Raw genomic sequence first — 57,671 nt, forward strand, 5'->3', positions numbered from 1 at the left:
CGACCTGATTGACCGCTACGGCGTGCATGCCCTATTTTTCCTGAAAAGATCGAAGCGCCTGGCGCTCAAGCTGTTTAATCTCGGCGTTTCCGCCATTGTGAATGAGCGGGACATGGATAAAGCGAAGCGGCTCGTGCAGCTCAGCCTCGAACAAAATTGGACGGCAAGAGGCAGCGTGCTATCGGGGCTGCTGGCTGTGCTGACCCGTTTCGAGGGCGGGAAAAAAGCGATGCTGTCGATGCTGCTATTGCTGCGTCAGGTGAAGAAAAAGGTAGAGAAAGCGGCGTAAAGCAAGTGCCGCTATATTCTTGAGGTTTTAGAAGCGTGGTGAAAAAGCGGAGCGGAATGAAAAGCTTGGACTGGAGAAGCGACAGCGCTCGCTTTTACCCTTGAATTTCCGCCTATATAGGCGATTCAAAGAAATTCAAGGGTAATGGCGATCGGAAGCCAAGCTTTTCAAAATATAAGAAAGTATAAGTATTCTCTTTATACTTGGCTTATATTTCACCGCGAAACGTTAGCATTACCGCCAGAGGACGGCAAAGCCGTTTACGCTTGTGCAGCGCAGCTTTTCTTTCACCACAGTTTCAATTGCAAAAGGAGGAGCAAAACCAATGAAGCTGATTCTTTTATCCGGCGGTTCAGGTAAACGGCTGTGGCCGCTATCTAATGATGCAAGGTCGAAGCAATTTTTGCGTATTTTGGATGGGCCCGGCGGGCTAAAGGAATCGATGGTCGAGCGGGTATGGCGCCAGCTGGGCGAGACGGGCCTGCAAAGCTCATCCTATATCGCCGCAGGCAAGGCGCAGGAGGAAATGATTCGGGTGCATGCCGGCTTGTCGGTGCCGCTCATTATTGAACCAGAGCGGCGGGATACGTTCCCGGCTATCGCTTTATCGGCGGTTTATTTGTACTCCGTTGCCGGAGTCAGCCTGGATGAGGTCGTGACGATTCTCCCGGTTGACCCCTATGTGGAGGATGCCTTCTTCCATAAAATAAGCGAGCTTGAGCAGGTCATTCGCGATTCTGGCTGCGATATGGCGCTGATGGGCGTCAAACCGACCTTCCCATCGGAAAAATACGGCTACATCGTGCCGGAGACTGACGAGCCTAAGCTGATTATTAATGCGGCAGGCGACGTCACGGAAGCGGAAGTGAATGACGCAGAAACAGGCAATGCCCGCTCGTACAGGCTTGTTCGGCACTTCACTGAAAAGCCGCGCGAGGATGCGGCATCCGAGCTAATGCAGCGCGGAGCGCTTTGGAACTGTGGCGTGTTCGCCTTCAAGCTCGGCTATTTGATTAATCTGCTCATCGAGAAGCGGATTCCAATTCAATACGACGAGCTCGTCAATCAATACAGCACGCTGGTGAAAACAAGCTTCGATTACGAGGTCGTTGAGCGGGCCAAGCAGGTTGCTGTGCTTCCTTTTGACGGCTGCTGGAAAGACCTTGGCACCTGGAACACGCTGACAGAAGAAATGGGAACGTCGGAGCTTGGCGAGCATATTACGACAGAGCTTGCAACGGATACGCATGTCATTAACGAGCTGGGTATTCCGATTACGATTCTGGGCATCAAAAATGCTATCGTCGCTGCTAGCCCCGACGGCATTCTCGTTTCCGACAAAGCGTCCAGCCCGCGCATTAAAGAAGTGCTGAAAAATAGCGATAAGCGCCCGATGTACGAGGAACGCAGATGGGGCTACTACATCGTGCTTGATTATTTGAAATATCCGGACGGCAGCGAGGTCATGACGAAGCGCGTCTGCCTCGATAGAGGGAAAAACTTCAGCTATCACTATCATAACAATCGCTGCGAGGTGTGGACGATTTTGTCCGGTGAAGGCGAAATGATGCTCGATGACCAGCTGCGGACCGTAAAGGCTGGCGACATTATTAACATCCCTCTAGGCAGCAGACACTGCCTGCTTGCCCTTACACCGATGGAAATGATCGAGGTTATGAGAGGAACGCAGCTTGTAGAAGAGGAGAGCGTCAGGCTGGAAGCGGATTGGAATGACATTATGCAATATTGCATGATTTGAAGGAGCTAACAGGATGAGGAATGCTATTGCAGAGCAGCTGGATTATGCGATTGATCGGAGATACGAGCGCTGGAGGGAAGCAGAACTGCCCTTTTACCTTCGAAAAGAGCTCGGAGAGCTTGGAGCAGGCGATTTGACCGACCGCTTCTACAAGCATCTTCACCTTGGGCCGGAAGGCGTGCGGGAGAAGGTAGGCGCAGGAACGAACCGGATGAACATCTACACGGTGCGCCGCATCGCGCTGGCGCTTGCTGGGGAAATTCGCAGCGGCGGCGAGGAGGCGAAGCAGCGCGGTGTTGCGATTGCTTTTGACAGCCGAATTTTATCGCGGGTGTTCGCGGAACAGGCAGCGCTCGTGCTGGCCAAAAACCGCGTGAAGGTTTATCTTTTCGAGCAGGCCCGGCCTACGCCGGAGCTCTCCTTCGCTGTCCGTTTTCTGCAAGCGGCAGCCGGGCTGATGATTACAGCCGGCCATTATCCTTATGATTACAACGGCGTCAAGCTGTTCAGCTCAGATGGCGCTGTCATGGCGCCGGAATACAATCAACTCGTAGCAAGGCGCATGGAGGGCATTGAGGAGGAGGTTGCCATTCCGCTGATGGATGCGGAGGAGGCGGTGCGGCAAAGGCTGCTTGTACTTGTCGGTACAGAGGTGGACAAGGCTTACCACAGCAAGCTAGCGGACATTATCGTTCGCCCGACAGCCTTTCGAGCTGGGCGCTCGCGGCTGCGCGTTATATATACGCCGCTGCATGGCAGTGGGGGGCAGACGCTGCTGGAGCTGCTGAAGCAAATGGGCTATCGCGATGTGGAAAGCGTGCCGGAGCAGTCCCAGCCAGACCCGCTTTTTCCGACCATTGATGAACCAGACCCTAACAATTCCAATTCTTACGGGCGGGCGCTGCTGCTCGCCGAGCGGAAGCAGACGGATCTGATTATGGCGACCGATCCCGAATCGCAGCAGCTGGGTGCAATGGCTCGGGACAAAAGCAGGGAGTTCCGCTTGCTGTCCGCGAACCAGCTAGGCAGCTTGCTGCTTGAATATCTTTGCGCGCAGAAGCGTGCCAATGAGCCGGTTTACCCGGCAGCCTTCTACAAGTCACTGCTGACGACGGAGCTTAGCACAGCGATAGCAAGACGCTACGGTCTTCACATCGTAGAGACGCCGCCGGGCTTCCGCCATATTGCCGCTCGCATAGCGGAGGAGGAGCAGCTTGGGGCGAGAAAATATTTTTTCGCCTTTGATGAGACGGGCGGCTGCTTGCCGCAGGCGTTCGTCAGAGATAAGGATGCCATGCAGACGCTGCTGCTCACAACAGAGATGGCGGCTTTTTATAAAAGCCGCGGCCTGACACTATGGGATCAGCTGCACAAGCTTTATGAGGCATATGGCTTTTATTTGGAGGATCAGGTCAGCCTGTCCTTTCCCGGCCTTGAAGGCTCGCAGCGGCTGCGCAATGTGATGCGCAAGCTGCGGGGCGAAGTGCCGGAGAAGCTTTCCTCGCTGCGGATTCGCAGCATTTACGATTCCGAGGAGCACGGCGTGCGAGCGCTCGGCTTCAGCAAGGAAGCTGCGAATCAGGAGCTGGGGGCGAATGTGATCAAATATGTTTTCGAGGATGGAGCTTGGTGCGCGCTTCAGCCTACCGGGGCAGGCACGTCGCTGCGGCTTTACTACGGAGCGAAGGATTGGAGCGAGGTGCGCTGCAGGCGCAGGCTGGCAGCTATTCGTACGGCGCTGCTCTACGATGTGGAGACCATTTTATAATAGAAAATTTCAAAATAAATGATAGGAGCTGGAGCTTGATGAACGTAACAGTGATAGGAACGGGATATGTAGGATTGGTATCGGGCGTATGTTATGCGGAGAAAGGCAATCATGTCATCTGTGTCGATAAGGATGTAAGCAAAATTGAGCGCCTGCGCAGCGGTGAAATTCCCATTTATGAGCCAGGGCTCAAAGAGCTGGCCGATAGCAATACGGCGGCAGGACGCCTCTCCTTCACCGATGATTTGACCGAAGCGATGGCTCTGGCGGATGTTGTCATTATTGCGGTAGGCACGCCGCCGCTGCCGAATGGCGAAGCGGATATGCGATTTGTCGAGCTGGTAGCACGTGAAATCGGCTACGCGCTTAACGGCTATAAGGTTGTTGTTGTGAAAAGCACAGTGCCGGTCGGCACGAACGAACGCGTTCGCGGCATTGTGGCAGCGATCAGCGATTACCCGTTCGATATCGCCTCCGTTCCTGAGTTTCTGCGCGAAGGCTCGGCAGTCAAGGATACTTTAAATCCAGACCGCATCGTTATCGGCTCGGAGAGCACGCGTGCAGCAGAGGTACTGACAAGCCTGCACAAGCCGTTTACCGACCAGCTCATTATGACGGATATCCGCAGCGCCGAGATGATCAAATACGCCTCCAATGCGTTTCTAGCTACGAAAATATCGTTCATCAATGAAATTGCCAACATTTGCGAAAAAGTAGGCGCGGACGTGACGGAGGTTGCCCACGGCATGGGGCTCGACCGCCGGATAGGTTCCTCCTTCCTGCGCGCTGGCATTGGCTATGGCGGCTCCTGCTTTCCGAAAGATACGAAGGCATTAATTCAAATTGCCGGCAATGTGGAATACGACTTCAAGCTGCTCAAGTCGGTCGTAGAGGTCAATCAGCATCAGCGCTACGGCGTCATCGACAAGCTCAAGCGGGCGCTAGGCAGCATGCATGGCAGACGCGTTGCGATTTGGGGCCTTGCGTTTAAGCCGGAAACCGATGATGTAAGAGAAGCGCCTGCGATTGAAATTATTGAATCGCTGCTTGCGCTTGGCGCAATTCCACGGGTAACGGACCCCATTGCGGTCGAAAATTTCCGTTCCCTGCTGAACCACCCTTCTATTGAATGGTGCGATTCCGCGCTTGATGCGGCGAAGCATTGCGACGCTGTCTGCCTGCTCACGGAGTGGGAGGACTACACGAAGCTTGATCTCAAGGAAGTGGAGCGCGTCATGGCGAGCCCCATTCTCATTGACGGCCGCAATGCGATCAGCAAAGAGCAACTGGAAGGCACGTTATTCGCCTACTATCCGGTGGGCAGACCTATGATGAACATCGAAGACATTGCGATACATGAATTGATTTAGGCAGCTAAGAAAAAAATGCTAGAAGGATTTTTGAAAAGGCAAGCGGAGTGGGAGGGTTGAGTTGGAGAAGCGGGAGCGTTCGTATTTGCCCCATGATTTTGACCGCTTAAGCGGATTAATTCAAGGAAATCAGGGGGCAATAACGATCGGAAACCAAGCCTTCCACGCAGCGCAGCTCCTTTTCAACAACCTTCTAATCAATCCTTCAATTTCCGAAAGAAGAGGTGAGGACGTAATGAGGTTTACGAAAAAAATCGTCTCCGCTGCCCTGGCGGCAGCTGTTGCGGGTACGGCGCTGTCCGGATTGCCGCTCAGCGAGCGGGGCTTGCTGGAGAAGCTCGGCATTGTTCAGACGGCGCATGCGGGTGCAGCCGAATCCTTTTACAGCAGTGAGTTTGTTAAACGCCTGCTGGAGCTGCATCAATATTTGCAAATGGGCGATCCGGCTGACGTACAGGAGGTCAGAGACCTGCGGGACGAAATTGCAACGCTCAGCTTTGAAGCCAATGGCCAATTGATTGCTCCAATATGGAATAAGCTAGCTGGCAAAATAGACCCTTCTGTTCAGCAGCCGCTTTTCGACTTTATGGTAGCGGCGGGAAGCCTGCAATATGATCCTTCTTTTGATAATTTAGAGGCGATTCGCAAAAACCCGGCCTATAGCGGCGCTTTGCAGGCAGTAGCAGCACTTGCGAGGCAAAATCATCTCACGGTGGATGACGCCATGCAGTTTATGAATGCGCTGGAGCAAAAAACGACGTCGCTAGTTTCGGAGAAAAGCAATACCGAGCTGCTGCTTCTAATGGCGAGCGAAAGTGAGCAGACGAAGCTGCTTGGCGATGCGCTGGAAACGGTTCTTTCCGATACCTCGACCTACAAAGTGAGTGCTGTATTAGCCAAGCTGGACATTACGAAAAAAGACATGGTAGATACCGTCACCAATTTCCGCAACCAGCTTAAGAAGGAGGTTCCAGCCATCCGCTCCATGATGATTGCTTATATGCGATCGGGTGCGAAGGAGACGGTGGACATCGACCATGAGGGCCGCAAGCATACGTACAAGCTTTCGATTTTTGGTCGTGAGGTTCCCAAAGAATTGCTGGTCTGGTCCAAAACGTCAGGCAGCAAAGATGTAAAAGTTGCGCAGTCGGGCGTAGTAACGATACCGGGCTCGGTCGTTTCGGCGAAAGCGACGCTGCGGGCAAGCCTGCTCGGCAAAGTGCTTTTCGAGAAGGAAGTGACGCTCGGCAAGGAGGAGCCTGAAGTACCAGAGGACGACCTTCTAGCCGAATACCACAAGGAAATGAATACGATCATTTCGCAGTGGTCGCAGTCGTCGTCCGAGCAGAAGCAAGTGCTGCTAGGCCAGGCGGTAGAACTGCTGCAGACGACCTGGAAGCAGGAAAATACATTCGACGTTACACCGTATGTGACGGTCGATAAGGGCTATATCATTTTCAAGCCGCCGGTTGAAGCGATGCAAAACTATTTGACTCGGCGCGAAGCGGTATGGAAGGTGCTCGGAGAAAGCTTCGCCAAGCTGGGAACGGGCAGCAGCATTGACCAGTATATTGTGAATATGCCTTATTTCAATTTTAGCGAATATTTGAGCGGCTCGACATTGACAGCGGGAGCCCAGGAGGGTATTTTGCCTGCTGAAACGCCCAGTCTTGTAAATCCGGACGTCGGTCAGGCAGTTGCCGAGGCTGCGACAGATGCTGTAACAGAAGCGGTGCTGGAGGATACGCTTGAAACGGAGGTTTCGATTGTTTATCCGGTAGATCAAGCGGCCGCAATCGTAAATCCTGCCCCCTCATCCTTTCAAGATCTGGACAGCGTATATGCATGGGCAGGCAAGGAAATTGAAGCGATAGCAGCCAAAGGCATTATTGACGGTGTGGAGGATTTGCATTTTGATCCAAACAAAATGGTGACGCGGGCGGAGTTTGCCAAAATGCTCATTCGGTCGCTGGATTTGAAAAATGCATCGTCAGACAGCACGTTCAAAGACGTGCCAGCCAGCCAATGGTATGCGCCATATGTGAGCGCAGCTGTGAAGAACGGCCTTGTACAAGGCCGAAGCGGCAATCGCTTCGAGCCGGAGGCGACCATTACGCATGCTGAAATGGCAACGATGATTGCAAGGGCGGCGAAGCTGTCGAAGGGATTAGAAGTGCCATCCGACGTAAAAGCCGCACTTGCCGATATGAAAGATGCGGACAACCTGCATCCATCGTTGAAGGCGGGCGTTGCCTTCGCGGCAGCGAACAGCCTGCTTCCACTGGAGCAGGGCAGCTTTCCGGTCAATGCCAATACGACACGCGCCGAAGCAGCGGTCATGCTGTATCGTTTGATTAATCTATAGCTCAAGTTTTAACCTGCAGCATAATGGCCCAAATGCCGGATAAAGGTGATAACACCTTTATCCGGCTCTTTTCGCGTAAGAAAGGATGGATACAGGATGAAAAAACGCATTTGGAAGACGATTTTAATAACCGCTGCAACGATCGCTGTTCTGCTTATTGGTACGGTCGGTTTCTTCTATTGGAAAATCAGCTCGATCAGCTTGGAGGATATCCAGCAGCGGCGTGCCGCTTTAGTGGCTGAGCAGGATGGCACGGCACCAGCCTCTGAAGGGGCGGCCAATCAGGCGGAGCTGCCGTCCTCACTCGATAGTGCGGTTGGCAAAGCGGAGCAAATCGCAGGCAAGACCATCAAAAGCGATGACGCGCTGGACGTTGCTGCTATTTTGCTGAACTCCGGGCTTTCATTCCGCGAAATGTATATTTTGCTGGGGCAATCGGATGAGGAGCTGACGACGGAGGAAAAGCAGGCCATACGCGATTTGCTGCTGGCAAAGCTGACGACGGAGGAAATTGACGCCCTGCGCTCCATTACGAAGCAATATGGAAAATATTTGGCGATTGTGGATACGAACTATCCGATTGAAGCGGTTGGCGAGAAGGACGATGCGAAGCGCAAGGCGATTTTGGAAAAAGCGAAGCAGGCCAAGGAGGACGAGGGCAAGCAAGCTGCGGAGGCGAACAATCAAGAGACGGCTTCCTCCCAGGCAGGCTCGGCTGGCAAGACGGACGGAGCTGCAAAAACGGATGAGCCAGGCAAGCCGTCAGGCGGGAAAGCGAATACGGCTACGGACAACAAGACAGCAAGCCAGACGAAGGATACTCAAAGCAAGACCAAATCTCTGAACAGCAAATATGAGTCACAGCTTTCGGCATTAAAAGGAAAATGCGTCAGCAATGCCAATCAGCTAATGACACAGGTTGTTGCGGCAATAAACAAAAGCTCGGAACTGGATGAAAAGGCGTTGCAAGGGGAGCTGCTGGGGAAAATTGCTGCTGCAGAGGCTTCTTGCGATAAACAATACCAAGCATTAATTAACAAGGCTGAAACAGAATATAAGGAAGCTGGTATAGCCTTTGCTAAAAAATCAACGTGGACGCAGGAATATCAATCCATTAAAGCGGAAATTCGCAGCAGCGCCATCAACAAACTGAACGCTGTTCAAGCAAGCGGATAAGGGTCACCGACTAGGAAGGATTTTGTGAAGGGTCGCCGGATGAAGTGCGGTCGCGCACAACGCGTTCAAGCAGCATCCGGACAAGCTCTAAATCCTCCTGCTCCAGCGGAACGCCGTCCCAATGAAGCTGCTCATGATTGAAAAACTCCTTGGCGTTGTTGCTCGGTTCCTGTTGATCAGGATAGTCCGTTAATCCTAGCAAATAATCGGATGTCGTATTCAATTTCTTCGCAATGCTTTGAATGGTCTCCAAAGTAGGCTGCCGATAGCCGGATTCATAGCCTGCATAGGTACTCTTAGCCACGCCTACGGTATCCGCTAGTTGCTGCATGGAGTACTTTCTTTTTTTTCTGAGTTGTTTAAGGCGTTTAGCAAACATGAGGACCTCCTATTAACCTTCGGTAACTACAAACATTTTACAGATATTAAAAACCAATTACAACCGATGCCAGCACGGCCGAAAGGCGTAAAATGCTAGATTTTTCAACGGCTGATCATTTAGGCCTATGTCTAGATTAACAACCTCAGAGCAGCAACACAAGTCTTGTAATTTGAACAATTTCTTGAATAAATATATTTTTTGAGCATAGTGAAAAATAAAGTATATATTATTACAAATTATGACACGATATTCGATTTTCGACATGGCTTTTTGTCGCTAATGGTCGTTTAATGCTTGCGAAAAAAATAGCCTGAAAAACCAAACAACCTGACATTATGCCTTCTGGCGTCAGGTTGTTTAGTTATTCTACATTTATTTATTCAAAAAATATTGGTGAAAAAAATTATGCTCGTCTTCTTCGTCCAGCCAAGATCAGGCTAAGAATGAACACCAATACGACTGCGCCAATTAACGCTGGAATGAAATAGAAGCCGCCGATGACCGGACCAAGCTCGCCGAAGATTAAGCCTCCGAGCCATGCGCCGATAAAACCTGCAATAATATTTCCAATGATGCCTCCGGGAACATCACGCCCAACGATCATTCCTGCGAGCCAACCGATAATGCCTCCTATAATTAACGTCCATAAAAAACCCATATTGATCACTGCCTTTCTCTTTGTGTTTTTGCTGTTCACCGATGTGTAGCTTGTGTCAGCTGTTGTAGTGTCTCATGTTATCTATGTAACCATAATTACGCGTCGCTAATCACAAATCATACAGGAAGGTTTTGGTTACTCTAATCAGAGCCTGGTCTATTGACATGAAACCAAAAGGTTTCGTATAATCCAAAAGGAAACCAAAAGGTTTCGCATGTGCAGGCATGACTTGAAGGAGGAAGCGGGATGGCGGATGAAGGACTGCTGAAAAAGCTGCGTTATAAAGAGGGACAGGCTGCGAAGGTATGGAATGCCCCGGAGGGCTATGCGCCTGGGATCGCTGAAGATACGAGTGGTGCAGGCCCATATGGCTTCGCCCAGCTTTTTGTTCATCATGCAGCGCAGGTGAGGGAACAGCTGCCGATCGTATTGCCGCAGCTTGAAGAAGACGCGGTATTCTGGATCACGTATCCTAAGCAAAGCGCGAAGGCTGGGGCAGATATTAACCGCGACAGCTTGGCGGCGCTAGTCATGGAGCTTACACCGTATAGACCTGTGAGCAATGCCGCTGTGGACGAGGTGTGGTCAGCGCTGCGATTTCGCCATACGGACAAAGTAAAGAAGAAATAACTGCTGACGGCATAACTGAAGGCGTAACTAGCACCATAACTGACGGTGTAACTAGCTGCAAAACGAATTGCATAACTGACGGAGTAACTAGCACAATAACTGAGGGCATAACTAGCTGCGTAACTGGCGGCATACATGAGGCAGCGAATGAACGAAAAACAGGCAATCAAATGCCTGTCCGTCTTCACGGACACAGAATCCGCTATTTGTGATAGAAAGTGAACTTATTTAGGGTAGCGGACAGGAGCGCCGTTATTTGCCCGACAGAGCCGTAAAATGAGGCTTAAAAGCACAAATAAGCGCGCTGGTGTCCGATAAAATAGGGAAATGCAATGATTTTGCGTATATAACGGATCTGGTGTCCGCAAGAATTTAGAGGATAAAGCGATTAGAAGAGGAGACGATTGACAATGAGCAGCGAAGCGGCAAATACGCTGCCGGATATCCGGCAGACGCTGGTGCTTAAAGCGCCGATAGACAAAGTGTGGAAGGCGGTAGCGACGTCAGAGGGCATCGCCGCATGGTTCATGCCCAATGATTTTCAGCCGGAGGAAGGTTATGAGTTTCAGCTGGAAGCTGGCGCGTTCGGAAAGTCTCCCTGCAAGGTGACGGTCATCGATCCGCCGAATCGCCTCTCCTTCAAATGGGGCAAGGACTGGACGCTCTCCTTCGAGTTAAAGGCTGTAGGAGCAGACACGGAATTTACGCTTATTCATAGCGGCTGGAATGCGGATACGGTGACGGAGTTCGGTCAGCCGCATGAAATCGTGCGCGGCAATATGGACAAGGGCTGGACGGGCATTCAGCAAAGGCTGGCTTCGTATGTCGAGGCACAATAGCAGCGAGGCGTCGGAGCCGAAGGCTGAGGTGTTCCAAGCGATTGCCGATCCGACCCGCCGCAGCCTGCTTCGGCTGCTTGTTGATGAGGAGATGCCAGTCACGGTCATCAGCAGCCATTATGAGATGAGCCGGACTGCGGTATCGAAGCATTTGCGAATTTTGGCTGAGGCAGGATTGGTCAAAGAGCGCAAGGTTGGCCGGGAAACCCGCTACCGGCTAGATACGGAGCCTTTGCAGCAGCTAAAGCGATGGATCGCCTTCTATGAGCGTTATTGGGAAAATAAGCTCGGTGCGCTTAAGCGTTACGTAGAGGAGGATGGTCAGGGGGAGGGAGCGGATGCTTTTCCGGCTCCAGCAGTCGTGAAAGCGCCAGCTGCGAAGCGGGATTGAAGCAAAAGTTCCGCTCGGTTGGATGCCCTGGCTGCTGGATCCGGCTTCAACGGATCCAGTCTAGCCAAGTGTGACAGAACCTTCTTTTGCTTGCTCCGATAGCCCGAAGCTTCCGTCTTATGGTTTCTGGGCATATGTGTATACGATAGATGAGTTGACAATTTCCTGATTTTTCGTCATACATATAAAGAGCAAGGAAGAGAATGGGCAGCAAGGAACCGGAGGTTATGGATAATGGGCAGGAAAATTATGTTTACAGGCGGAGGGACGGCAGGCCATGTGACCGTTAACTTGGCGCTGATTCCCCGTTTCGCGGAAGCCGGTTGGCAGATCCATTATATTGGGTCGGAAAATGGCATTGAGAAGCAACTTACTGCTCCACTAGAGCAACTTACTGCTCCACTAGAGCAGCTTACATATCATGGTATAGCGACAGGCAAGCTTCGGCGCTATTTGGACTGGCAAAATGTGAAGGACCCCTTCAAGGTTGTTAAAGGGGTTTTTCAAGCTTATCGGCTCATTCAGCGGGAGAAGCCAAACGTGATTTTTTCCAAGGGCGGCTTCGTTTCCGTTCCGGTTGTGCTGGGCGCGTGGCTCAATCGGGTGCCGGTGCTTATTCATGAATCGGATCTGACCCCGGGACTGGCGAATCGCATTGCAATCCCTTTCGCGACGGGCGTGTGCACGACCTTTCCCGAGACGGCGCAGCATTTGCCGTCAGGCAAGGCACATTATGTCGGGGCAGTCATCCGCGATGAGCTGGGGCGAGGGGTTGCCTCGCGAGGCAGAGCCTACTGCGGTCTGCTGCCTGCATCCGAAGCAGCTGATGCAGCAGCCTCGGGAGCAGCAGGCAGCTCACAGACGCTAAGCAAGACGCCGCAAGGGCAGGCGTCAAAGGAAAGCGCCGCCTATTCGGCTAACCCTGCCAAGCTGGTCGTGAACATTTCGGGAAAAAGCGTGAGAGCCGAAGAGTCTGCCGCGGAAACAGCGAAAGTATCAGCAGCGTCAGCAATAGTAGACGAAAAGGGGGCATCGCGCGCAGAAACAGGAGGAGCGAAGCCCGTCCTGCTCATTATGGGCGGCAGCCTTGGGTCGCGGGCGATTAATAAGGCGGTGCGCAGCGCGCTTAGCGAACTGACCCGCAAATTCAGCATCGTGCATTTATGCGGCAAAGGACAGGTTGAGCCTGTCCTTGAGACGGCGGATTACAAGCAGTTCGAATACATTAATGAGCAGCTTCCCGATGTGCTGGCGATGAGCGATATTGTGCTTTCGCGCGCGGGTTCTAACGCTATATTTGAGTTTTTGCATTTGCGCAAGCCAATGCTGCTCATTCCGCTTACGAAGGCACAGAGCCGAGGCGATCAGCTGCTCAATGCAGATTCGTTCAAGTCTTCTGGCTTTTGCGAGGTGCTCCATGAGGAGAAGGTAGCGCCGGATACGCTGCTGGCGGCGATTGAGGATGTCTACCAGAACCGCGCCGCATTCATTAAGCGGATGGAGCAGGAGGAGCGCCGCGACACCTTGTCGCAGCTGTATGAGCTGATTGTATCGTCCGCGCGGAAATAACAGGCAAACCTCGCAGCGCGGCGCGGGCATTTCGGCGATGAAATACAGGCCATATTTCAATAATCCATTCGATTTTAACCGGAAACGATGATATGATGTTACAAAAGAATGTCGGAGGGATTACCCGGTGGAGTATATTAGCACAAGAGGAAATGTTGGCAAAATCGGATTTATCGACGCTTTTCTAATGGGACTTGCAGATGACGGAGGCTTGCTCGTTCCGAGTGAAATTCCTGTTTTTTCAGCTGAGAAACTGAAAGCGTGGCAGAACCTGTCTTATCAGGAGCTGGTGCTGGAAATTTTCGGCTATTTCACGAATGATGAAATTCCAGCGGAAGATTTGCGGGCGATGGTGGATGCCAGCTATGGAACATTCCGCGACTCAGGCGTAACGCCTGTTCGCCGCTTGAAGGACAACCTGTATTTGCTGGAGCTGTTCCACGGCCCAACCTTTGCATTTAAGGACATTGCGCTGCAATTTATGGGCGAATTATATACGTATGTATCCCGCAAGCAGAACAAGACGATCCATATTCTTGGCGCGACATCCGGCGATACGGGCGCATCGGCGATTCAAGGCGTGCGCGGCAAAGACGGCATTAAAATTTGCATTTTGCATCCCCATGGCAAAGTCAGCAAGGTGCAGGAACTGCAAATGACGACAGTGCCGGACGACAACGTCTTGAACTTGTCGGTCGATGGCAATTTTGACGACTGCCAGCGCATTATCAAGGATTTGTTCGCTGATTTGGAGTTTAAGTCTGCGAACCATCTGTGTGCGATTAACTCCATTAACTTTGTGCGCATTTTGGCGCAGACGGTTTATTATTTCTATGCTTACTTCCAGGTTGCGAAGCAGCAGGATGTGAAGGAAGTCAATTTCAGCGTGCCGACTGGCAACTTTGGCGATATTTTTGCAGGATACCTTGCGAAGCGCATGGGCCTTCCGGTGAACAAGCTGATTTTGGCAACGAACGAAAACAACATTTTGGAGCGTTTCATCAAGGAAGGCGTGTATATGCCGGGAGATTTCCGCAGCACGTACAGCCCTTCGATGGACATTCAGGTGGCAAGCAACTTCGAGCGTTATTTGTATTATGTGCTGGGTGAAAACCCGCAGCTGATTACAGAGCTGATGAACCAGTTCCGGAAGGAAGGCAAGCTCGTTATTTCTGGAGACGATTTGCAGCGGGTGCAAGCTGAATTCGGCGCTCATGGCGTTGGCGGACAGGAATGTCTTGATACGATCAGCAAATACAACGCGGAAACTGATTATTTGCTTGACCCTCACTCCGCTTGCGGCGTGGCGGCAGCCGATCAATGTGCTGAAAGCGGCGATGTAACGATTTCGCTGGCTACTGCGCATCCGGCCAAGTTCGACGAGGCGATTCGCCTTTGCGGCATTGAGCAGGCATTCCCTGAGCAAATTTCGTCCTTGTTTGAGAAAACGCAGCGTCAGACTCGCGTAGAAGGAACGCAAGAAGCGATCGTCAGCGAGCTGTTGAAATTTTATAACGCTTAAGTCGCGCATAAAAAGCTTGAGCAGCCGGTCAGAGCCTATCTGATCGGCTGTTTGTGCATAGGAAGGGAAACGAGGAGGCAGCTGATCAATGGACTATAGTGGAAAAATAGTGCTGGTAACCGGCGCCGCGCGCGGCATCGGCTTGGTTGTTGCGACAAGCTATGCGAGGCAAGGAGCTCTTGTCATTGCGGCAGACAGGGACAGCGAGGGCGCTGAGGCCGCAGCCGACCACATGCGAGGAGAGGGCGGCAAAGCTGCTGCTTATACAATCGATTTGGCTCAGCCAGCGGAAATCGAAGCGATGTTCGCTTTTATCAGCGAGACCTACGGCGGCATAGATGTGCTGATTAACAACGCGGGTTATGCGGTGTGGAAGTCGCCTTACGACCTTGCGGTTGAAGAATGGGATGCGCTGCTCCATACGAATTTGCGCGGCACTTTTTTATGCGCAAGGGAAGCGGCAAAGCTGATGCGCGGCAACGGAGGCGGAGCCATCGTCAATATGGCATCGACCCGCGCCTTAATGTCTGAGCCCAATACGGAGGCGTATGCGGCTTCCAAGGGCGGCATCGTTGCACTGACGCATGCGCTGGCTCTTTCTTTTGGCCCGGATCGCATTCGCGTCAATGCCATCAGCCCCGGCTGGATCGAAACCGGCGATTATGAAGCACTGCGGCCGGAGGATCACAGCCAGCATCCATCCATGCGGGTCGGCAAGCCGGATGATATCGCCAAAGCCTGCTTTTATTTGACCGATCCGGGCAATGATTTCGTTAATGGCATTAATCTCGTCGTCGACGGCGGCATGACGCGCAAAATGATTTACGAGGAGTAGCGTCATTTCGTATCCGCATCGCAAGCCCTAAGCCTAAGCTACTATTGCAACTTGCCTAGCGCTGGCGTAGAATAAGACAAAATCAAGAAGGAATAAAGGAAGGAGATGGGAATATGGAGCGAAAGCCAAGGCAATGGCGCAGCCGGTTTTGCCTGTCCAGCCCGAAGCGCGTTTCTATTTCCATTCCTTTGAAGCACCAAGGCATATCATGCTTTGGTGTTTTTTTATGCCTTTTTTCAAAATATAAGACTTTATAAGTTTCATCCTTATATCCGCTTAGAATTCTCCGACAAAGCTCTTCGCACGTCCCGGAAGGACGACGAAGTCATTTTTGCTTGAGTCGCTATTTAAATGGTTCAGTCCCCAATGTTCTGCTTCTTGTGAACGTTAATTTAACTGGAGGTGCATGATTGATGATGAATAACAAGTATAAAAGAGTGCTGATTAAGCTGAGCGGCGGAGCGGTTGCGGGTGGAAGCGAGTTTGGCTTTGAACCCGAAAAGCTGGAGCATATCGCAAGAGAAGTGCTGTCCGTTGTAAAAATGGGCGTTGAGGTGTCGCTCGTTATTGGCGGCGGCAATATTTTTCGCGGCAATATGGGCGAAAGCTGGGGCATTGAACGGGCAGAGGCGGACAATATAGGTACGCTTGCGACCGTGATTAACAGCCTTATGCTCAGAGGCGTGCTGAAGGCCAGAACGAAGAAGGAAGTGCGCGTCATGACGGCGCTGCCTGTCAGCAGCGTTGCCGAGCCTTACATCCGTTTGCGGGCGGTGCATCATTTGGAGAAGGGGTATATCGTCATTTTTGCAGGCGGCAACGGACAGCCGTATGTGACGACGGATTACCCATCGGTGCAGCGGGCCATTGAGGTGGGCTGCGATGCTCTGCTGGTCGCGAAGCAGGGCGTAGACGGCGTGCTTGACGCCGATCCCAAGCTGCACAAGGGCGCGCGGAAATTCAAATCGCTGCACTATAATGATGTGCTGGACCAGCAGCTTAAGGTGATGGACCAGTCGGCGTTTATTTTGGCACGGGACTATAACCTGCCGATTCATGTGTTTAATTTCGACCAGCCGGGCTCGATGAAGGCGATTTGCCATGGCAGCCATGTCGGAACGCTGATCAGCAACAGCTCTGTGCTGGAGATGGACGCCTGAGCTTTTCATCGCCCTCATCTTCATCCCCAAGGAATGAATGTCTAAATAGCCAAATAGCCATCAAGCTGCAACCTTCCAATTGGGAATGCCGTCCATATAGACAGCTTGTAAATGGTCATTGGGGGTAGTGATGAAGATGTTCAACATAACGACGACAAGGAAATCTAATAAGAGCGGGAAGGCTTGGCGCAGCTTGCTGGCACTTACCCTTCTAGCAGCGCTTGTATGGACGGGTGGCCCGCACAGTGCGGCGATTGCCAGCGGAGAGCAAGCAGCAAGCCTGTTGCAAGAGCAAGGGCAGGAGCAAGCTGCTGAGGCCGTCCAAGCCGTCCCCAAAAGCTTCACGCAAATAGAAGCCGCCCATAACTATACGATTGCGCTGCGCAGCGACGGCACGGTTTGGGCTTGGGGGCGCAATTTGTGGGGAGAGCTCGGGCTTGAGGGAAATCCAGGCTTTCGCAATACAGTAGCTCCTGTACGTTATTCCGGACTTTCCGATATTGTCTATATTCATATCAATAAGAGCGATCAAAACTATATGGCGGTAAAGGCAGACGGAACGGTCTGGACCTGGGGCCATAATGGCAGCAGCGGGAAAAATGCGAATGGGCTTCGGCAGGTGGCAGGCGCTGCTGGCGTAGCGAAGGTGGAAGGCGGCTACGGCTACGATATAGCTTTATTGAATAATGGCACGGTCTCAACATGGACGAAGCAGCAAGACGACACCGGAAAGCTCAGCTTTGGCAAGCCAGCTGCCGTGAAGGGCTTAAATCAAGTCGTGCAGGTAGCATACGGTTACCCTAAGGCTTACGCCGTGAAGAAGGATGGAACGGTATGGAGCTGGCAGCCTGTGGCGACGCCCCGCGATGGCGCGGAGACGATTAAGCCTACAGCTCCGGCTAAAATATCCAGCTTGTCCGGCGTAACCTCCATCGTCGCGTATAGCGGCGGTCTAATGGCATTAGATACGAAAGGAAAAGCGTGGAGCATTGCTGAAAAAGGCAAAAAACAAGCGCTGTATCCGATACTGACGCTGAAGGAGATAAGCGGAAGTGCGGGCAGCCTGCTTATGCTGACGACCGATGGCGAGGTTTTTGCATATGGATATACCGCTACTGGCAAGCAGGGCAAAGTGCGAGGGCTCACCCGGATCAAGCATATCGCAGCGGGGGAAGACCACGGCGTTGCCATTGATGAGGATGGCAAAGCATGGGGCTGGGGCCATAACAAGTTTTATGAAGCGGGCGGACCATCCGAACGCAGCGATGGCATGGTTTATACGCCCATGCAAGCAAGGCCGGCTGTTGATACGTTTATAAATGGGCAATGGCTAAGCAGCATATACCCTGCCCTGCCGCAAGGCGAGACGGTATATGTGCCGATAAAAGACGTAGCTAAAGAATTAGGCATGACGTTGAGCTCCGTTCTTAATAAAGAAGGCTTCAGAATTTATACGCTTAAATACAAGGAACGCTCAGTAACCTTCCGTATAGGGGATACCCAGGCGAAAGCAGGCAATACGACGTTTAAGCTGCCAGAGGCGCCGATTGTTTATTCCGGTGCGACGGCCGTTCCTTATCAGCTGCTTGAGCAGGGGTTTGGCCTATCGGTTCAATGGAACGAGAAGCTTAGCCAGTTGACGATATCGGATCAGTCTGACGAATAATGGAACAAAGCTTCTAACAACCTCAAAAACCCCTCGGCCCACATTGCTTCGTGGACCGAGGGGTATTTTTTGAATTTCTCGGAATGAAACGCGCTGCGCCGCCAGAGGACGGTGACAGCCGTTTCACCTTGCATAACCCGCTATATAATTTGCTGATTCGGCAAGCAGGGTAAAGCGAGCGTCCTGTCGAAAGTAATGGGATACCAAGACATCCACTTATGACACATCACTTTAATAGTGCAAGACGCTATTGCTGAATCGCTCTTCTCCTGTACCAACAAGCTCTGTCGCTGATTTCTCAAACTGCTCTAATTGTTCAAGCGCCTTCAATTTGCTGCTGCCATTCATAAAATGAGCCACAATTGCTTCGCCGGGGGCGACGACGGCTATGTCTCCGTGATTTCTCTCCCCGATGATTGCACCGTCATGAATAACGGCGTTTTCGCCAATGATGGCTCTATGAATAATAACATTGCGCCCAATTTTTGCACCGGGCATAATGATGCTTTCGGCGATGCCGCTGCCTTTTCCAATGCTGACTCCTGCACCGAGCACCGAGCGTGAAATCCGGCCTTCGATTGTGCAGCCTGGATGAGCAATGCTGTTGCTCAGCACGGCTTGCGGGCTGACATAGGGCTTGCGCACCTGCTGAACCTCTTTGGATCGCAGAGGCCAAGTTTCTGTAGATAGGCTCATCTCGCCGTCAAGCAGCTCCATATGCGCTTCCCACAGGCTTTCCACAGTGCCGACATCACGCCAGTAGCCCTCGTATGGATAAGCGTTCAAGTTTTCCTCGGCAGCCAAAATGGCGGGAATAATGTCTTTGCCAAAGTCATGGCTTGAATGAGGGTTAGCGGCGTCCTCCAGCAGGAAACGTCTTAAATCTTGCCAGCGGAACAAATAAATGCCCATAGAAGCCAAGTTGCTTTCCGGGTTCGCCGGCTTCTCCTCAAACTTCATGATGCGGGACTGCTCGTCCGTATGCATGATGCCGAAGCGATGGGCTTCACGCCATGGCACCTGTTTGACGGCAATTGTTGCCATCGCCTTGTTAGCCTTGTGAAATTCCAGCATCGGGCGATAATCCATCTGGTAAATGTGGTCGCCTGACAAAACAAGCACATGCTCGGGATGATGCTCGTCCACATAAGCAATATTGCGAAGAAGGGCATCAGCCGTTCCCGTGTAGCAGCCTGAGCTTGATACCCGAGAAGCAGGCAGCATCGTAATTTCGCCAGAATGCTTCGTCGTTGCTGAGCGAAGCCAAGCTTCTCCATCGGTAATGTGGTCGTGAACCGAGTCGGAGCAATATTGGGTAAGCACGCCGATGGTGCGGATGCCCGAGTTAATGCAATTGCTTAATGGAAAATCAATCATGCGGAAGCGATCGCCGAAAGATACGACGGGCTTGGCCATTTGGCCTGTAAATGGGGCTAAACGACTTCCTTGTCCTCCAGCTAGCAGCATAGCGATGCAATCGGTATTATTAGGCATAAGGCTTTTTCCCTCCAGGCCGTCCGTGACGGGTTGTTGTAAGGTATTTTTAAACGACTGAAGGGCGCTTGAAACGGTTGAGTCAAAATCAATTTTTAAGGTTAATATTAGCTTTCGTGTGCTTTACTATACGTTCATTGCGAACATAAAGCGGGTGAAATGGATGGAAATCTCCACATTGTCCGAAGAGGAAATATTTCTGTTTCATGAAGGAACATGGGCGCATAGCTATCGAAAAATGGGCGCTCACCAATCAACTGAGCATGGAATCGAAGGCACTCGCTTTAACGTTTGGGCGCCGGAGGCACGAGAGGTTCGTCTGGCGACGGATTTTAACGGGTGGCATGGCGGCAATGAGCCGCTAACCCGGCTTAACAAGTCCGGCATATGGACAGGCTTCTTCCCGAATATGCCGAAAGGCGCTTTGTATAAATATGAAATCATAGCCCAAAATGGTGAGAGGCTGCTCAAAGCTGATCCTTATGCCGTTTATGCCGAAGTAAGGCCGCAAACCGCATCGCGCGTCTGGTCGCTGGACGGTTATTCGTGGCAGGATGAGGCGTGGATGCGCGGGAAAAAAGCGCCGTACGCCCGTCCGATGAACATTTACGAGGTGCATCTTGGCAGCTGGCGCAGGCATAAGGATGATACTCTGCTTTCCTACAGCGAGCTGGCTGATCAATTGGTCGCGTATGTAGCGGATAAGGGGTATACCCATCTGGAGCTGCTGCCGCTGACCGAGCATCCGTACGATAAATCATGGGGCTATCAGCCGACAGGCTATTATGCCGCAACTTCCCGCTACGGTGAACCGCAGCAATTAATGGAGCTGGTGGATCGCTGTCATCAAAACGGTATCGGTGTCATTCTAGACTGGGTGCCGGGGCATTTTGCCAAGGATGCGCATGGCTTGCGCCGCTTTGACGGCTCGGCTCTGTTTGAAAATGACGACCCGCTCATTGCCGAGAAGCCTGGCTGGGGAACACTCGCCTTCGATTACGGAAAGCCGGAGGTTCGCAATTTCTTAATTTCGAATGCCTTGTTTTGGTTCGATCTGTTTCATATTGATGGCTTGCGCGTTGATGCGGTCACCAGCATTTTGTATCATGATTTTGATAAAAAACCAGGCCAGTGGCGTCCGAATGAATTCGGCGGCAAGGAGCATCTGGAAGGCATCGCTTTTTTGCGCCAGCTGAATAAGACGGTTTTTCAATATTACCCGCATGCCCTTATGATGGCCGAGGAGTCGCATGCTTATCCCGGCGTTACGAAAGCGGTCGACGAAGGCGGGCTTGGCTTTAATTATAAGTGGAATATGGGCTGGATGAATGACACGCTCAGCTATGCCAAGGAGCATTTTTTTAACCGTAAAACCAAACATAATCTGCTGACCTTCCCGATCTGGTATGCCTGGCAGGACAATCATGCGCTGCCGCTTTCCCATGATGAGGTCGTGCATGGGAAAAAATCGCTGCTGAACAAAATGCCCGGAAGCTATGAGCAGAAATTTGCCGGACTGCGGCTGTTCTACGGCTATATGATGACCCATCCAGGCAAAAAGCTGCTGTTCATGGGCGGCGAATTTGCCCAGTTCATCGAGTGGAAGGACGACGCGGAGCTGGACTGGCTGCTGCTGGATTATGAGCCGCATTGGCGGATGCAGGCTTATACCCGCAGGCTGAATCAGCTGTATGCCCAGGAGAAAGCGCTGTGGAAGCTCGACCATGATTACAGGGGCTTTGAATGGATAGAGCACGAGGATGATTTGCAAAGCGTCCTCTCATATCGCAGATTAGCCAGCCCGAAGGGGGAAGCGCTCATTATGCTGTGCAATTTTACGGATTACGCGCATCCGGTTTACCGCATTGGCGTACCGAGCGCAGGCGATTATGAAATCGTGCTGAACAGCGATGAGCCTGCTTATGGCGGATCGGGTTTTCAAGCGGAGCTGCTGCGGGAAGGTGGCGCCATTGCATCGCAGCGCATCAGCTGGCATGATAAGAAAAACAGCGTAGAGCTGCCGCTGCCGCCGTTATCTATCCTTATTTTGCGGCGAGTAAAGGTTCAGCGTTCCCGTTAAGCGTTAAATCGGCATTGCAGCATTATGAATCCAAAGAGCAGGGGATGAAATGCATGAACGTATTGTTTGCGGCAGCGGAATGCGTGCCATTTATGAAGACGGGCGGCCTTGCTGATGTAGCAGGCTCACTGCCGGAAGCATTGAATGAGAAAGGCGCCAATGTGCGCGTTATAATGCCGCTTTACGCTTCGGTGAAGGACGTATATCGAGCGCAGATGAAGGAGCTTGGCTTCATTTATGTATCGGTAGGCTGGCGGCAAGTATATTGCGGCATCAAGGAGCTGGCACATGACGGAGTCGTCTATTATTTTATCGACAATGAGCATTATTTCCGGCGCGGTTCGGCATACGGCTATGGCGATGATGGGGAGCGTTATGCGTTTTTCTGCCGGGCGGTGCTTGATGCACTGCCGGTAATGGGCTTTATCCCTGATGTGCTGCATTGCCATGATTGGCATACGGGCATGATTCCCGCCCTGCTCAAGCATCATTATTGGCATCGCCCGGAATATTCCCGCGTGAAGACGGTGTTCACCATTCATAATTTGCAATATCAAGGCAATTATCCGCATCTTGCGCTGGGCGATTGGCTGGGATTGCAAAATGAGATGTTCACCCCGGATGGAGTTGAATATCATGGTTCGGTGAGCTTTATGAAGGCGGGCATTCAGCTTGCAGACCGGGTGACGACCGTCAGTCCGACCTATGCCAACGAAATCCGAACTGCTGAATACGGGTATGGCATGGACGGCACGCTGCGCGCCAAAGGCGACCGGCTTCTCGGCATTGTCAACGGCATCGACGCCCGCAGCTACAATCCGGAGACCGATCCGTTCATTCCATTCCCATACAAGGACAGCCTCAACGTGAAAAAGCAAAATAAAGCCGCACTCCAGCAGGAGCTTGGACTGCCGGTCAACGATGCCATTCCCCTAATCGGAATGGTCGGCAGGCTAGTGGATCAAAAAGGGCTGCCCCTCGTGCTGGAAGTTCTGGACGAGCTGCTGCAAACGGAAAATATCCAGCTTGTGCTGCTCGGTACGGGTGAGCCCGAGATGGAGCATGCATTCCGTGCAGCCCAGCATCGTTATCCGGACAAAATGGTATCGTGGATCGGCTTTGATGATGGCGTAGCCCGCCGTATTTATGCTGCCTCCGATATGTTCCTCATGCCGTCGCTATTCGAGCCGTGCGGCATCAGCCAGCTTCTGGCGCTGCGGTATGGCAGCTTGCCTATCGTGCGAGAAGTAGGCGGGCTGAAGGACACCGTTCAAAGCTACAACGAGTGGACGGGAGAAGGCAACGGCTTCTCCTTCACCAATTACAATAGCCAAGAAATGCTGAATACGATTCGCTATGCCATTCATATATGGTGGAATGAGTCGCATCGGGGCAAGCTCACCGCCGCCGCCTTTGCTGGAGATTACAGCTGGGGAGCATCTGCGGAGCGTTACATAGCGCTTTATACGGAGCTGACTCTATAATGATTGAGAATGAAATTGGTCTTGAAAAAGGAGTGCGACCGGTGATGATTGAGCGCTTATTGGAGCTGCAGCAGCGTATTTACCACTATCAAATGGATATTAAGCAAAGCTATGGCCCGGAGCACGCTATTTGGTCACCCGGCAATGATGCTAAAGTCAGCTTTGCCCAGGTTGGCGACCAGTACGAGCTGATGTTTTACGGTGTTGGCTATGATGAAGATCCTTCGATTGCCGCAGATGATTTCGACTACGAGACGAACTATCCTTTTGTAAAGTTCTTGGAATTTATTTGTTTGCCTGAGGTGGCTCCCCATCTTGCATCGCTAACCTTCACGGGGCCTGATGAAGGCGCGAACGGTCTGAATGAATGGAATTTCTCGCGCATCGTGCATTCGGAGGCGGAGTTTTCGGCACTGCGTTCCTTCCTCGTACAGCTCACAGATTCAGGCGATCATAACGTCCGCTTCATCGGGTGCGATTATGAAGAGGAGCATGGCATGGTGACGAAGCTGCTTGCCAAAATGCCAGCTGTTCTCATCTTCCAGACGCCTACAGTGCCGGATGAAGCTTTTTTCGAAATGGAAGGCCATCCGCTCCGTGTGCTGAGGCTGCAGGTAGGTTTTACAGAGGAATCTTTTATTGCCCGTCTCGCTGAATGTCCCTATTATAACGATTTACAGCAGCTGGACTTTTCTGAGCGGATTGAAACGATTGATGACGTGCCGGAGGATGCGATTCCTTATACAAGCTATGAAGCATTGTTCGCCTCTGAGCGTTTTAACTGCCAGCCGCATTTTCATTTCAAGCTGCGCCATTCTACGCTGACATTAGATGAGGTAATCGCCCTTGGCAAGCTCCAGCCCAAGGTGCAATTTCTGTTCATTGAGGGGCGCGGAGGGCGCTATGCTTCGCATTTATCCGATTAAGCAGTACAAAAAAGGGACAGGCCATCGACAAAACCGATGCCTGTCCCTTTTCTGCTGCCTGTTCAAGTCCTATGCAAGTTCTATTCAAGCTGCTTTAACTTTAAATGTTCCGGTACAAAATCCGGTAGCCCATCGGCTCCAGCTCAATGCGAAGCTGCTCCTCGAACGTTGCCACTTCTTCCTCGGTAAGCGCATCACGCCAGCCGCCAGCCAGCATCGGGTGGGCGAGGAATACATTTTCCTCTGTATTGTTCATCCAAATGGTGAAATGCTGCTTATTGTTCATCCGCTCATAGACGAAGGTGCCTTTCTCGCTGCTCGCTTGCAGGAAGCGGAAGCGGCCGCAGCGCAGCGCCTCATGCTTTTTGCGGAGCGAAATGATGATGCGATAAAAATCATGCAAATCCCGATCCTGCTTCGCCTCGTCCCATTCCATGCATTTGCGGCAATCGGGGTCGCCGCCGCCTTGCAAACCAACCTCATCGCCGTAGAAGACGCAAGGAACGCCCATCGACGTCATCATAAACACCGCTGCCAGCTTGGCCCGCCGTTTATCGCCGCCCATTCTGGTCAAGGAGCGCGGGATGTCATGGCTCGATAGCAGGTTAAGCAGCGCCTCGTTCGTCTGCTGCGGATAACGCACGAGCAGGCGGTTCACCTCTTCGGCAAAATCCGATGCATGCCTGCCGTTGTTTGCGAAAAAATCAAGCACGCTGTTCGTAAAGGGATAGTTCATCGACGAATCGAACTGGTCGCCCTGCAGCCAGCGCAGCGCGTCCCCCCACACCTCGCCGATAATGTAGGTCTCATGCTTCACAGCCTTGACAGCGCCGCGGAATTCCCGCCAGAAATGATGGTCGATTTCGTCGGCGACATCGAGCCGCCAGCCGTCAATATCCGTTTCACGAATCCAATGGACGGCGACGTCGAGCAAATATTTTTTAACTTCAGGATTGGCGGTGTTGAGCTTGGGCATGTTGCCATAAAAGCCGAACGTATCATAGTTTGCTTTGCCATCTTGTACAGCGACCGGAAAGTGGTTCAAATGAAACCAGTCCTTGTATTTGGACTTTTCTCCATTTTTCAGCACATCCTGAAAATGGGGGAATTGCTCGCTCACATGGTTGAACACCGCATCCAGCACGACGCGAATGCCGCGCTTGTGGCACTCATCGACCAGCTTCTTGAGCAGCTCAAGATCGCCGAACTGCGGATCAATCGTATGATAATCTACCGTATCGTATTTATGATTGGAGGGCGAAGTGAACAGCGGTGTCAAATAAATCGCATTTACGCCCAAATCGCTAATGTATTCCAGCTTATCTAAAATCCCCTGCAAGTCGCCGCCAAAGTGCGAATGAATATCGGGCGTTTCTCCCCAAGGCCTTACGTAATCATGGTCGTTTTCCTTGTCACCGTTATTGAAGCGGTCTACCATGATTTGATAAAAAACCGCGTTTTTCGCCCAATCTGGCGCATCGAACAAGTCGACCTCATGAATGTAGGGCACCTCGAAATAGCCGCCTGGAGGCGTCGGCTGCTGCGCATAAAATCCGGTCTCGATCTTCCACATCGTCTCTGTGCCGGCATGCAGACGGAAGCCATAGGAGAAGCGTTTGTATTTCGGGATGATAACGCCCTCCCAGTAATCAAACAGCTGATCGGACGCTATTTTTTCCATTACAATCTCTTGGAGGTTGCCATTCCAGTCGTATTTGTCTCCGGCGACCATGACGACATCCTCCACATCATTTTTTTTCGTGCGCAGCCGGATGTGATAGGTGCTCAAATCATAGGCGTAGGCCCATTTGTGGCTTGGGGTGTGGTGAATGGCTTCTCTTAGCATAAATAGTTGTTTCTCCTCTCCTGCCCTGCAGTTGGTTTAGCTAGCCGTGAAGCAAGGATTCCGCTCCGTCAATGTATACCGTTGTGCCCGTAATGTGATATGAATCATCCGAGCCGAGGAACAGCGCAAGCTGGGCGACTTGCTCAGGGGAGCCGGGCCCCTTCTCCAGCGGCTGGTCGCCTTCCGGAAAGTTGACCGGAATTTGCACCTCCTCCAAATAAGGCGAGCGTTTCGTGCTTTTATCAATATTCGTCTTAATCGAGCCAGGGCAGATGGCATTGACGCGAATGCGGTAATTCGCCAGCTCCAGCGCCGCCATCTGAGTGAAAGCGACCTGCGCCGCCTTTGTGCTGCTGTATGCGCTGAACCCGATATTCGAGAAGACGCGGTTGCCGTTAATGGAGCTCGTAATCAAAATGCTGCCGCCCTTTTCCTTAAGCGCTGGAATGGCATGCTTCACGGTCAGAAACGTGCCGTTCAGGTTAATGTTGATCGTCTTGCTCCAATCCTCCAGCTTCATCAGCTCAATGGGCGCCATGGAGCCGTTAATGCCGGCATTGGCATAGACGATGTCAAGCTGGCCCAGCTTGTCTAACGCCAATTTATACGCCGCTTCGATCGCTTCCTCGCTTGAAATATCGGTCACGGCTGTTGCGCAAGTGACGCCGAAAGCTTCGGCCTCCTGCTTGACCTTGGCCAGCCCGTCCTCATTCACATCGAGCAGTGCCAGATTAGCGCCTTCCTTGGCGAACAGCAGTGCCGCTGCGCGGCCGATGCCAGAGCCGGCTCCCGTTATTAGAGCAGCTTTGCCCGCCAGTCTGCCGTTGCCTGTCCTCGTTTGTTCATTCGCCATCGTCGAAAACCTCCTGCAATGTATAATGATGTTTAGGGAACATGTCCTGCAAATGCGTATTCTGTTAAGATGATCTAATTTCTCTTACCCTAAACCAATCGGGTGTTCCCAACTATTTCAATTTTTATTTTGCGGCTTCTGCTGGACAACATTGAACAACCGATAGTATTGCAGTGGTGGCCACCATAGCGTATATATTCAATCGGCGACCACAGCGCACCTATCCATTCTTTGTTCATACAAGTTTACAAGTTGGAAACAAGTTCGATATATTGGCGATGCAAAATTGCATTATGCTGCGATCTAATGGGTAATCTGGGTTAGATAGGCACAGGTGGGAGCGGTGAAGGATGACAGGTCAGATGATAGATAAAAAAATATTGGTCGTAGATGATGAAGCGAGTATCGTCAGCGCCGTTGCCTATGCATTCAGACGCGAGGGCTATTTGGTCGAGACCGCTGGCGATGGGGAAGAGGCGTTGGAGAAGGTAGCCGTCTTCCAGCCGCATGTCATTATTTTAGACGTAATGATGCCGCGCATGAACGGCTATGAAGTGTGCCGGAAGCTGGAGAATCGCCATAGCGTCGGCATTATTTTGCTCACGGTCAAAAATGACATCGTCGACAAGGTGCTGGGGCTTGAGCTGGGCGCCGACGATTATATGACGAAGCCGTTTGATTTGCGCGAGCTTGTTGCCAGAGTGAAGGCGCTGATGCGGCGCACCCAGAAGCTGGCGGGGCGCGAGGAGGAGCCGGATGTGTATGAGCTGGGCAGCATTCGCCTGAACATGCAGCAGCGGCTCATTACGGCTGGCGGTGCTGCGCTTGAGCTGACGCCAAAGGAATTTGATTTGGCAGCGCTGCTGCTGTCGCATCCCGAGCGGGTTTATACCCGGGAGGAGCTGCTTGATTTGGTCTGGGATATGGAATACGCGGGCGGAACGCGCACGGTAGACATTCATATTCAGCGGCTGCGCAAAAAGCTGGGCGATTCGAGCCAGACGCTGCTCCAGACCGTATACGGCATCGGCTACAAAGCTTCAAAGGCAGGAGCGTCAACAGCTGGGGCATCAAAGATAAGCGCTGGATCTGGGAATACGCAGGACACTTCGGCGGAGTCAGTCTCGTCATCGATAAAAGCGAATGAGCCGGGGCAATCCGGTGAGCCGTCATGAGAATCAGCTTAAAGCTGCGGATGAGCATTGTGCTGATCGTGCTGCTGGCGCTTACCGTTAGCGTACTGAGCATGATGGTGCTGAGCGGGATCAAGCGCGATCAGCAGGAACGAACAGAGAAGCTGCTGGCCAAGCAAAGCGAGGTAGCGGCACAATACGTTCGGCAAAGCTTCGCTACTAGCGAACCGCCGCTTGCCCTTGATGCCTTCATGCCGTTGAGAGGGCAGCGGCTGGCGCTCTACATTTCAATGATCAGCGGCATGCAGACGACGCTGTATGACACGCAGGGCAAAGAAGCCGGCAGCTCCATTCCCGTTGGCGGGGAGAAAGGAGCAAATTTATCCGACACGCTGCAATATGCCCTGGTTGGCAAAATCGCCTATCAGACAGCGGGGGATTCCCTTATTTATTTTGCTCCTTTGCAGGGCGAGGATGGATTGCTTGGCGTAGTCAGCTTCCATTACTCGTTGAAAAATGACCATCTGTTCGCCCAGACCATCCGCGAGCTGTTTCAAACGGCGGGCATTATTGCCGTGGTGGCAGGGGCCGCCATGGGCTATGCGTATTTTTATAGGCTGGCCGCGGTCATTTCCCGGCTGAGAAGCGCAGCGGGCAACATTCGAGAAGGGCGGTATTTGCAGCAAAATCCCGTACGAAGGCGCGATGAGCTGGGCGACTTAAGCCAGGATATTTTTTTCATGAGCAGCGCCATTGAACGGCATATTGAGGAAATGAAGGAGGAGCAGCGCAAGCTTACGCTCGCCATCCTCAAGCTGCAGCAATTGGAGCAGCAGCAGAAGCAGTTCATCGGCAACATTAGCCATGAGTTCAAGACGCCGCTCACGTCGATTCGGGCGTATGTGGATTTGCTGGATATGTACCGCGATGATCCGAAGCTCATTGATGAGGCGATACAAAGCATGGGCAAGGAGTCCGGGCGGCTGTACGATATGGTCGAGAAGGTGCTGCATTTGGCGGCGCTGGAAAAGTATGCGTTTGAGCAGCAGGCCGAGGTGCTGCAGCTGGATGAGCTGCTGCTGGATTTGTGCACGCGCATGCAGGGAAAGGCGGCAAAATTTGATTTGTTGCTGCAAATGCAGCTGGAGCCTGCTGTCATCTGGGCGGATCGGGAGAGCCTGATGCAAATATTCATCAACCTAATTGATAATGCCATTAAATATAATCGTCCTGGCGGACAGATTGAGGTCGCGCTGCATGTGGACGGAAATCGGGTCAATGTTGTCGTGCGGGATACGGGCATTGGCATTCCAGCGGAAGCGCATGACAAAATTTTTGAGCCTTTCTATACGGTCAACCGCGACCGCTCCCGCATATCGGGAGGAACGGGACTTGGCCTGTCGCTCGTTAAGCAGCTTGCCGAGGCGCAAAAGGGTGAGCTTGTACTGGTAAGGTCGGGCGAGGATGGAACGACGTTCAAGGTCTATTTTCCGCTATATAGCGGTTAATGGTGTAAAGGTTTACAGGTCCGCAACAAGCTGGAGATGAGGCGGAAACATCCACGGATTACAATAAGCGCATAGCAATAAGGGAGAGGGGAAACACGAGATGAAACAAACCCATTTTAAATGGATAAATACAGGCGCGGCTGCCTGCTGTGTGGCTTTTTTGCTGGCGGGCTGCGCAGACGGAACGGCACCTGCACGCGAAACAATTCAAAAGCCGGATAAAACGATTACCGTCGTTGAGCCGGGCCAATCGACCGATACGAAGGTCGCTGTCAGCCAAATTGCCCAAATAGACAGAACGCGGGGAATTAGTTTTATTACCGAGGAGCAGCTGGTCATCGTCAAGCGCAATGAAAATGAGCAGAAAATAGCGGTGGAAGGGGAAATGATGTTTCCCAACAATTTGTATGTGCACGATCTGGCAACGAAGCAGGAGGAGGCCTTGCATGAGCAGCCGGCGCATCAGGGATTTGCCAAGCCGTCTCCGGATGGGAAATATTTATTTTATAAGCTGAATAACGAAGAAAGTGCCCACGGATACATGATGAATTTGGAAACGCGAGAGTCGGTGGAACTGGGCAGTGATGTGATCGATACGATGACAGGCATGTGGATGGATGATACGCATGTGCTGTTTATGACGATTGAGGGCAAAGTAATCAAGGCGAGCGTTGATGGCACATTGGAGACGATTTTGAGCAGCGATCGTCGGATATTTACGGCGGTGCCTGGCGAGGGCGGCATTTATTATGTGGTGAATGAAGTGCTGTATTTTCTTCCTGATGGCAGCAAGCAGGCGGAGAAGCTGGCGACGGACGTCGTCTGGGTGATCCCCTCGCCCGAGCGCAAGCAGCTCGCTTTGGTGAAGCGGACATCGAATACGACGCGGACGCTGATGATTACGGATGCCAAGGGCAATGAGCCGATTGAGCTGGGCAGCGCGACGCAAGTATTTGGCACAAGCTGGTCGCCGGATGGCAAGAAGCTGGCCTACAGCCTGACATCGGAAGGAACGGACGGCGACAACGGCGTATTTGTAGCAGATGCCATCAGTGGAGATACGGTGCCGATCAAGCTGGATGTCCAATATTTATCCGATGATCTCGGCTGGAGCCCTTCTGGCAAAAAAATCGTCGCCGCAACTTATTCCCAGGAGCAGAACGATTTTATTACGTTTGTGATTACGTTGAAATAAAAGCTGCATCATTATATTTATGAAAAAATAAGGATGTCCGTAATAGCTAGCAGCTACTTAGCTACTTAAGGACATCCTCTTTATGGTTAATTTAAATTACTTTTTTGATTTCTTAAATAAAATCCAAACAACAAATCCGACTAAGGAAAAAGAAGCAATGGAATAGAGAATGGATACAAAATTCATAGGCTTTGAAAAAAACAAGGAAGCTTAGAATGAACTTGCACTGGTCTAGTCTCCTGTATACTTAAATCCATTAAAGATTTTGTTATAAATTTCATGAAAAAACCTCCAGCTTAATTATGAAGTTATTTTAGTGCTTTTATATGAACGAAAATGAGCCAGAATTAGATCGAAATTAGCGTCACACGTATTTCCGTTAAACTTGGCGGACACAGCCGCAGCTATTTTAACAGAATTACGGATTATGGCACAGGTTTCGGACTCAGGAGCCGCTATTGCGATGTAAATGGCCATTTTATTGGGATAATGGGAGTGATAACGGCTCTCCTGTCCGCTTACGTCCTGAACTCGGCTCAAAAGTCAGAATAGCGGAATCTCAGTCCTCAGTCCCGATCTGGTTTACATATGTGCCTAGCAGGTTCGTTATGAAACGCTATTATAGCACTTTCAATTGTGAATTTTACTTTTTTTATCCATAAAAATAAAAAATCCTGTATGATAAAATTTAGTCGCTAGTGTAAATATTGAAGTTGGCAGGCAAGTGATTAAACGTACGTCGTTATTGTAACCCTGAACGAGGTGGTAGGGTCATGCTTAATTTAATTGCTCTAATCGCTTATTTGCTGATTACATTATGGGTCATTGTTAGTATCATAAGAGCAGGATGGGAGCCTCAAAGAAGAGTGCAAAACATCTATTTGTTATTTATAGGTGGAATGCTAATGTTTGCAATGGCTCCGAATGAGCTTTGGAAAACGATCCTTCCGCTGTTCAATCTTGCTCTCATCATAGCCTATCTGATATTCATCTTTGCTTTGAGAAAAAAAGTGTAAGAGCATAAATCATGCATGCCTCGTTATAAAAATGGATTCACCGAAGCGGGAATTCCTTACTTTCGTATGAAGATTTTCAAAGCAAAACGATGGACCTAATGGCGGAAATATTGACTTAAGGCGCTATAAAGGGTATTATTACACAATCTTGAATACGAACAGTAAGGGTGAAAATCTTGAATTCGAAACTGCAGATTAAGAACGTTATTTTAGCCGACAAAGATCTTGCCTCAGGGTTATATCAGTTCATCATGACACTTAGTGAAGGTTCTAAGGCGCGTTTGTTCTACAGCCAGAAGCCAGTATGGAGATTAACAGGCGTTACGCGTATGCTGAACGTGCCGTGTCCATTGTGCCGGAAAGACTACTACTGTAATTGCTTTGAGAAGAACATTGCTCATTTCAATCAGCAGATCATCGAGAAGGATCTTATTCCGGAACCGACGAATAGCTAATACTTGTTTGAACAAGCTTACAAAAACAGGCATCCCCGCCTCTGGCTGGTGGATGCCTGTTTTTTGCGCTTTGCGTCTAAATTTCCTTCGGCGTCTTCAAGCCGAGCAGCTCTAAGCCTTCCTTAAGCACATCGGCAGCCACCTGCACCAGCTTAAGCTTAACGATCCGCTCCCCAGCGTCCCCAGCGAGCACCTTGTCATGATGATAAAAACGATTGAACGCCTGGGCGAGCTGAATCAAATATCTGGCGAGAATCGATGGCTCATGCCGTTTGGCGGCGTCTCCAAGGGCTGCTGTGTAGCGCAAAAGCATCTTCATTAGCAGCCAAGCATAATCGCCCGTCACATACTCATAATCTGCAGGCTGAGGTGCTGCTGCGACGTCGCTGCCGGCCGCTTTTGCCAATATCCGCTGCGTTCTGGCGTAAGCATATTGCACGTACGGGCCCGTCTCCCCTTCAAAATTCAGTACATCCTCCAGCACAAAATCGACCGCGAGCATTCTCGTATTTTTGAGATCCCCGAACACGACGGCGCCAATGCCAACCGCTTCGGCTACCTCGGCTTTGCCTGCAAGTGCTGGATTCTTTTCCTCTATTTTCTGCAAAGCCCGCTGTACCGCTTCATCCAGCACTTCTTCTAGAAATACGACCTTGCCGCGGCGGGTGGACATTTTTTGCCCGTCCAGCTTCATAAGCCCGAACGGGATATGCTTGCAGGCGGCTGCCCACGCAAAGCCCATTTTCTCAAGCACGAGAAACAGCTGGCGGAAATGCAGCGATTGTTCCGAGCCGACAACATACAGCAGCTCGCTGCCCTTCATCTCTTCATGGCGATAAATGGCAGTCGCCAAATCACGTGTCGCATAGATGGATGTGCCATCGGATTTGCGAATGAGGCAAGGCGGCAGCTCATGCTCATCCAGCCGGACGACCTGTGCGCCTTCACTTTCCTCCAGCAGCTGCTGCTCCTGAAGCTGCTGGACGACGGCGTCCATTTTATCGTTATAGAAGCTTTCGCCAAGAAAATGGTCAAAGCTGACGCCGAGCCGGGCATACAGCTTATTGAACTCCTTCAGGCTGTCGGCAATAAACTGGCTCCAGCAGCGAATCGCTTCAGCATCGCCAGCTTCCAGCTTGGCGAACCAGCTGCGCGCCTCATCCTCCAGCTCGGGGTGCTGCTCTGCCTCTTCGTGAAAACGCACATACAGCTCCAAATAGCCCTTAATGGGATCGGCTGCAAGCTGCTGCTCGTCGCCCCATTTTAGATAGGCGGTAATCATCTTGCCGAACTGCGTGCCCCAATCGCCCAAGTGATTGACGCTGACCGTCTCATAGCCAACCTTGCGCAAAATATGGTACAGCGCATTGCCGATCATCGTCGAGCGCAAATGCCCAATACCGAACGGCTTCGCAATATTGGGCGAAGACATGTCGATTATGACACGCTCTCCATTCCCTATAGCTGCATGCAGGAGGGTTCCGTTCTGCCAATCTGCAATAAGCTGCGCGGCTGCCAGTTCCCGATTCCATTTGAAATTCAAATAGGGGCCGGCAGCCCGAACGCTCCAGCTCGCATCTGCCAGCAGGGGCTCAAGCAAAGCAGCAATGTTAACGGGGCTTTGTTTCATCGTGCGGGCCAAAGTAAAGCAGGGGAAAGCAACATCGCCAAGCTCCTCATCGGGCGGATATTCCAGCAAGGGCCGAATATCCGCTTCGGGCAGATCCAGCGCTTTGGCCAATGCCAGCGCGATTTTGTCCATTAACAGCATCATCATCTTCCTCTCTAAAATAAATGTTCCGGCCAGAGTAGAGCAGCACGCCAAAAAGGCCCCGTCTCTAAAAATAAGAGACGAGGCCTGTTATCCCCGCGGTACCACTCTTGTTGCCGCCTCCGCACAGAAACAAAGAGGGGCATCTCGCCGTTGTAACGGTGCTGAACCGGACGTCCCTAGCATGATTGCTCGTTTCAGGCCGCCATCTCCCGGGTGCGCTTCACCTAATCGTCCATTGCCGGCTTCCACTGTCCCGGCTCGCTTGAAATGGCACCCATGTAGGTTACTCTCCCGTTCCTTGATGTTAATTAACAGCTATCATATCGGATACGATCAGAAAAATCAATCCGTTTTTAGTCGGCCAAGCTTGCAGCTATTCTTTCTCGGTTACGAGGCACAGGCTCTCAATCGCCTGGCGTATAATCGAGCATGAGCGCTCCATCAGCCGCTGCTCCCGCGTAGTCAGCTTGAGCTCGACGATTTCCTTAACCCCGCAGCGGGCGATGATCGCGGGGACGCCAGCGCATACTTGCTGCTGGCCATATTCGCCGTTTAATATCGCAGACACGGCAATAATGCGATGCTCATCGTTTAGAATAGAGCGGGTAATATGCGCCAGCGCATTGCCGATGCCAAAGCTGGTCGAGCCTTTGCGCGTATAGATTTCCCAGCCGGCATTGCGGGTCTGCTCCGCGAGCGCTCCGAGCTTCACATGCCCGAAGCGCTCGGGATGCTGGGCCAAAATATGCAGCAGCGGCTTGCCGCCAACCGTCACATGCGACCAGGCGGGAAACTGCGACTCGCCATGCTCCCCAAGCACATAGCCCTGCACGCTGCGGGCATCCACTGGAAAATGCTCGCAGAGCAGCGTCTTGAGCCGCGAGGAGTCGATGGACGTTCCGGTGCCAATCACTTGGCAACGCGGCATGCCGGACAGCTCCCACACGACATACGTCACAATATCCACAGGATTGGCGGCCGCTACAAAAATTCCGCTGAATCCGCTGTTCATAATGCGCGGAATCATCGTTTCATAAATCTCGCGCACCGTATGCAGCACATCAAGCCGATCATCGCTGCCGACGGGATACGCCCCAGCGCAGAGAAGGATAACGTCCACATCCCCGCACTGCTCCAGCGTTCCAGCAGCAACCTTTGTGCGGCCATGGACAAAGTCCATGCTGTGCGACAAATCGAGCGCCTGTGCATAGGCCCGGTCGAACGTGCGGTCAATGAGCAGCAGCTCATCGCAAATCGACTGGTTAATTAAGGCATACGCGCAGCTTGAACCGACCTGACCGACTCCTACAATAGCGACCTTGCGCGCTTTGTTTGCCATCCGTTTGCATCTCCTCCACCGTAACCTCGTTACGCTATTATATGCGGCATCCAGCCCATGATGTGACGGCTATGTTCAATCCATGTTTGTCTATGTCACATGGAAGCAAAAGCGTGAAAATATGCACATTTTGACCTGCCATCCTATGGCGGATAGAGCTTTGCTTTTCAACATATCCACAGAGTTATGCACATTATCAACAGAGTTCAAATGGAGTATTTTCCGCCACCTCCAATACTTATCCACAAGTGAACAGGGAGGATTGTCCACACTGTACAGGTCAGAAGTCCTAAGGTTGAATATAGATAAACCGCTTATTTTCGTACATTTACAATCTAACTTTCAGCTGTCATGATAGGGAAAGTATATGTGGGCAGACACAGATGGAGGAATGGAATTCATGTGGCTTGTATTATCCTTGCTGGCGGCGACGAGCTTTGGGCTGCGGGGGATTTTGTATCATTGGACGAGCCAGCAGGCGCTTAATCGCAATGCGCTGCTGTGTGGTGTATTTTTCTCAGGGGCGCTGATTACACTTGTTTGTACGCTGGCGACTGGAACATCTTTCACCGTTTCATCGCTTATTGGCGTGCAGATGGGACTGCTCTCTTTCGGCGCAAATGCGAGCATGTTCAAGGGCTTTGCCGTGGGCAAAGCCTCTATTGTTGCGATTTTGACCGCGCTTCCTTCGGCAATTGTCGTCGTTGTCGCCTTCGCGGTATGGGGCGAGACGCTCAATATGGCGCAGCTCAGCTCCTTTATTATCATTATTGCGGGTATATTGCTGGTGCGTTATTCCAATGATATTACCCGTGGCAATTTGCAAGGAGCGCAATGGGGGCTACTGGCGATGCTGCTGTTTGCCGGAAACGATTTGTCGGGAAAATGGTCGACGATGATGGATGCGCCGTTGTTTCCGACGCTTGTCTGCATGTTCAGCAGCGGCTCGATCTGCTTTGGGCTTTGGTGGCTGCGCGACCTGCGCTCCGTACGTGCTGCTGCTGCGGCAGCAGGCCAAGCAGCGCAGGAGATAGCAGCAGGTGCCGCAGCAATTACTCTTAACGCTGTTAATACTCTCAATTCTCTTAATACGGTTAGTGCGGTTAATGCTGGTATCACGAGTGGCGCAAGAAACGGGACTGCGAGTCCAAGCACTCAGCCAATCGTGAGCGTGGCAGCTCAGGCAGCCAACCGAGCAGGCACAGCAGACAAACGCAGCTGGAGCTTCCGCCGCACGTTTTCCGTCGGGATGGCAGTCGGCATTACCAATGCAGTGGGCATGATGTTTATTGTGACGGCCTTTGATGTAGGGAAGGCGGGGCTGGTGTCGGCCGTAACGGCGCTTAATGTGCTAATCGTGCTGCTTTATACGCGGTTCGTTGTGAAGGAGCGGTTCTCCAAACTGGAGACGATCGGGATTTCGACCGCGTTCGCAGGCATCCTGCTCTTGCGTTTGTATGGCTCCTAATGTGAAGCGGCCTGCGCTGAATACAGGCGAGTTAAGTACGAAACGTCTATAACTTTAGAAAACTCAGTGAAAGTGTTATAATACAACCGTTCACTTATTTTACTTAACGGGAGGTTTCACTTACTATGAAAGATTTTGAATTGTACAACCCAACCAAGCTCATATTCGGAGCAGGGAAGGTACAGCAGCTTGGAGAGCTGGTCAAGCCATACGGGACGAAAGTTCTGCTCGTATACGGCGGCGGAAGCATCAAGCGTTCGGGGCTTTATGACGAAGTGATTTCCCAATTAAATAGCATTGGCGCAACCGTTCATGAACTGTCTGGCGTGGAGCCGAATCCGCGTCTGACGACAATTAATAAAGGGATCGACATTTGCCGCAGCGAAAAAATCGAGTTCGTGCTCGCCGTTGGCGGCGGCAGCGTGCTGGATGCTTCCAAGGCGATTGCAGCTGGGGCGCTCTATGATGGCGATGTGTGGGATTTCACGATCCGCAAAGCAGTCATCCAAGAGGCATTGCCTATCGGCACTGTGCTGACGCTCGCCGCTACCGGCTCGGAAATGAACGGCAATGCGGTTATTTCCAACTGGGAAACGCAGCAAAAACGCGGTCTCGGCAGCAAGCTTGTTTATCCGAAATTTTCGATTCTTGATCCGAAGCTGACATATTCCGTGCCGAAGGATCAGACGGCGAACGGCATTGTCGACATTATGTCGCATGTGTTCGAGCAATATTTCTCCCTGACGACGGGTACGCCGCTGCAGGAGCGCTTTGCAGAATCCATTTTGCAAACGGTCATTGAAAATGGTGAAAAAGCAATCGAAAACGGCTCCGACTATGACGCCAGAGCGAATTTGCTGCTTGCCGGCACCTTTGCGCTCAACGGCACGCTGCCGATTGGCGTCGTGACGGACTGGGCGTCGCATGGCATCGAGCATGAGGTAAGTGCGATTTATGATATCGCACATGGCGCAGGACTTGCGATCATCTTCCCGAACTGGATGAAGCATGTGTATCAAGAGCGTATTGACCGCTTCGTGCAATATGCGGTACGGGTATGGAACATCGATCCGAGCGGCAAATCCGATGAGGAAGTGGCGCTTGCGGGTATTGAAGCGACACGCGCCTACTTTACGCGCATTGGCGAGCCTGCAACACTTGGCGAGCTGGGCATTGGCGGCGAGAACATTGACCGGATGGCGGCGGAAGCGACTGTATTCGGCCCAATCGGCTCCTTCAAGAGCCTGGACAAGGAAGCTGTCAAGAGCATCTTGACGGCGAGCCTGTAAGCCAGGAAGTCAAAGCTCTTATAAAGCATTCAGGTACTGCTGCGCAAGCAGCACGCCTGAGTGCTTTTTTTTCTGGCCAGCAATGGGTCTATATCATCTCCAATCCTTGAAATTTCAATGATGGAATAGAAAATCTCTATTATCCGTGCCGTTGACCGCTGCATATATGGAGTGATAAGTTAAATTCATATAAAATAATCGGAATAATCGGATATTAGAGGAGGCTTTTTCAGATGGGAGATCAAGCAGCAGCGTATCGTTTTGCCCGCAACTTGCCCGCACGATCCATTGGCGGAACGAAGGTGACAGACCCGCAGCATGTTCATTTGTCCTACGGCTTTCCGGCAACGGACTTGCTGCCGGTTGAGGAGCTGCATGCAGCAGCGGCGGAAGCTCTTAAATGGGACCGGGCGGATGCGCTCCATTATTCGGGAGCGAAGGGGCCAGCCCGCGTCAGGGATTGGGTGCTGGCACGTTCCCGCAAGTTCGGCATTCATGCTGGGGCGGAAAATTTTATTCCGACCTTTGGCGCCATTCAAGGCATTGACCTGACCGCGCGAATTTTGCTAAACCCGGGGGATGAGGCTTGGGTAGAAGGGCCGACCTTCTTTAATGGCTTGCAGGCGTTCCGCGCAGCGGGTGCCGTCATCAAGTCGATCCCCGTCGATGAGGAGGGTCTTCAGGTCGAGCTGCTGGAAGCAGCCTTGAAGCAGGCAGCTGAAAGCAATGAGCCGATACCGAAGCTGCTGTACTGCATGCCGAACTATCATAATCCGACGGGTGTGAGCCTGTCGCTGGAGCGCAGGCGGAAAATTGCGGAGCTGGCGGTGGCCTACAATTTCCTCGTTTTGGAGGATGATGCTTATGCCGAGCTGAACATTAGCGGGAAGACGCTTCCTGCGATCTATTCGTTTGCGCCGGAGCAGGTCATCTATGTCAGCACATTTTCGAAGACGTTGGGCCCTGGACTGCGCCTCGGCTGGGCAATTGCCGCACCGGAGGTCATTACGCATATGGCGACGCTGTCGCTGGGAAGCCAGCTTAATCCTTTTACCCAAGAGGTCGTTGGCGAATTGCTGCAGCATTATGGATTTGATGAGCAGGTAGCAAAACTTACCGAGCGCTATAGAGCGCAGCGCGATACGATGATTCAAGCTCTCAGGAGGGAGTTTGCGAAGCATATTTCGGTGCAGGCGCCGGATGGCGGATTTTTCGTCTGGGTGACGTTTGACGAGCAGGTGGATGTGCGGCAGTTTGCGCCAGCAGCGCTTGCGAAGGGCGTCAGCTTTGTAGCGGGCAATGCTTTTTTCGCGGATGGGCAGGGCTCACGCCATTTGCGGCTGTGCTTTAGCTTCTGCAACACGGAGCAGATCGAACGCGGCATTAAGGCTTTGGCAGAGGCTTATTATGAAGCATTGCAAGGCCCAGCGGCGCAGCAAGCTGTTCCCGAGCTGCAAGCCTAGATCCGAGCTTAACTGGCCGGGGCCTAACTGGCGATCCGTATCCTCTTGAGATCCACCTTGTTCGATTCCCGACATAAAGCGCGAAGCCTCGCCGTCAGCAGGAAATCTGCGAGGCGAAGCTTCGCGCTTTTTAAATATTCCATGTACTCCTATTGATGTGAAGGTTAGCTGGAATACAGCGAGCAGTAGGTGCGGCTGAAATTGCGAGCCAGCAGGTCCTCTTTTCGAATGAAGAAATGAATGACGCCAGCATTCTGCCACTGGTAGCCGACTAGTTCGTTGCTGTCTATTTCCAGCAGCATAATCATATCCGCGATTTCCGCTTCGGCCCGCTCCCGGCTTCCACGGAGCCTGTCCATCAAATGCTTCATCGCCTTCTCGCTGTCATTTTCGGTCGTCTTATCCGCCAAAATGAACAGTGCCGCTTCCTCCTCAGCATCGTGATGCTGCCCGGCCGGATAGCCGAACATCGTTCCCCAATTGGTTTTGCGATCCCCCTGCATTTCGGCGGCAAGCTCAAAATAGCGGTTGATCGAGCCCTCCTCAAAATCAATGACCTCATAATCCACATAAGGCATGTTCGGCAGCTCGACCGCTGAAAAGGCTGCGGCTTTGTAAGGATGAAACGACGTTTCATAAATATCCTCAAGAATCGTTGCCGTCTCGGGATGGCGTAGAGCAAGCTGCTGCGGGTATTCGACAAAAATAATGCGATGCTCGACGTTCGCAGCCCCTTCGTCCATGCCGATAAAGAAATACAGCATGCCAGCTTCAGGCAGCCAGCCCTGTCTGCATGCAGGCGCTATATCTGCCATATTCAGCTGGGCGAGCGGCGTCATCAGCTTGCCAGACGATTCCGTCGGCCATTCCATCGCTTGCGGAAGGTCTGGGTAGCCGCCGACGCGCGAATTGCCGACCTTTTCATAAAAATCAGGCTCTATTGCAGACAGCTTCACTGTGCTGCGGGCTTGCGGGAGCAATTTTTCGGCAGCGGGAGACAGTTGATGCTCATTCAGCAATTGTTCCAACGCTTGTGACAGATGTTCGTTAAGGTGATTGGACATAAGCATAAATCCTCCATTCTGGGATTGAGTAAGTCGTCATAAACCAAGTCGTATTGAACCATTACCCCGCTGCGAGGAAAGCTTACCACATTGGACTGGCGAGAAAGATAGAGTTTGCCGATAAAAGGGTATATTTCCCTATGTGATGTTCTACCTAAATCAAAGTACGATAGAAATAAGGGGCTGATAGACAGATGGAAGAATTGAAAAGCTGGAGTAAAGCTTGGAATGTCGAGACGTTAACGGATACGATTGGTCAAGTGACCCTATTGAATCATCCGGGCGGCATCTCTCCAAAAGGAGCCATTGCTGCTCCGAGGGGCGGTACAGTGATTGCGGCTTATGCCTATCATGACAATCAAAGCGGTCTTTACGATGTCGTCTATATCCATCTGGATGAGAGCGGCAGTCTTATTGATACGCAGCATGAGCAGGAGGGCGTTTTGCCTGAGCTGTTCCATAGCCCGGATGGCGCGGTTTGGGTATCGCTTGGCACTACACATGGCAAGGAGCTTGATATAGCGCTGCCGCTGTACGGACGCAGCGACCATGCCGCTCCTATAGGGAGCCGTCCTTTTCCAGGGAAATATGCCGCTTCGGCAGAGAAATCAGCCTGGTTCCACGATGAGGATTGGTTCAGCGATAAAAAGCCGGACCGCCTGCTGCGGCTGGAATTTGCGAATGGCCGCATCCAGTCATGCAAGGTTATCAAGCTGCCGATGCCCAAAAACAATAAAATCTCCCTTGATCCGGAGGGCAAGCTTCATCTGCTCGCTGTTCTTCATCAGGAGGAAGAACTGCTGCACCGTACGCTAGACAGCCAAGGGAAAGTGATGGATGAACGCCGCTTGAGCGGTTTTGAGGCGGATATGCTGGAAGTGCTGGAGCTGGGAAGCGAACGGGACATGCGGGTTATTTTTACGATAGGAAATGCTCTGAATCTCGGTGTTGTTGCGCCGGATGGGCGGCGGGAGACGCATGCACTGCATGAGCTGCCAAGCCCGTTTTACAGCGTCTGGGAGCCTGTGCGCCTTGCGGACGGGATGGATATCATCCGCTTTACTTTTGAAGAGGGCAACGGGTGGGCAATTGTGCAAAATACGGAGCTGCGCGCGATTTTTACGCATAGCGGAGAACGCGGCTACACGAATCAGCTGACAGGCGAGCTGCTGCCTATTCCAGCCAGCGAATCGCTCGTGTTAAACGATATTTGCCGCATCAGCGATCAGGCATACCGGGTCATTATTTATCCGATGATGAATGGTGCTGCCAAAGCCCAGCAATTGTTTATCGCGCAATTGGAGCTGTAGGAGCTGGGGCAAGGGAGAGGGCAAGTGAGTGGGAAGGGAAAGGGCAAGAAGCCCAGCAGTAGATCGCTGAAATGGACAAGCGGAAGGATGGAGAAGCGATGAGCATCATCACATATATGGAGGAAATCAAGGAGCTGCTCAAGGAGGAGCTGCCGGAACTGGCGGCATCGTTGAACGGGCCTGCAACGGAAGCGGAAATTGCCCAAGTGGAGTCGCAGCTGGGCCTTTCTTTTCCGGACGACCTGCGGAGCTTGTATTTGCTGCATAACGGCGAGCAGAGTGAGGGGCCGGGCCTGTTCATGGGGCTAAGGTTTCTGTCCTTGGAGGAGCTTGCGTCAGAGTGGCAGGTGTGGGCGGATTTGGAGGCGGACTTTGGCGAGGAAAGCGGCCATTATTCCGTTCCCCTTGGCTGGATAGAGGAACGATACATAAATCGCGGCTGGCTGCCGATCAGCGAGGATGGCGGAGGCAATCATCTCGGTGTAGATATGGCGCCTGCGCCGAGCGGCGTAACGGGCCAGATCATTAATTTTGGCCGGGATGAGGAGACGAAATATGTCATTGCTTTAACGCTCGGCGAGCTGCTGAAATTTGTTCGCGATACGGTCAAGGAAGGGCAGTTCAGCATCAATCGGGATGAGGAGTGGGTATTCTGGAACTATGGTCGGGAAGGGGATGGACATTTCCATGACGCCGTGCGTGCTTTGCCGCTGCCACTAGGGCGTTCAGCTCTAGAAGCTGGCCATGGTGGACTTGAAGAGGTTAGAGCAGTGGGAGCCAATTTGGCAGAGCAGCTGGAGCAATCGCTTAGTGCCGACTGGCTGGCGCGCATTAGGGAAAAGTCCGGCTCGGTCGCTGCTTTTTTGAAGGCGAAGCAGCTTTATTTTATTAAGGAGGGGCTGACTGACGCGGAACCCTTCGCTTATTGCAGTGAAGTGCGGGAGCTGGTGCTAAGCGCCAATGAAATTAGCGATGCTGCACCGCTCAGCGGCTGTACGCAGCTTAAGGTGCTGTACATTGGCGGCAATCCGATTATGGATGTGAGCGCGCTGTCGGAGCTTGCTTATTTGCAGGAGCTGTATTTGACGGGAACTGGTGTTGTGGATATTGCCCCACTGGCTAAGCTGCCAAAGCTTAAAAAGCTGGCGGCTGAAAATGTGCCGATTGTCGATTTTTCACCCCTTGCCCAGTCCAAAAGCTTGCGCCGTCTCGCCGTCTCAAACATCAACGGGGAGCAACTGCGCGCGATCTGTGAATTGGAGCAGCTGCAGGAGCTTTCGATACAAGGCTTCGCGGATGAAGCGGCCAAGCAGCAAATCGGTCTGCTCAGCAAGCTGAAAAAGCTGAAGTCGCTAGAGCTGAAGCAGCTGGAGCTTGATGATCTCACATTCGCAGCCGCGCTTTCCAAGCTGGAAAGCTTGCAGCTGGAGCATACATCGGTTGCAGATATGTCGGCTGTAGCCGAGTGTAGCAGCTTGAAGGAACTTGAGTTGAACGGCTGCGAGCAGCTTGGCCAATTGGAAGCGGTGGCGAAATCGGCCTCGCTGCAGCAATTCGCTGGCAGCTTTGCACAATTTAATGTGCTGAAGGATCTTTTTGCGCAAAAGGTAGATATGAGCAAAATGATCGGCAGCATGACGGACGAAGAAGAGGAAATTTGGCTGGCATATAATAGGGCATAGAGTACCACAACGGGCACAAGGCTGCCCTACCGCGGACAAGGATAATGGAGATAGTGGACTTAAGCATAATGTAATCATAGAACGCGGTTGCAGCCAGGTGAGATTTTTGGCGGCAGCCGCTGTTTAATTCTGGGGATAAAACGGCTTGATTAAGGTATCATCCCATACTTGCACTTCTATATATCTTTCCGGGCCTTTGTCTCCATGGGCATTCCATGCTTGGGGCAGACCGTAGCTTGTTATAATATCGGCAATCTCACTGATCGTATACACTTGACCGCGATAGGGCTTCCCGTCGTTGTATCGCATTGCAGGAAATAAATCGCCATAAGTAAAGCTAAGAATGTCAGGTTCAAAGTCATATATGGAAAATGGGATAGCTTTGCCTTGTGGATACCAATCCAGCAGCCAAGGGCACTCTCCAAGAGTCATATAGTGAGGATATTTTTGCAAAGGCTTGCCTCCCTTAACAATGAATAAATCTCTTGCCCTCTCTTCAAGCATACGCCGAATGTCTAGATAATCCGTGGAGCGACTACTTGCAAATCCTCTTTTCTGAGATCGAATTTGTTGAAGAACCTTTTCGGCCTCCTGCGGTTCTAGAGCGGATAGATTGCGAAATGGGCCTGTAGATTCATCGTAATAATGATACAGCTTCATTTTCATCGTCATCATGCTTCACCTCGCCTATTTCTAATTTAATTAGCTGGCTTTAGCATTAATATATCAAATTTATGGAAGGAATTCGTTCAAGGAAATGCAAAAAAAAAGAAGTTGGTCAGCTACTCTTGTTGCTCTTTGTCTAGCGTGTATTCAAGGCAAATCTCGTCTGACTGATTCAAGGTTGGGGAACCGCCGCATTCGATTGTTGCAGAGACCATGGTCGCAGAGCCTTCTGTTACTGAGATCGTTGTTACTGAACCCGCTATTACTGAGATCACTGTCACTGAGCCCGTTGTTACTGAGCCCGCTGTTACTGAGCCCGTTGTTACTGAGCCCGCTATTACTGAGATCACTGTTACTGAGACCGTTGTTACTGAGCCCGCTATTACTGAGCCCACTGTTACTAAGACCGTATTACTAAGACCAGTGTTACTAAGTCCATTGTTACTGGGAGCGCTGTTGCCGAGACGTCGCAGTCTGGAACGTTCCCTCCTTCTTTTGGCGGACTGAGTTTCCGCTATTTTGGCTTTTAATCTGATTTCAGACCGTACGCGGACAGGAGATCCGTTATTGCTCTCATTATCCTGTCAAAATAGCTATTTGCAGCGCATTAGCGTCTCCTGAGTCCGCAACCTATGCCTGAATCCGTGTCTCTGTTAAAATAGCGGCTTCTGAGTCCGCGACATATGCCATAATCTGTGAATTTGTTGAAATGGTGGCCCCTGAGTCCGCCGCCTATGCCATAATCTGTGATTCAGTTGAAATAGGCGCTATAGGCGCTGCTGCGTCCACCAAGTCTTTTTTATGCAGGGAGCAAACCGCTGAACCGAGGAGCATGAGGCTGACCTTCGTACGTAGGTTCACATTCATGATGGATATCATTCGCAGTAGTAGCGGGAATACGTTTGACGCTGGCTTCAAGCAAAATCCGCTCTGGATCTAATCTGCATCTAATCCGGATCTAATGCAGATCTAATGCAGATCCGCTCTGAATCGGCTCTTGCTTGTTTAAGTTTGCATACAAGCCCTAATATGCAATACCAATTCTCTTTCTAAAAGTCTCTTGACAGTCAATTACTCTAATGTTAGAGTAATTATATTCTAATATTAGATTAAATAATTTAAGAATAAAAAAACGACTAGTGGGGGAATTAAAATGAGTATTGTATCTATTGTGATTCAAGTTTTGTTGGGTCTGGGTTTTCTTATGTTTGGTTTTATGAAGCTGGGCTCGAAGCAAATGGTCGATGAGTTCAAGCGTTACGGCTTGCCTTCCGGCGTTCGGCTGTTCACAGGCGTGGCTGAAATTGCGGCGGCGGCTCTTGTTGTGGCGGGTATTTGGTACAGCGGTCTGGCTGCTTGGGGCAGCTTGCTTATCGTAGTTATTATGGCGGGTGCCATTGCTACTCACCTTAAAGTTAAAGACCCTGGGTCGAAAATGGGCATGCCGCTCGTATTGCTGGTGCTTGGCCTGATCGTATTGCTGCTCAACTGGAGCGCATTGGCGGGCTAATAAGGCAACGAACGTAACCGATTCGTTAAAGCTATAATATTTTCATCCTCAATCAAAGGAGATGCATTCAAATGAAAATACGGATTGTAAGTCCAGATGAGCAGGGCATAGGCGAGTTTGACGGTGGCAAAATAAAAGAGCAGAAGCCAATCGGCTTTTCTGGCGAAGGCTCTATTTTCAACCGGCTCGGCCCTTTGTTTTATTGGGCATGGGGACATATCGAGGAAGCGGGCCAAATTGGCGAGCATCCGCATAAGGGCTTTGAAATTTTAACCTATGTGCTGAGAGGCAAGAGCTCCCATCGGGATTCTCTCGGTACGCACAGCGACGTGGGCGAAGGCGGCGTTCAAGTGATGCAGACTGGCTCCGGGATGTGGCATGCAGAAGGCTCGGACGGCCCGGCAGAGCTGTTCCAAATTTGGCTGGAGCCGCATTTAAGCAAGGCGGTGAAACGGGAGCCGATATATAATAAATATACGCATGAGCAATTTCAGCGAACCTCCGAGAATGGGGTATCGGTGAAAACGATTTTGGGCGGGCAATCCCCCATTAAGCTCGTAGCTGATGCAGCAATGGTCGATGTAGAATTGGAAGCCGGGGCGCAGCATACGTACAGCTATTTCCTAGGACGCAGCCGCATTGCGGGCGTATTGGTCATCAGAGGCGAAGGCACGATTGCAAGCGAGCAGGAGATTTCATTTGCAAATAAAGATTTTATAGTGGTACAGTCAGAGGATGGCGGAGAAATACGCATAAGCAATCCAGGTCAGGAACGCCTGCGCTTCAGCATCATTGACGTTCCGGCAGAGGTAGATTACCCGCTGTACAACAAACCGTGGTAACGGGTTTATTTTAGACGGGAAAGGAGGTTGGGTATAGATGTATCAAGCAGATGAGCGCACCGGGCTGGACTTGAGGCTGTTCCGTGTATGGAGCAAAGCTTCTATGGCCGTATTCGGAAATGTCAAAAAAGACATCGCAAGCCACGGCATTGAGCCGGAGCAATTCATTATTCTTGAGCTATTATACAGCAAGGGGCCACAGCCAATTACGAAAATTGGCGAAACCTTCTCCATTCCAACCGGAAGCATTACTTATGTCGTAGACAAGCTGGAGAAAAAAGGATACGTCAAGCGGCATCCTAGCCCGACCGATCGCAGAGCTTCCAATGCCGCGCTTACCGAATCGGGCACGCAGCTGTTTAATGAAATTTTTCCTAAGCATGCGGAAATGATTTCACGCAGCATGTCATTCATTGATGACTCGGAGAAAGAGCTGCTGATCCAGCTGCTCAAAAAAATCGGGCTTGGCGCAGAACAGCTAAGCTGATGCTTGTATAACGGCAGAGCTAATTCCGTCTAGTACCGAAAAAGGCCAATAGCCCCGCTAAATCATGAAGGCAAGCTTCGTGATCTAGCGGGGCTATTTTTCATAGGCATATTAAGCGGGGCTTAGTTCAAGCTCATCATTATCGTTGCTGTTAAACACATCGCGATCCAGCTCGCCTTCGGCTTGAGCGACGAGCACGGAAGTGACCGTCGTTCCCGTTGCATTGACAGCTGTGCGGCCCATATCAATAAGCGATTCGACAGCGACGACAAGTGCCAGTCCTTCCAGCGGCAGGCCAACGGCAGTGAGCACGACAGTTGTCGAGATGGAGGCAGGGCCCGGAACGCCAGCAACACCGATCGACGAAATGACGCTGACGAGCACGATCAGAATATACTCGGTAACGCCGAGTGGAATGCTGTAAATATGCGATACGAATACGGCAACTACGGCAGGCCATACGCCGCCGCAGCCGTTGAAATTCATCGTGGCGCCAAGCGGAGCGACGAAGCTGGCAACTTTAGGCGATACGCCGAGGCGCTTCGTAATGACCTCCAAATTGATTGGCAAAGTTGCGTAGCTGCTGCGTGTCGTAAACGCGACTGCAATGGTCGGATACGCCTTCTTGAAAAACCGCAGCGGATTCAGCTTGGCAACGAAGGAGATCAATCCGCCAAATACGAGCACGAAATGCAAAATGAGGGCAATGTAGGTGACGATAATAAGCATGCCGAGCGGTTTTAAGGTTTCAAGGCCATATTTGGCGGCCATCACGGCAATTAGCGCATAAACGCCGTATGGCGTGAAGCGAAGCACGAATTTGACGACCTGATGCAGCACCTCGGTGAGCGAGGCGAACAGCGCTTTGACAGGCTGGACGGCATCGGGCTTCTTCGCGCCAACCTTGACGATGGCAATGGCGATGAAGATGGCGAAGATCAGCACCGGAAGCACCTTGCCGGTTGCCGCTTCATTAATCGGATTGGAAGGCACCTGGTCCAAAATAACCTGGAAGAAGCTCGGCACCTCCCTAGCCTCAAAGCCTTCCGGCGAAGTCGCTTCAAAAGTGCCTGCCGGGTTCAGCGCTACGGCAACGAGCAGGCCGATAATAGCGGCGACACCTGTGGTGGCGAGAAACCATGACACGGTCTTGATACCGATCTTTTTCAGGAAAGCGATATTGGTGATGGAAATAATGCTGTTCACGACGAGCACGAAGACGAGCGGAATAACAATCATGCGAATTAAGCTGATATAGATGGAGCCGATTGTGCCAACCCCTTCAAATTGCAGCTCGAATTTATTGAAAATAATGCCGGCGACAAGTCCAAGGCCAAGCGCCAGCAGCACCCTCGTGCCGAAGCCTATGCGTTTCTTCGCGAGATAATAAAGCGCGGCGAGAATGATTGCCGATACGAGCAGCGATATCCAGTTGTTCTGAAAAGCGGCTACTAAATTGTTTTCCATCTTCAACATCCTTTCAGCTATGACGAGTAAGAATGTTATATAATTCCTACCTGTTTACTAAGTATTATAGTACGAAATGTAATATAGCACTCGTCTTTCGCTTCTGTCAATTATAAATTTGGCAAAAAAGAGGGAAACCGCTTACTTGCGGCTCCCCTCCTCAAATTCTTATTATGCTTAGATTTCTACGCGAAACGGCAGCTTTGCCGCCAGAGGACGGCAAAGCCGTTTACGCTTGGTCTGCTGGCGTTGCTTTTTTATAGGCCGCAGGCGTTTGCCCGGTTACTTTTTTGAACATGCGGTGAAAATGGGGCAGGCTCTCGAAGCCGCAGGCGTCGGCAATGAGCCGAATGTTCTCGTCGCTTGCCAGCAGCAGCTCCTTGGCGCGAATAATGCGCTTCGCCGTCACATAGTCGGTGACATTCATTCCGGTGAGCTGCTTAAATACGCGGGAAAAATGGGCTGGAGTGACCGCCGCCATTTGCGCCAATACGGACAAGCCGAGCGGGGCATCGGGATGCTCATCAATATAGTGGAGAATGTTCCGCATCCATAACGGGCCAATCAGCGGGCCATCCGCCTTGGCATATTCGCGGCTGCTCGCAATTATCCGGCGGTTCATCAGCAGCAAAATATGCTCCAACTGCAGCAATATCGCCTGCCGATAGCCGGGCTGCTGCTCGCGCTGCTCCAGCTCAAGCTCATCAATGAGCTGCACCAGCTTAAGCTGCTCCTGCATTGTCGGCTCAAATTTGTAGCGTTTATGCTTTTTGGCATGGTCGAAGCAGCGCAAATACGAGAAGGTATCTCCGAACGACGCCGTCTGGACGAATAAGGTGCTGAAAAAAATCGCCGTCGACGTCACCGGCTCCTCCTTGTCGGGAAACGAGCGATGTATCGTATTGCCCGGAATAATGAATAAATCGCCAGGCTTCATATCGTAAAAGGTTTGGTCAATAAAAAAAGTGCCTTTGCCCTCATAAATATAGACAAGCTCATACCAGTCATGCAGATGATCGGGCAGCTCCGTCTGCCAATGCTTGCGGTCACGGTAGACGAAATCGAAAGGAAATGAGCTGCCAACCTCGAACGGCTTGCGAAACGGCTTCATAAGCGAACGACTCCTCCTTGCGCCAGCATGGGCTAAGCGCGCAATGTTTCTATAGTCCAGCATAGCAAAAATCAAAATACAGTACAAATATGCAGGAATACGTTATTTTTAATATCATTATTGGCATTTATAATGAGATCAAAGGGATAGATAGCAGCGGGCGCAGGTTTCTGATTTAGAGCAGCTGCTGCTATGAAAACGTTAACAATTTTATGTTCATTTTAAAATATAGGAAAGTATATGATTTTGCTATCCTTTCTCTATATTTCTCGGACTGAAATGCGCTGCGCCGCCAAAGGACGGCGAAAACCGTTTCACCTTGTGTGAAAATATCGTTTTATAGGGGGCAGCAACGATGAGGATTGATGCGCATCAGCATTATTGGGCAATTGAGCGGGGCGATTACGGCTGGATTACACCAGAGGTACCTGTGCTTTACCGCGATTTTGGACCTGAGCATTTGCAGGCAAGCCTGAATCGGCATGGCATTAGCCATACGATCGCAGTGCAAGCCGCTCCAACGCTGGCTGAGACCGATTATTTACTCGCGCTGAGCGATCGCACGGAGTCGATTGCGGGAGTTGTCGGTTATCTCGACCTGTTCGATCCCGAGCATCTAAGCCATTTCGAACAATTTGAACGTCATCAGCGGTTCGTGGGGTTCCGCGTGATGATTCAAGAGCTGCAGGATGCGGGTGTGATTTTGCAGCAGACGTTCGTTGAGGCGCTGAAGGAGTATGAGCAGCGGGATACGCCTATTGACCTGCTCCTCACCTCGCATCAGCTTGATTCGCTCGTTCAGCTTATGAAGCAGGTGCCGAATTTGCGCGGTGTTATCGATCATTTGGCGAAGCCGCGTATTGCGGCGGGCGAGCTTGATCCTTGGCGCAGCCAGCTTACAGAGCTGGCGCGTTATCCAAAGCTGTATTGCAAGCTGTCAGGAATGGTCACAGAGGCAAGCCACGACAGCTGGCGGCCGGAGCATTTTATCGCGTATATTCGCCATGTGCTGGAGGTTTTTGGCCCGGACCGGGTCATGTTCGGCAGTGATTGGCCGGTGTGCCTGCTGGCGGCGGGCTATGATGAAGTTGTGGATGTGCTGGAGCAGGCGCTGCCAGCCTCTTGGGGAGATGCGGAGCGAAGCAAGCTGTTCGGACTAAATGCAAAGGAGTTTTATAAACTATGAGCCAGTTAAATAAGACGCTTCTGGGACAGGAAGACCGCGAACGGTACGAGGCGGTTCAAGCAGGGAAAATAACGGTGCTGCAAATCGGCGAAGGCAACTTTTTGCGCGGCTTTGCCGATTGGATGCTGCAGGAATGCCATAAGCAGGGGCTGTTCGGCGGTGGAGTCGCGGTGACGCAGCCGCGTCCAGGCGGCAAGCCGAAAATTGACGCTTTGGCCAAGCAGGATGGCCTTTATACGCTGGTCATTCGCGGATTGGAAAATGGCGCGGCTGTTGAGCGCAAGGAAGTCGTCACCGTATTTGCGAAAGCATTTGATCCGTATTCGGAGTGGGAAGCGCTGGTGCAGCTTGCGGAAAGCAAGGATTTGCGTTTCGTCGTTTCCAACACGACAGAAGCTGGACTTGCCTACAGGCCGGAGCCGCTGCAGGAAGGCCAGCCGATTCAGTCTTACCCGGGCAAGCTTGCTTATTTGCTGTATCGCCGTTTTCTCGCATTCGAAGGCGCTGCGGGCAGCGGCTTGATCTGCCTGCCTTGCGAGCTGCTGGAACGCAATGGCGACGAGCTGAAAGCTTGCGTCCTGCGCTATAGCGAGGATTGGGGCTTTCCGCAGGCGTTCAAGGAATGGGTGGAGCAGGACAATCGCTTCTTGAACTCGCTTGTAGACCGGATCGTGACGGGCTATCCTGATGAGCAGCAGGCGCAGCAATGGTTTGCGGAGTGGGGCTATGAGGACCCGATGCTGACGACAGCGGAGCCGTACCATTTTTGGGCGATTGAAGCGGAGCCGGAGCTGGATGAGCAGCTGCCGCTGCGCCGGGCAGGGCTGAACGTGCATTTTGTAGAGGATTTGAAGCCGTTTCAGCTGCGGAAGGTGCGGATACTGAATGGCGCCCACACGCTGATGACGCCGCTTGCGCTCGTTCATGGGCTGGAGCAGGTGCGCGAGGTGATGGAGCATACGGAGTTTGGCCCTTACGTTCGTGATGCAGTCGAACAAGAGATCATTCCTGCGCTGCCGCTGCCCGAGGGCGAGCTTAAAGATTATGCTGCTGCGGTGTATGAGCGGTTTCTCAATCCGTTCATTCGCCACCGGCTTGCCGATATTGCAATGAACAGCATCAGCAAGTTCAAGGTCAGGCTGCTGCCATCGCTGCTGGATTATGCAGATCGCGGCCAGCCAGTGCCTGTACGGCTGGTGCGCGCTTTTGCCGGATTGCTGCGCTACTATAAAGTAGAGAGCGATGGAGCAGGCTCATATACAGGTACGGATTTGCTCGGCACCGTCTACACGGTACGCGACGATGCCGGAGCATTAGCGGCGCTCGCAGCGGCGTGGGCTTTGGAAGACGCTGGTCAAGGCTCAGCAGCAGCGGCGGGCTCGGCACAAGCGCAAGCAGAGCGGCTGCTGGCGCTAAGCGAGCTATGGGGACGCGACTTGCAGGCAGTGCCAGGCTTGGTGGAAGCGGTAGCTTCACAATTAGAGGAACTGGAGCGTGGTGCACATGAATAACTGGGTTCGGCTTAATGAGAAGGATCAGGTCATTATTGCGCTTACGCCGCTTTCCCAAGGGGATAAGCTGACACTTGAAAATGGCAGGGAGCTGGAACTGCTCGAAGACGTGCCGAAAGGGCATAAAATCGCCTCTACTCCAATTCCACAGGACGCGCATGTACTCAAGTTTGGCTATTCCATCGGCATCGCCAAGTCGGATATTTCAGCAGGCAGCTGGGTGCATACGCATAACATTGGAACAGGGCTGAAAGGATTTTTGGAATATTCGTATGATCCGGCAAAGGGCCGCGAGGAATCGGCAGCGCCAGCTGCGAGCTCGGCGAATCGTGCGAACCAGACGTTTAAAGGCTATGTGCGGGATGGCGGTGAGGTCGGCATTCGCAATGAGATTTGGATTATTAATACGGTCGGCTGTATTAACAAAACCTGTGAAATCGTAGCGCGGCGCGCTGATGCGATGTATGCGGGCCGCGTCGATGGCGTTTATCATTTTGCCCATCCGTTTGGCTGCTCGCAGCTTGGCGATGATCTACAGCATACACAGAAGCTGCTTGCTTCGCTTGTGAATCATCCGAATGCGGCAGGCGTGCTCGTTATGGGACTCGGCTGTGAAAATAACCAGATCGACCTGTTTAAGCAGGCGATTGGCGACTACAATCCGGAGCGCGTCAAGTTTATTAAGTCGCAGGAGGTTGAAGACGAGCTGGAGGCTGCGCTTGAGGAAATCGACGCTCTCGTCGAATTCGCAGAACGCTTCAAGCGGGAGCCGGTACCGGTTGCGAAGCTCAAGCTGGGACTTAAATGCGGCGGCTCGGACGGCTTGTCCGGCATTACCGCCAATCCGCTTGTCGGAACAGTTTCGGATCGCCTAATTGAGGCGGGCGGCACAGCGATTTTGACCGAGGTGCCGGAAATGTTCGGTGCGGAAACGATATTGATGAATCGCGCAGACAATGAGCAGGTTTTTGGGAAAATCGTGCATTTGATTAACGACTTTAAGCAATATTTTATCCGTCATGATCAGGAAATTTATGAAAACCCTTCGCCGGGCAACAAGGCTGGCGGCATCAGTACGCTGGAAGAAAAGTCGCTTGGCTGTACGCAAAAGGGCGGTCACGCGCTGGTCAAGGACGTTGTGCCTTATGGCGAGCGGATTTCGCATACAGGCTTGAATTTGCTTGAAGCGCCGGGCAATGATCTCGTATCGGTAACGGCTTTGTCTGCGGGTGGCGCGCATATCGTGCTGTTTACGACAGGTCGGGGAACGCCGTTTGGCGGCCCGGTTCCGACAGTGAAGATCGCGACGAACAGCGAGCTGGCGGGACGCAAAAAGAACTGGATCGATTTCAACGCAGGACAGTTGCTCGAAGGCAAGACGATGAATGAGCTGACCGATGAGCTGTGGGATCAGCTGCTGGCGCTCGCTTCAGGCGAAGCGAAGACAAATAATGAACGCAACGGCTTTAAGGAAATTGCGATTTTCAAAGACGGCGTTATTTTGTAATCGGAGGGAAAACGATGAAATATCGCAAATTAGGCAAAACCGGACTGGATGTATCAGTACTCAGCTTCGGCGCATCTTCCCTCGGTTCAGTATTCCGGGAGACGAATGAGGAAGAAGCGATTCGTACCGTTCACAGCGCTTTGGATGCGGGCATCAACTATATCGACGTTTCGCCGTATTACGGACTAACGAAGGCGGAGACGGTGCTCGGCAAGGCGATTAAGGAGCTGCCCCGAGACAAGTTTCTGCTCTCAACTAAAGCAGGCCGATACGGCGTGGACAGCTTCGATTTTTCCGAAAGCCGGATTATTAGCTCTCTTGAAGAAAGCTTGCAGCGGCTCAATACGGACTACGTTGATTTTATGTTCCTTCACGATATTGAGTTTGTTACGCCTGAGCATGCAGCACAGGGCATTCCAGCGCTGCAAAAGCTCAAGGAGCAGGGTAAAATCCGCCATTATGGCATTTCCGGCTTGCCGCTGCAGCTATTCGAGAAATGGCTGCCGCATACGGAAGTCGATGTCATTTTATCCTATTGCCATTATTCATTAAATGATACGTCGCTGCTCGGCCTGCTGCCGCTCATTGAGCAGCACAATGTCGGCTTGGTCAGCGCGTCACCGTTGTCGATGGGTTTGCTTGGCACGAGAGGCACGCCTGATTGGCATCCAGCGAGCGCCGAGTTGAAGGCCGCCTGTCTGCGTGCTGCCGAGCATTGTGCAGCGCAAGGAATCGATATTGCGAAGCTGGCGATGCAGTTTGCAGTAGCGAATGAGCAAATTCCGACGACGCTGGTCAGTACAGCGAATCCAGAAAATATCCGCCGCAACGCGGCATGGATAGATGAGCCTATGGACGAGCGGCTGCTTAAGGAAGTGCTTGAATTGCTGGCGCCCGTTGCCAATGAAAGCTGGCTCAGCGGCTTGCCGGAATATAATGAGAAGATCGGCATCGGCGGGCAAAGGAGCACGACATCATGAAAGCCATTGTATGCGAGCAGCCAGACAGCCTCAAGCTGACGGAGCAGGAGCAGCCTGCTTTTGGCGGCGGCAGCGGCAGCGGTGAAGGTCCATTCGCAGCTGGCCCGGAGGATGCTATTATTCGCATTCGCCGCATCGGCATTTGCGGGACAGATATGCATGCCTACAAAGGCAATCAGCCTTTCTTTCAATACCCTCGTGTTCTCGGACATGAGCTGGCGGCTATTGTAGAAGAGGTTGGCGAAAATGTAGCCGGGCTTGTGCCAGGCGATCAAGTCAGTGTCATTCCATATATGCACTGCGGTACTTGCATCGCATGCAGACGCGGCAAAACAAATTGCTGCACCGCCATGCAGGTGCTGGGCGTTCATAGGGATGGCGGCATGCGCGAGCTTATTGCGGTTCCCGCCACCCATCTGATTAAGACGGATGGCTTGACGCTGGACGCGACGGCGATGCTGGAGCCGCTTAGCATCGGCGCCCATGCTGTGCGCCGTGCGGAGCTGGAAGCGGGCGAGACCGTGCTCGTCATCGGAGCAGGGCCGATCGGGCTTGGCGTCATGGCGTTTGCCAAGCACCGGGGAGCGCGTGTTATTGCGATGGATATTAATGAGGAGCGGCTTGCTTTTTGCAAGGATTGGGCTGGTGTTGATGAAACGGTTCATGCCTTGCAGCAGCCGAAAGAGCGGATCGCTGAGCTGACAGCGGGAGAATTTCCAACCGTCGTATTTGACGCAACGGGCAATGCCCGTTCGATGACGGATGCCTTCGCCCTGACAGCGCATGGCGGCAAGCTGGTCTATGTTGGACTCGTGAAGGCGGATATTGCCTTTCATGATCCCGAGTTTCACAAACGCGAGCTGACGCTAATGGGAAGCCGCAATGCAACGCGTGAGGATTTCGATATCGTCATTGAAGCGGTATCCAGCGGCAGCGTTAACGTAGACCGATTAATTACGCATCGCTCGTCCTTTGAAGGCATGCTTGATGTATTCGACGAGTGGCTGAAGCCGGAGTCGAAGGTCATTAAAGCGGTAGTCGAACTATAACCTGATTGTTGCTATTGCTCATCATGTACGACTTATGCTAAAGTAAGTTTAGCTTTTCTGATCCTGTGTGAGCTAAGCTTACGTAGATGGCATCGGCTGTGCAGGAATGATAATGAAGGGAGAGCTGCGGCTCTTCTTTTTTTATATAGAGACAGGCTTTTATCTATGGGATAAAGGGTTGTCTGGCAATAGCAGAGGGGGAAATGAAGGATGAGTATTGTAAATGATTTATTGTCATATAATGAGAAATTTGTTGAGGAAAAACGTTATGAACAGTTTCTGACCGACAAGTTCCCAGCGAAAAAGCTGGCGATTTTGACGTGTATGGATACTCGTCTTGTTGAGCTGCTGCCGCAAGCGCTGAATTTGCGCAATGGCGACGCCAAAATCATTAAAAACGCCGGCGCGATTTTGACTCAGCCGTTTGGTAGTGCGATGCGCAGTATTTTGGTCGCTGTCTATGAGCTGGGTGTAGAAGAAGTGCTCGTTATTGGGCATCACGGCTGTGGCATGAACAATTTGGATACGCAGGGCATGGTCAATAAATTCAAGGAAAACGGCATTTCCGAAGTCGTTATCGAGACGCTTGAGAGCTCCGGCATTAAGATGGACCGTTTCTTGAAGGGGTTCGATAAGGTAGAGGAAGGCGTCATGGACAGCATCGGCATTATTCGCAACCATCCGCTGATGCCTGCGCATATTCCTGTGCACGGCTTCGTTATTGATCCGGAGACAGGACGCCTTGATCTGGTGGATGAAGGATATAAGAAGGAATAATTTATTCGAAAAAATAGCATGTAAGCAAGCCCCTTTCGCATGAAGCGAGAGGGGCTTGTTCTTGTATGCTTAAGTTATGTGTACGTGGAGTTAAGCTTGACTCGTCTTCGCAGCCGTCGTAATCATCCACGGAATGCCGAATTTGTCTTCCAGCTGTCCGAACAGCGAACCCCAAAATTCCGGACTCAGCTCTTTTTTCACCGTTCCGCCCTCTGACAGCTTACTGAAAGCCTCATGAGCTTCCGCTTCGCCTTCGAATTCCAAGCTTAGATTAATGGCACTTCCATGGGTCAGCTTCTGGTACACAGCATCGCATAACATGAAATGAACACCAGCGGCCTTCATCTCAAGATGAAGGATTCTATCCTTTGCATCCTCTTGCGTATTCGGCAAATCCCCGAATTTCATAATGGAGATGATTTCCCCTCCAAGCGCCTGAATATAAAAATCAGCCTGTGCCTTAGCATCCTCAGAGAAAAAATAAGCAGTGAGCTTCGCCATTGTTCAGCTTCCTTCCCATTATGAAATGTATAGACTTGTACCTTATTTAGTATAGCCTATGTTTCGGAAATATCTTTATTTTTGATTGTTATGAGAATATTTCATTCAAGGAACTCGGAAGCTCCGTCAAGGAATAAGCCGCCTGAGCTGAATTTCCGTAAGGAGGAGCTTATTAGGTTGGTCGGGGCAGACTAATTTACTGAGGATTGGCCCGAGGAGCAGATGGTGCAAATCAAGTTTTTTCGCGGACATGACCTGTGTCCATATGCTAGTATTGTAATAAATCCCTGTTAGTTAGGTGGCGGTAAAGCCTGATGGT

The 57,671-nt window shown here is 51.7% G+C and carries 48 protein-coding genes and 1 other annotated feature (1 of these 49 cut by a window edge); of the genes, 36 read left to right on the forward strand and 12 right to left on the reverse strand.

Going from position 1 to position 57,671, the window contains the following annotated elements:
* From ASF12_RS10605 to ASF12_RS10630, 6 genes are all read left to right on the forward strand, one after another.
* On the forward strand, nucleotides 1-289 hold the 3' end of the coding sequence (locus ASF12_RS10605; RefSeq protein WP_056033773.1) for a glycosyltransferase. 701 nt of this gene lie to the left of the window's left edge; only the last 289 of its 990 coding nucleotides appear in the window; the start codon falls outside the window, past its left edge; the stop codon is at nucleotides 287-289.
* Nucleotides 290-614: 325 nt separating this feature from the next.
* Entirely contained in the window at nucleotides 615-2,048 is a 1,434-nt protein-coding gene (locus ASF12_RS10610) for a sugar phosphate nucleotidyltransferase (RefSeq protein ID WP_056033776.1), read from the forward strand.
* Nucleotides 2,049-2,061: 13 nt separating this feature from the next.
* Nucleotides 2,062-3,816, forward strand: coding sequence for a phospho-sugar mutase (locus ASF12_RS10615; RefSeq protein WP_056033778.1), 1,755 nt, complete (start codon nucleotides 2,062-2,064; stop codon nucleotides 3,814-3,816).
* A gap of 38 nt (nucleotides 3,817-3,854) precedes the next feature.
* Nucleotides 3,855-5,186: a UDP-glucose dehydrogenase family protein gene (locus ASF12_RS10620; RefSeq protein WP_056033781.1), complete on the forward strand. Its 1,332-nt coding sequence runs from the start codon at nucleotides 3,855-3,857 to the stop codon at nucleotides 5,184-5,186.
* Nucleotides 5,187-5,421: 235 nt separating this feature from the next.
* Nucleotides 5,422-7,551, forward strand: coding sequence for an S-layer homology domain-containing protein (locus ASF12_RS10625; RefSeq protein ID WP_155973035.1), 2,130 nt, complete (start codon nucleotides 5,422-5,424; stop codon nucleotides 7,549-7,551).
* Nucleotides 7,552-7,647: 96 nt separating this feature from the next.
* Nucleotides 7,648-8,727, forward strand: coding sequence for a hypothetical protein (locus ASF12_RS10630; protein WP_056033787.1), 1,080 nt, complete (start codon nucleotides 7,648-7,650; stop codon nucleotides 8,725-8,727).
* Nucleotides 8,728-8,737: 10 nt separating this feature from the next.
* On the opposite strand, the gene ASF12_RS10635 is transcribed toward ASF12_RS10630, so the two are convergent.
* Together ASF12_RS10635 and ASF12_RS10640 are read right to left on the reverse strand one after the other, a co-directional pair.
* A complete protein-coding gene (locus ASF12_RS10635; protein WP_056033790.1) occupies nucleotides 8,738-9,106 on the reverse strand; it encodes a helix-turn-helix domain-containing protein in 369 nt (122 codons plus the stop codon).
* A 406-nt stretch (nucleotides 9,107-9,512) separates the two neighbouring features.
* Nucleotides 9,513-9,767, reverse strand: a complete 255-nt coding sequence (locus tag ASF12_RS10640; protein WP_056033793.1) for a GlsB/YeaQ/YmgE family stress response membrane protein — start codon at nucleotides 9,765-9,767, stop codon at nucleotides 9,513-9,515.
* 246 nt (nucleotides 9,768-10,013) lie between these two features.
* Between ASF12_RS10640 and ASF12_RS10645 the strand changes: the two genes are divergently transcribed.
* The 8 genes from ASF12_RS10645 to ASF12_RS10680 all read left to right on the forward strand — a co-directional run bounded on the left by ASF12_RS10645 (nucleotide 10,014) and on the right by ASF12_RS10680 (nucleotide 18,379).
* On the forward strand, nucleotides 10,014-10,397 hold the full coding sequence (locus ASF12_RS10645; protein ID WP_056033796.1) for a hypothetical protein: 384 nt from the start codon (nucleotides 10,014-10,016) through the stop codon (nucleotides 10,395-10,397).
* Nucleotides 10,398-10,807: 410 nt separating this feature from the next.
* Nucleotides 10,808-11,236, forward strand: a complete 429-nt coding sequence (locus tag ASF12_RS10650; RefSeq protein ID WP_056033799.1) for an SRPBCC family protein — start codon at nucleotides 10,808-10,810, stop codon at nucleotides 11,234-11,236.
* A complete protein-coding gene (locus ASF12_RS10655) occupies nucleotides 11,220-11,627 on the forward strand; it encodes an ArsR/SmtB family transcription factor (protein ID WP_056033801.1) in 408 nt (135 codons plus the stop codon). Before ASF12_RS10650 ends, ASF12_RS10655 begins: the two co-directional genes overlap by 17 nt.
* 234 nt (nucleotides 11,628-11,861) lie before the next feature.
* Nucleotides 11,862-13,196 carry a glycosyltransferase gene (locus ASF12_RS36310; RefSeq protein WP_081418745.1) on the forward strand — a complete coding sequence of 445 codons (1,335 nt, stop codon included), beginning with the start codon at nucleotides 11,862-11,864 and terminating at the stop codon, nucleotides 13,194-13,196.
* A gap of 127 nt (nucleotides 13,197-13,323) precedes the next feature.
* Complete coding sequence (thrC, locus tag ASF12_RS10665) at nucleotides 13,324-14,718, forward strand: threonine synthase (protein ID WP_056033805.1); 1,395 nt, start codon at nucleotides 13,324-13,326, stop codon at nucleotides 14,716-14,718.
* An 88-nt stretch (nucleotides 14,719-14,806) separates the two neighbouring features.
* The gene (locus ASF12_RS10670) at nucleotides 14,807-15,553 is read left to right on the forward strand and encodes an SDR family NAD(P)-dependent oxidoreductase (protein WP_056033808.1); all 747 of its coding nucleotides are present in this window, start codon (nucleotides 14,807-14,809) and stop codon (nucleotides 15,551-15,553) included.
* Nucleotides 15,554-15,969: 416 nt separating this feature from the next.
* A complete protein-coding gene (gene pyrH / locus ASF12_RS10675; RefSeq protein WP_056033930.1) occupies nucleotides 15,970-16,713 on the forward strand; it encodes a UMP kinase in 744 nt (247 codons plus the stop codon).
* Nucleotides 16,714-16,849: 136 nt separating this feature from the next.
* Nucleotides 16,850-18,379, forward strand: a complete 1,530-nt coding sequence (locus tag ASF12_RS10680) for a stalk domain-containing protein (RefSeq protein ID WP_056033810.1) — start codon at nucleotides 16,850-16,852, stop codon at nucleotides 18,377-18,379.
* A gap of 231 nt (nucleotides 18,380-18,610) precedes the next feature.
* On the opposite strand, the gene ASF12_RS10685 is transcribed toward ASF12_RS10680, so the two are convergent.
* On the reverse strand, nucleotides 18,611-19,873 hold the full coding sequence (locus ASF12_RS10685; RefSeq protein ID WP_056033812.1) for a glucose-1-phosphate adenylyltransferase: 1,263 nt from the start codon (nucleotides 19,871-19,873) through the stop codon (nucleotides 18,611-18,613).
* Between the two features lie 163 nt (nucleotides 19,874-20,036).
* Here ASF12_RS10685 and glgB point away from each other — a divergent pair, with 163 nt between their 5' ends.
* The 3 genes from glgB to ASF12_RS10700 are packed head-to-tail and all read left to right on the forward strand — an operon-like array spanning nucleotide 20,037 to nucleotide 24,363.
* On the forward strand, nucleotides 20,037-21,953 hold the full coding sequence (gene glgB / locus ASF12_RS10690; RefSeq protein ID WP_056033815.1) for a 1,4-alpha-glucan branching protein GlgB: 1,917 nt from the start codon (nucleotides 20,037-20,039) through the stop codon (nucleotides 21,951-21,953).
* A 53-nt stretch (nucleotides 21,954-22,006) separates the two neighbouring features.
* A complete protein-coding gene (glgA, locus tag ASF12_RS10695) occupies nucleotides 22,007-23,437 on the forward strand; it encodes a glycogen synthase GlgA (RefSeq protein ID WP_056033818.1) in 1,431 nt (476 codons plus the stop codon).
* Nucleotides 23,438-23,478: 41 nt separating this feature from the next.
* Nucleotides 23,479-24,363, forward strand: a complete 885-nt coding sequence (locus ASF12_RS10700; protein WP_155973038.1) for a hypothetical protein — start codon at nucleotides 23,479-23,481, stop codon at nucleotides 24,361-24,363.
* Nucleotides 24,364-24,463: 100 nt separating this feature from the next.
* Here ASF12_RS10700 and ASF12_RS10705 read toward each other — a convergent pair whose 3' ends face one another.
* Both ASF12_RS10705 and ASF12_RS10710 read right to left on the reverse strand, forming a co-directional pair.
* Nucleotides 24,464-26,209, reverse strand: coding sequence for an alpha-glycosidase (locus ASF12_RS10705; protein WP_056033823.1), 1,746 nt, complete (start codon nucleotides 26,207-26,209; stop codon nucleotides 24,464-24,466).
* A gap of 40 nt (nucleotides 26,210-26,249) precedes the next feature.
* The gene (locus tag ASF12_RS10710; protein WP_056033826.1) at nucleotides 26,250-27,062 is read right to left on the reverse strand and encodes an SDR family oxidoreductase; all 813 of its coding nucleotides are present in this window, start codon (nucleotides 27,060-27,062) and stop codon (nucleotides 26,250-26,252) included.
* A 365-nt stretch (nucleotides 27,063-27,427) separates the two neighbouring features.
* Here ASF12_RS10710 and ASF12_RS10715 point away from each other — a divergent pair, with 365 nt between their 5' ends.
* The 5 genes from ASF12_RS10715 to ASF12_RS10735 all read left to right on the forward strand — a co-directional run bounded on the left by ASF12_RS10715 (nucleotide 27,428) and on the right by ASF12_RS10735 (nucleotide 32,369).
* Complete coding sequence (locus tag ASF12_RS10715; RefSeq protein WP_081418754.1) at nucleotides 27,428-28,237, forward strand: response regulator transcription factor; 810 nt, start codon at nucleotides 27,428-27,430, stop codon at nucleotides 28,235-28,237.
* Nucleotides 28,234-29,703 (forward strand): sensor histidine kinase, encoded by a 1,470-nt coding sequence (locus ASF12_RS10720; RefSeq protein WP_056033828.1) that lies wholly within the window; start codon nucleotides 28,234-28,236, stop codon nucleotides 29,701-29,703. Before ASF12_RS10715 ends, ASF12_RS10720 begins: the two co-directional genes overlap by 4 nt.
* Before the next feature lie 100 nt (nucleotides 29,704-29,803).
* Complete coding sequence (locus ASF12_RS10725; RefSeq protein WP_056033831.1) at nucleotides 29,804-30,898, forward strand: PD40 domain-containing protein; 1,095 nt, start codon at nucleotides 29,804-29,806, stop codon at nucleotides 30,896-30,898.
* Nucleotides 30,899-31,671: 773 nt separating this feature from the next.
* The gene (locus tag ASF12_RS10730; protein ID WP_056033835.1) at nucleotides 31,672-31,914 is read left to right on the forward strand and encodes a hypothetical protein; all 243 of its coding nucleotides are present in this window, start codon (nucleotides 31,672-31,674) and stop codon (nucleotides 31,912-31,914) included.
* A gap of 176 nt (nucleotides 31,915-32,090) precedes the next feature.
* Entirely contained in the window at nucleotides 32,091-32,369 is a 279-nt protein-coding gene (locus tag ASF12_RS10735; protein ID WP_046233598.1) for a hypothetical protein, read from the forward strand.
* Nucleotides 32,370-32,445: 76 nt separating this feature from the next.
* Here ASF12_RS10735 and argS read toward each other — a convergent pair whose 3' ends face one another.
* On the reverse strand, nucleotides 32,446-34,137 hold the full coding sequence (gene argS / locus ASF12_RS10740) for an arginine--tRNA ligase (RefSeq protein WP_442952523.1): 1,692 nt from the start codon (nucleotides 34,135-34,137) through the stop codon (nucleotides 32,446-32,448).
* 76 nt (nucleotides 34,138-34,213) lie between these two features.
* Nucleotides 34,214-34,451, reverse strand: a binding site (T-box leader).
* A gap of 65 nt (nucleotides 34,452-34,516) precedes the next feature.
* A complete protein-coding gene (locus ASF12_RS10745) occupies nucleotides 34,517-35,482 on the reverse strand; it encodes an L-lactate dehydrogenase (RefSeq protein ID WP_056033838.1) in 966 nt (321 codons plus the stop codon).
* Between the two features lie 400 nt (nucleotides 35,483-35,882).
* Here ASF12_RS10745 and ASF12_RS35545 point away from each other — a divergent pair, with 400 nt between their 5' ends.
* The 3 genes from ASF12_RS35545 to ASF12_RS10760 all read left to right on the forward strand — a co-directional run bounded on the left by ASF12_RS35545 (nucleotide 35,883) and on the right by ASF12_RS10760 (nucleotide 39,702).
* The gene (locus ASF12_RS35545; RefSeq protein WP_056033842.1) at nucleotides 35,883-36,950 is read left to right on the forward strand and encodes an EamA family transporter; all 1,068 of its coding nucleotides are present in this window, start codon (nucleotides 35,883-35,885) and stop codon (nucleotides 36,948-36,950) included.
* Between the two features lie 125 nt (nucleotides 36,951-37,075).
* The gene (locus ASF12_RS10755) at nucleotides 37,076-38,239 is read left to right on the forward strand and encodes an iron-containing alcohol dehydrogenase (RefSeq protein ID WP_056033844.1); all 1,164 of its coding nucleotides are present in this window, start codon (nucleotides 37,076-37,078) and stop codon (nucleotides 38,237-38,239) included.
* Nucleotides 38,240-38,472: 233 nt separating this feature from the next.
* On the forward strand, nucleotides 38,473-39,702 hold the full coding sequence (locus ASF12_RS10760; RefSeq protein ID WP_056033846.1) for an aminotransferase-like domain-containing protein: 1,230 nt from the start codon (nucleotides 38,473-38,475) through the stop codon (nucleotides 39,700-39,702).
* A 164-nt stretch (nucleotides 39,703-39,866) separates the two neighbouring features.
* Here the strand turns inward: ASF12_RS10760 and ASF12_RS10765 are convergent, their stop codons facing one another.
* Nucleotides 39,867-40,766: a YwqG family protein gene (locus ASF12_RS10765; RefSeq protein ID WP_056033850.1), complete on the reverse strand. Its 900-nt coding sequence runs from the start codon at nucleotides 40,764-40,766 to the stop codon at nucleotides 39,867-39,869.
* A gap of 194 nt (nucleotides 40,767-40,960) precedes the next feature.
* Between ASF12_RS10765 and ASF12_RS10770 the strand changes: the two genes are divergently transcribed.
* Both ASF12_RS10770 and ASF12_RS10775 read left to right on the forward strand, forming a co-directional pair.
* Nucleotides 40,961-42,076 (forward strand): hypothetical protein, encoded by a 1,116-nt coding sequence (locus ASF12_RS10770; protein ID WP_056033853.1) that lies wholly within the window; start codon nucleotides 40,961-40,963, stop codon nucleotides 42,074-42,076.
* Between the two features lie 98 nt (nucleotides 42,077-42,174).
* Nucleotides 42,175-43,758: an SMI1/KNR4 family protein gene (locus ASF12_RS10775; RefSeq protein ID WP_162241890.1), complete on the forward strand. Its 1,584-nt coding sequence runs from the start codon at nucleotides 42,175-42,177 to the stop codon at nucleotides 43,756-43,758.
* Nucleotides 43,759-43,881: 123 nt separating this feature from the next.
* Here the strand turns inward: ASF12_RS10775 and ASF12_RS10780 are convergent, their stop codons facing one another.
* Nucleotides 43,882-44,433 carry a hypothetical protein gene (locus tag ASF12_RS10780; protein WP_327204913.1) on the reverse strand — a complete coding sequence of 184 codons (552 nt, stop codon included), beginning with the start codon at nucleotides 44,431-44,433 and terminating at the stop codon, nucleotides 43,882-43,884.
* A gap of 1,144 nt (nucleotides 44,434-45,577) precedes the next feature.
* On the opposite strand from ASF12_RS10780, the gene ASF12_RS10790 reads away from it, so the two are divergent.
* From ASF12_RS10790 to ASF12_RS10800, 3 genes are all read left to right on the forward strand, one after another.
* Nucleotides 45,578-45,934 carry a DoxX family protein gene (locus tag ASF12_RS10790; protein ID WP_081418748.1) on the forward strand — a complete coding sequence of 119 codons (357 nt, stop codon included), beginning with the start codon at nucleotides 45,578-45,580 and terminating at the stop codon, nucleotides 45,932-45,934.
* Nucleotides 45,935-46,005: 71 nt separating this feature from the next.
* Nucleotides 46,006-46,776 (forward strand): pirin family protein, encoded by a 771-nt coding sequence (locus tag ASF12_RS10795; RefSeq protein WP_056033861.1) that lies wholly within the window; start codon nucleotides 46,006-46,008, stop codon nucleotides 46,774-46,776.
* Between the two features lie 37 nt (nucleotides 46,777-46,813).
* Nucleotides 46,814-47,263 (forward strand): MarR family winged helix-turn-helix transcriptional regulator, encoded by a 450-nt coding sequence (locus ASF12_RS10800; protein ID WP_056033864.1) that lies wholly within the window; start codon nucleotides 46,814-46,816, stop codon nucleotides 47,261-47,263.
* Between the two features lie 111 nt (nucleotides 47,264-47,374).
* Here the strand turns inward: ASF12_RS10800 and ASF12_RS10805 are convergent, their stop codons facing one another.
* Both ASF12_RS10805 and ASF12_RS10810 read right to left on the reverse strand, forming a co-directional pair.
* The gene (locus tag ASF12_RS10805; protein ID WP_056033867.1) at nucleotides 47,375-48,730 is read right to left on the reverse strand and encodes a dicarboxylate/amino acid:cation symporter; all 1,356 of its coding nucleotides are present in this window, start codon (nucleotides 48,728-48,730) and stop codon (nucleotides 47,375-47,377) included.
* A gap of 229 nt (nucleotides 48,731-48,959) precedes the next feature.
* Entirely contained in the window at nucleotides 48,960-49,841 is an 882-nt protein-coding gene (locus tag ASF12_RS10810; RefSeq protein WP_056033870.1) for an AraC family transcriptional regulator, read from the reverse strand.
* Between the two features lie 355 nt (nucleotides 49,842-50,196).
* Here ASF12_RS10810 and ASF12_RS10815 point away from each other — a divergent pair, with 355 nt between their 5' ends.
* The 6 genes from ASF12_RS10815 to ASF12_RS10840 all read left to right on the forward strand — a co-directional run bounded on the left by ASF12_RS10815 (nucleotide 50,197) and on the right by ASF12_RS10840 (nucleotide 56,851).
* Entirely contained in the window at nucleotides 50,197-51,027 is an 831-nt protein-coding gene (locus ASF12_RS10815; protein ID WP_056033872.1) for an amidohydrolase family protein, read from the forward strand.
* Complete coding sequence (locus tag ASF12_RS10820; RefSeq protein ID WP_056033875.1) at nucleotides 51,024-52,538, forward strand: tagaturonate reductase; 1,515 nt, start codon at nucleotides 51,024-51,026, stop codon at nucleotides 52,536-52,538. The genes ASF12_RS10815 and ASF12_RS10820 overlap by 4 nt, the downstream gene beginning before the upstream one ends.
* Complete coding sequence (locus ASF12_RS10825; RefSeq protein ID WP_056033878.1) at nucleotides 52,531-54,045, forward strand: UxaA family hydrolase; 1,515 nt, start codon at nucleotides 52,531-52,533, stop codon at nucleotides 54,043-54,045. Before ASF12_RS10820 ends, ASF12_RS10825 begins: the two co-directional genes overlap by 8 nt.
* Nucleotides 54,046-54,059: 14 nt before the next feature.
* The gene (locus ASF12_RS10830; RefSeq protein ID WP_056033880.1) at nucleotides 54,060-55,025 is read left to right on the forward strand and encodes an aldo/keto reductase; all 966 of its coding nucleotides are present in this window, start codon (nucleotides 54,060-54,062) and stop codon (nucleotides 55,023-55,025) included.
* Nucleotides 55,022-56,074, forward strand: coding sequence for a zinc-binding alcohol dehydrogenase family protein (locus tag ASF12_RS10835; protein WP_056033882.1), 1,053 nt, complete (start codon nucleotides 55,022-55,024; stop codon nucleotides 56,072-56,074). Before ASF12_RS10830 ends, ASF12_RS10835 begins: the two co-directional genes overlap by 4 nt.
* 210 nt (nucleotides 56,075-56,284) lie before the next feature.
* The gene (locus ASF12_RS10840; protein WP_056033885.1) at nucleotides 56,285-56,851 is read left to right on the forward strand and encodes a beta-class carbonic anhydrase; all 567 of its coding nucleotides are present in this window, start codon (nucleotides 56,285-56,287) and stop codon (nucleotides 56,849-56,851) included.
* Between the two features lie 90 nt (nucleotides 56,852-56,941).
* On the opposite strand, the gene ASF12_RS10845 is transcribed toward ASF12_RS10840, so the two are convergent.
* Nucleotides 56,942-57,352, reverse strand: a complete 411-nt coding sequence (locus tag ASF12_RS10845; protein WP_056033888.1) for a VOC family protein — start codon at nucleotides 57,350-57,352, stop codon at nucleotides 56,942-56,944.
* Nucleotides 57,353-57,671: the final 319 nt, after the last annotated feature.

Origin of the sequence: Paenibacillus sp. Leaf72 (genome assembly GCF_001422685.1) — a bacterium.
In the GTDB taxonomy this organism is placed as follows: Bacteria; Bacillota; Bacilli; order Paenibacillales; family Paenibacillaceae; genus Pristimantibacillus.

What these genes read in the sequence shown, in the direction of transcription:
- ASF12_RS10610 (WP_056033776.1), top strand. Translation starts at nt 615, where the DNA reads ATGAAGCTGATTCTTTTATCCGGCGGTTCAGGTAAACGGCTGTGGCCG.
- ASF12_RS10615 (WP_056033778.1), top strand. Translation starts at nt 2,062, where the DNA reads ATGAGGAATGCTATTGCAGAGCAGCTGGATTATGCGATTGATCGGAGA.
- ASF12_RS10620 (WP_056033781.1), top strand. Translation starts at nt 3,855, where the DNA reads ATGAACGTAACAGTGATAGGAACGGGATATGTAGGATTGGTATCGGGC.
- ASF12_RS10625 (WP_155973035.1), top strand. Translation starts at nt 5,422, where the DNA reads ATGAGGTTTACGAAAAAAATCGTCTCCGCTGCCCTGGCGGCAGCTGTT.
- ASF12_RS10630 (WP_056033787.1), top strand. Translation starts at nt 7,648, where the DNA reads ATGAAAAAACGCATTTGGAAGACGATTTTAATAACCGCTGCAACGATC.
- ASF12_RS10635 (WP_056033790.1), bottom strand. Translation starts at nt 9,106, where the DNA reads ATGTTTGCTAAACGCCTTAAACAACTCAGAAAAAAAAGAAAGTACTCC.
- ASF12_RS10640 (WP_056033793.1), bottom strand. Translation starts at nt 9,767, where the DNA reads ATGGGTTTTTTATGGACGTTAATTATAGGAGGCATTATCGGTTGGCTC.
- ASF12_RS10645 (WP_056033796.1), top strand. Translation starts at nt 10,014, where the DNA reads ATGGCGGATGAAGGACTGCTGAAAAAGCTGCGTTATAAAGAGGGACAG.
- ASF12_RS10650 (WP_056033799.1), top strand. Translation starts at nt 10,808, where the DNA reads ATGAGCAGCGAAGCGGCAAATACGCTGCCGGATATCCGGCAGACGCTG.
- ASF12_RS10655 (WP_056033801.1), top strand. Translation starts at nt 11,220, where the DNA reads ATGTCGAGGCACAATAGCAGCGAGGCGTCGGAGCCGAAGGCTGAGGTG.
- ASF12_RS36310 (WP_081418745.1), top strand. Translation starts at nt 11,862, where the DNA reads ATGGGCAGGAAAATTATGTTTACAGGCGGAGGGACGGCAGGCCATGTG.
- ASF12_RS10670 (WP_056033808.1), top strand. Translation starts at nt 14,807, where the DNA reads ATGGACTATAGTGGAAAAATAGTGCTGGTAACCGGCGCCGCGCGCGGC.
- pyrH (WP_056033930.1), top strand. Translation starts at nt 15,970, where the DNA reads ATGAATAACAAGTATAAAAGAGTGCTGATTAAGCTGAGCGGCGGAGCG.
- ASF12_RS10680 (WP_056033810.1), top strand. Translation starts at nt 16,850, where the DNA reads ATGTTCAACATAACGACGACAAGGAAATCTAATAAGAGCGGGAAGGCT.
- ASF12_RS10685 (WP_056033812.1), bottom strand. Translation starts at nt 19,873, where the DNA reads ATGCCTAATAATACCGATTGCATCGCTATGCTGCTAGCTGGAGGACAA.
- glgB (WP_056033815.1), top strand. Translation starts at nt 20,037, where the DNA reads ATGGAAATCTCCACATTGTCCGAAGAGGAAATATTTCTGTTTCATGAA.
- glgA (WP_056033818.1), top strand. Translation starts at nt 22,007, where the DNA reads ATGAACGTATTGTTTGCGGCAGCGGAATGCGTGCCATTTATGAAGACG.
- ASF12_RS10705 (WP_056033823.1), bottom strand. Translation starts at nt 26,209, where the DNA reads ATGCTAAGAGAAGCCATTCACCACACCCCAAGCCACAAATGGGCCTAC.
- ASF12_RS10710 (WP_056033826.1), bottom strand. Translation starts at nt 27,062, where the DNA reads ATGGCGAATGAACAAACGAGGACAGGCAACGGCAGACTGGCGGGCAAA.
- ASF12_RS10720 (WP_056033828.1), top strand. Translation starts at nt 28,234, where the DNA reads ATGAGAATCAGCTTAAAGCTGCGGATGAGCATTGTGCTGATCGTGCTG.
- ASF12_RS10725 (WP_056033831.1), top strand. Translation starts at nt 29,804, where the DNA reads ATGAAACAAACCCATTTTAAATGGATAAATACAGGCGCGGCTGCCTGC.
- ASF12_RS10730 (WP_056033835.1), top strand. Translation starts at nt 31,672, where the DNA reads ATGCTTAATTTAATTGCTCTAATCGCTTATTTGCTGATTACATTATGG.
- ASF12_RS10745 (WP_056033838.1), bottom strand. Translation starts at nt 35,482, where the DNA reads ATGGCAAACAAAGCGCGCAAGGTCGCTATTGTAGGAGTCGGTCAGGTC.
- ASF12_RS35545 (WP_056033842.1), top strand. Translation starts at nt 35,883, where the DNA reads ATGTGGCTTGTATTATCCTTGCTGGCGGCGACGAGCTTTGGGCTGCGG.
- ASF12_RS10755 (WP_056033844.1), top strand. Translation starts at nt 37,076, where the DNA reads ATGAAAGATTTTGAATTGTACAACCCAACCAAGCTCATATTCGGAGCA.
- ASF12_RS10760 (WP_056033846.1), top strand. Translation starts at nt 38,473, where the DNA reads ATGGGAGATCAAGCAGCAGCGTATCGTTTTGCCCGCAACTTGCCCGCA.
- ASF12_RS10765 (WP_056033850.1), bottom strand. Translation starts at nt 40,766, where the DNA reads ATGTCCAATCACCTTAACGAACATCTGTCACAAGCGTTGGAACAATTG.
- ASF12_RS10770 (WP_056033853.1), top strand. Translation starts at nt 40,961, where the DNA reads ATGGAAGAATTGAAAAGCTGGAGTAAAGCTTGGAATGTCGAGACGTTA.
- ASF12_RS10775 (WP_162241890.1), top strand. Translation starts at nt 42,175, where the DNA reads ATGAGCATCATCACATATATGGAGGAAATCAAGGAGCTGCTCAAGGAG.
- ASF12_RS10780 (WP_327204913.1), bottom strand. Translation starts at nt 44,433, where the DNA reads ATGATGACGATGAAAATGAAGCTGTATCATTATTACGATGAATCTACA.
- ASF12_RS10790 (WP_081418748.1), top strand. Translation starts at nt 45,578, where the DNA reads ATGAGTATTGTATCTATTGTGATTCAAGTTTTGTTGGGTCTGGGTTTT.
- ASF12_RS10795 (WP_056033861.1), top strand. Translation starts at nt 46,006, where the DNA reads ATGAAAATACGGATTGTAAGTCCAGATGAGCAGGGCATAGGCGAGTTT.
- ASF12_RS10800 (WP_056033864.1), top strand. Translation starts at nt 46,814, where the DNA reads ATGTATCAAGCAGATGAGCGCACCGGGCTGGACTTGAGGCTGTTCCGT.
- ASF12_RS10805 (WP_056033867.1), bottom strand. Translation starts at nt 48,730, where the DNA reads ATGGAAAACAATTTAGTAGCCGCTTTTCAGAACAACTGGATATCGCTG.
- ASF12_RS10810 (WP_056033870.1), bottom strand. Translation starts at nt 49,841, where the DNA reads ATGAAGCCGTTTCGCAAGCCGTTCGAGGTTGGCAGCTCATTTCCTTTC.
- ASF12_RS10815 (WP_056033872.1), top strand. Translation starts at nt 50,197, where the DNA reads ATGAGGATTGATGCGCATCAGCATTATTGGGCAATTGAGCGGGGCGAT.
- ASF12_RS10820 (WP_056033875.1), top strand. Translation starts at nt 51,024, where the DNA reads ATGAGCCAGTTAAATAAGACGCTTCTGGGACAGGAAGACCGCGAACGG.
- ASF12_RS10825 (WP_056033878.1), top strand. Translation starts at nt 52,531, where the DNA reads ATGAATAACTGGGTTCGGCTTAATGAGAAGGATCAGGTCATTATTGCG.
- ASF12_RS10830 (WP_056033880.1), top strand. Translation starts at nt 54,060, where the DNA reads ATGAAATATCGCAAATTAGGCAAAACCGGACTGGATGTATCAGTACTC.
- ASF12_RS10835 (WP_056033882.1), top strand. Translation starts at nt 55,022, where the DNA reads ATGAAAGCCATTGTATGCGAGCAGCCAGACAGCCTCAAGCTGACGGAG.
- ASF12_RS10840 (WP_056033885.1), top strand. Translation starts at nt 56,285, where the DNA reads ATGAGTATTGTAAATGATTTATTGTCATATAATGAGAAATTTGTTGAG.
- ASF12_RS10845 (WP_056033888.1), bottom strand. Translation starts at nt 57,352, where the DNA reads ATGGCGAAGCTCACTGCTTATTTTTTCTCTGAGGATGCTAAGGCACAG.